Consider the following 43,861-nt stretch of genomic DNA (forward strand, 5'->3'; position numbering starts at 1 on the left):
ATTGTAGTCCTGTAACTAAACTGGAAGTGATTTGTTTTGTCAATTCTGGGTCTGCTGAAGATAATGCTTCCCCCGCTCCCATCATATTATTTAATGCGTTTTTTACTGGTTCACGATTTAATTGTTCGATTGCAATTTTCGAAACGTCTTCTTTGGCGGCAAGCAGACTAATGGCTGCATCTAAAATACCAGCTTGCTGCAAACTAGCTAGCAATTGCATCGTTTCTTCAACCGCCTCACGATTTTCTTCTAATTGTGTGAAGAGCTCATCTGCTAACTGTTGTTTCTTTTCTTCCTCTGTTACAACTTTCTTTTGAATCACAGTAATTTCTTTTGCCACTTTCTTCGCCCCCTAATTTTGATCCACAAGTGATACGTATTGTTTTCTTTGCCATTTTTTCTGGATTTCAACACCATTTTGCGGATGACGTTTTTTATTTCTTGGGTTTGAAGCAGGGAGTGGACGATTTCCTTTTTCGCGTAGTACGCGCATTTTCACCCTTGTTTGTTTATAAGCTGGTGTACATGTATAAATATCGGTTGCCGTACCTGTTAAAATATTAATGGCTTCTTCATTCACTGTTGCATGCATTGGTAAATATAACTCATTACCAGTAACGCGATCTGTAATAAGTGCCTGCACTTTAATTTTGCCAAATGGTGAGGTAAGCTCAACAAGACCACCATCTTTTACATTTCGTTCTTGAGCAAGTTCCGGCGAAATCTCTACAAACACTTCAGAAATTTTTGATAGAATTCCAGCTGATTTTTTCGTCATATTTCCTTCATGGAAATGTTCTAATACACGACCATTATTTAATAATAAATCATAGTCTTCTGGTGCTTCAACTGGCGGCACCCATTCATCTAGTGATAGGCGAGCTTTTTTATCAGGAAAATGAAAGCCATCCACATATAATAGCGGTGTATCTTTACCGTCATGGCTTCCCCAACATAAGCTATTCCATCCTTCTAGACGATCATATGTTGCTTGTGAATAAAGTGGTGCAAGCGATGCAATTTCATCCATAATTTCACTTGGACTCTCATAATTCCAATCGCCACCAAGAGCGCGTGCTACTTTTTGTAAGATCCACCAATCAGGCTTAGAATCACCGAGCGGCGGCATTACTTCATACAATCTTTGAATGCGGCGCTCCGTATTCGTAAATGTTCCTTCTTTTTCTAAGCTTGGTGCTGCTGGTAAAATGACATCGGCAAAGCGAGCTGTTTTGGATAAAAACATATCTTGTACAACAAGGAAATCAAGATTTGCTAAAATATGTTGTACGTGATTCGCATTCGAATCCACCAATGCCATTTCTTCTCCCATTACATACATACCACGTAGTTTGCCTTCTTCTGCAGCAGCAAGCATCGCAATATTATTCAATCCTGGCTCTTTCGGAATCGTAGTTCCATATGCTTTTTCAAATTTCGCACGAAGCGCATCATCTGATACTGCTTGATATCCCGGAAGCCAGTTTGGTAATGTTGCCATGTCGCAAGCGCCTTGTACGTTATTATGCCCGCGCAATGGGTATGCACCTCCACCAGGACGACGATAGTTACCTGTTACAAGAAGCAAGTTAGAAATCGCTGCTGATGTTGTACTTCCTCCTGTATTTTGTGTAACTCCCATGCCCCAAAGTACGCAAGTTCCATCTGCTTCATAGACCATACGTGCAATATCTTTTAATGTATCCTTAGAAATCCCTGTAATTTCCTCCGTATAATCAAGCGTATACTTCTCTAACATTTTGCTATATGCATCAAAATTCTTTACATTTTCATTTATGAATGATTGATCATGCCACCCTTGATCAATGATATATTTTGTTACGCCAGCAAGCCATACATAATCGGTTCCTTGGCGCGGATGAACAAACAAATCAGCCCGTTCTGCCATCTCATGTTTCCGAAGATCTGCTACAATAAGCTTTTGTTCGTGCAATTTATGAGCACGTTTCACGCGTGTCGCCAGTACAGGATGACCTTCTGTTGGATTTGCTCCTACAATAATAACAAGTCCAGCTTCAGCAATATCTTTTATTGTACCAGAGTCTCCTCCCATACCAACTGTTTTAAATAAACCGTCTGTTGCCGGTGATTGACAATAACGGGAGCAGTTATCTACGTTATTTGTTCCATATATTTGCCGAGCTAATTTTTGCATTAAATAGTTTTCTTCATTTGTTACTTTGGAAGAAGAAATAAACCCAAATGCATCGCTTCCATATTCAGATTTTATGCGTTGCATATTGGATGCAACGACTTCTAAAGCCTCTTCCCACGAAGCTTCAACAAACGTATCTCCTTGACGAATTAACGGTTTTGTAATGCGGTCTTCACTATTGATAAAGTCCCAGCCAAATTTTCCTTTCACACATGTGGAAATTCCGTTTACTGGCGCGTCTGATACAGGTTGTACTTTTAAAATTTGACGGTCTTTCGTCCATACTTCAAATGAGCAACCAACGCCACAAAATGTACAAACTGTTTTCGTCTTATGAATCTTCGTTTTCCGCATCGCAGATTCCACTTCTGAAACTGCTAAAATACTACTATATCCTGGTTCTACATCTTTCACAAAATCAATCATTGGATCTAGTACATCCGGCTTAAGCCCTGTCATAAATCCAGCTTCTCCGAGCATCGTTTTTTCCATTAATGCATTACAAGGACAAACTGTTACACATTGACCACAACTTACACAAGATGAGTCATTAATGCTTACACCGTTATCCCAGATTACGCGCGGGCGATCTAAACTCCAATCAATAGATAATGTTTCATTCACTTGCAAGTTTTGGCATACTTCTACACATTGACCACATGCAATACATTGGTTTGGGTCATAACGATAAAATGGATGCGACATATCCACTTCGCTTGGGCTGACTTTCGGCTTATATGGATATTTCTGTTCTTCAATTCCCATCATATGTACCGTATTATGAATCTTACAATTCCCATTATTGTTATCACAAACTGTACAATATAATAAATGGTTCTCTAATATGCGATCCATCGCTTCCGTTTGCGCTGTTTTAGCACGTGCTGATTTTCTTTCAATACGCATCCCATCTTCCACTTTTGTAGAACAAGCACGCATTAATTTTCCATCTACCTCAACAATACATGTGTCACAAGTTTGAATTGGATCTACTTCTGGCACATGACAAATTTGTGGATGCTCTAAATTACTTTCGTTAAATAATTGTAGTATCGTTTTTTCATCCGTTGAAACAAACTCTTGCCCATCAATAGTTACACGAACTGTCTGTTCAGCCATAATTTCCCCTCTCCTTACAACTCACTACACAACACAAATATGAATCCGCTTTCAAATTTGCGTTGTTATACATATTTTGAAATACCTTACGTCCTATCTAAGATGGTCAATTCTATGGTGCTATTCACATATAATCCGAAAGTTAAAATGACACTATTCTACAGCTCTATTATATCGTAAATATACAATAATAACCAAAATAATCTTATAATGTAGGTAGTAGTTCAATATTTGATGATAAATAAGAAAAAATACATACAAAGGGGAAAAGAATATGGGTCCTGTCCAAGAAACATATAACATGGTGCATTATCAAGATGGCATGTTCTCTGAAAAACATGATGAAATTGTTACAGAGACTCCTATCACAATTAAATTAAACGGCGAAGAATATGTTACTGTAGTATGCACTCCAAATTATATCGAAGACATGGTAGTAGGCTTTTTAATTTCGGAAGGTATTATTTCTTCTTACCAACATATTGAAGAGCTATGGATTCAGAAAGATCAAGGAATCGTTCATGTAAAAGCAAAACAAATGAATCCACTTTACCAATCTTTATATAATAAAAGATATGTTACCTCTTGCTGTGGAAAAAGTAGACAAGGCTTTGTTTTTGTTAATGATGCAGCCAAAGCAAAAAAATTACATGATGTACATATCACACTCACTCCTGAAGAATGCTTTTATTTAATGACTGCCTTACAAAAGTCTTCCACTACATTCCAACAAACCGGCGGCGTTCATAATACAGCCTTATGTGATCGAAATAGCCTCATTTTATCAAGAATGGATATTGGCAGACATAACGCATTAGATAAAATATATGGCTATTGTTTACGTCATGATATACCCGTCACAGGAAAAATCATTGCATTTAGCGGCCGAATTTCATCTGAAATCTTATTAAAAGTTTCTAAAATCGGTTGTGAAATCATCCTTTCTAAATCTGCTCCAACAAAATTGGCATTACAACTTGCACATGATTTAGGAATTACTGTTGTCGGCTTTATTCGTAATAACTCTTGCAATATTTATACACATCCAGTGCGAATTGAAGGTTATGTATCTTCAAAAAAATAATTTTTTCAGGCGTTATTTTTAGTTATCAACATGGAATTGTCACAACCTCTTTCAAAGCATCTTTGTTTCATAAAAGATGCTTTTTTCTTACAACAATGTAATGTTTACGTCATCTTTATCGATCGTTCTTTCCAAACCAATTCGCTATACTAAAAATATAAAATGAGAATCAAAAATAGGTAGCAATGATACGAACAATAGACCAATTGCCATATGATTTCAATCCATAATTAGAGGAGTATGCAGAATGAAACAAACAACATATCGTATTTTTTTAATTTGTGGCACCGTAATTGTCACTTCAAGCTTAGCCATTCTTCCATGGTTTATCATATAAATTACAATCCTTCTATTGATTATATAAAGTGAAACTTTAATCAGTGGGGGTTTTCTTCATCCCCCACTGATTATTAGCCCTCACCAATCGGGCTGTTACGGGCAGTTAATCTCCCACCTATCTTCCTTGCTTCTCTCTGAATCTTGAGGTGGGAGTCTTACTGCCCTAAAATAGCGGGATAAATCAATGCATCATCCATCACGAATGATTAGCCTTCATTATTTTTCAGGCGGGCAGCTCTCCTCCCGCCTCGCATCTTTGTTTTCTCCTTAAATCTTTTACTACTTATAAATAATAGGATAAAAAAAAGCGAGTTGTTTCTAGTTAAAGAAACAATTCGCTTTTTTATTTATGATAAAATCCCGAAAAATTTATTTACACACGTTATAATGATTCATATAGATACCGTAATACACATTATCATTGCATTACGCCTTTTTTATAAACAATCTTCTTTTTCATCTATGTGCATTACAGTCGCCTTTATAAAAAAAGTGTGAGATAGGAACCTTTTCTTATCCGATGCGAGGTGAATACGAAAATCCTCACTATCTCACTTACACAATAGAATGGAATTGTCATTTTATAATTAAAATGACATGACGTTATGTCGCAACATAGGGTATTTTGTGTCGCTACGTCTTTATTATAAAAAAGAGTTGTGCAAAAGTAGTGCATTTTTTATGTCAATTACTTTTGCGCAAAGAGTTTTTCATTATTTTCATGTAAACTATACAAAGTAAAAAGAATGGTTGGGGTGTACAAGGATATGATAAAAATTTTATTAATAGACGATGAAGAACGCATGTTACAACTGTTAGATTTATTTCTCAGTCCACGTGGTTATTTTTGTATGAAGGCTAAATCAGGTTTTGAAGCTCTTGAACTCATCCAGCAAAAAGAGTTCGATATCATTTTGCTAGATGTCATGATGCCAAACATGGATGGCTGGGAAACATGTGAACAAATTCGGCAACTTAGCAATGTCCCGATCATCATGTTAACAGCTCGGAATCAAAATTACGATATGATAAAAGGATTGACAATAGGAGCTGACGACTATATTACGAAACCATTTGATGAGCAAGTACTTGTTGCAAGAATCGAGGCCGTATTGCGCCGAACGAAAAAAGAAGGATTTGTTAGCTTCAATGGAATTGAATGGGATAAAACGAAACATACCGTTACTGTTTATAATGAAAAAATCTCACTTACACCAATTGAGTTTGCATTACTAGGACTATTTTTACAAAATGCCAATCGCGCATACAGCCGTGATGATTTAATCGAAAAAATATGGGGATATCAAACAGATATTGAATATCGTACTGTCGATTCACATATTCGAAATATTCGTGAGAAATTAAGAAAAAAAGGATTTCCTGTTGAAAACTACTTAGAAACAATCTATAAAGTAGGATACAAATGGAAAAGTGAATAATCACTACAGCTAGCTGAATATATCGTCTCTTCTTTTATCAAAACTTCATTTCACTACTTAATAAGGCAGTTTTCCTTTTACTTCTCAATAGAACGTAGAAAAGAAAGGGGAACTGCCATGATTCATTAGGGAAAAATATATTTTTAATAACAGACTAATTCAATATGAAAATAAGGTATGGTGGAACAAAATGAATAAACTTTCCCTTAAAATTGGTACATATTTTTTAATATTAGCTTTATGTATTGAAACAATTGCCTTTGTCTCTTTTCATACAAGCCTTGCGAAATTACGTATCGATGAAGAAACAAATACTCTTTTAAATCAAGGGAATAAGTATCGAAACATCATCGAAAAATTTATAAATACTGGAAATGAGTCACGTGCTTTTAAAATCATTACTTTAATGGAATCTCACTCCGATTCAGATACAACTATGGTCATAACAGACACGAATGGAAAAATTATTTCCACTTCAGATATTGTTACAGAAAGGATGAAGAAGCAACTTGCTTGTAAAATAGAATCTATTTCGAGGAACGGGAAAACAGTTGAAACAAACTGGAAAAAGTCTAAATTCATTTCAACTGCAAGTCCCATTATTACGAAAGGACAAGTTACCGGATATGTACATATGTTTTTAAATACATCTTTCTTAGAAAAAATGATTTCTCGTTTAACAAATCAATTCATTATTATTGGATGTTTAACTCTTATTTTAACAACTATTTCTGTCTTTCTTTTTTCTCGCGTTATTACAGATCCACTTATTAAAATGAAAAAAGCGACAGAACGAATGCCTAAATTAAATAAACCCATTGCATTAGGAATTAAACGCAATGATGAACTTGGTAGTTTGGCTACAACAATTGAAGAACTATCAAGTGAACTAACTTATATGAAAAAAGAAAGAAATGAATTTCTTTCCAGTGTTGCGCATGAATTGTTAACCCCCCTGACATATATGAAAGGATATGCAAAAGTCGCCAAAAGAGAAGGGTTGTCCAAAGAAGAACGCGAGGAATATTTACAAATTATCGAAGATGAAACAGATAGTATTACAGCACTCATACAAGACTTATTCGACTTAGCCCAACTAGAACAGCATCAGTTCATCATAAAAAAACAAAAAGTAACCCTTAGACCATTTCTCGAAAAAATTATTGAAAAAACAAAAACAAACTTTTCTAAAATGGACATACAAATTCGATTACATTGTAATACTCACCTGAACGTTTATATAGATGAACGCCGTATGGAACAAGTTATGCTAAATTTGTTACAAAACGCGTATCAGCATTCCCATGAACCATCTATCATTACAATAAATGTGCTTGAAAATGAGAATACTTTTACTATATGTGTTCAAGATGAAGGAGAAGGTATTCCTAGAGAAGATCTTCCTCATATTTTCGATCGCTTCTACCGTGTTGATAAATCAAGAACAAGGGCAACGGGTGGAAAAGGAATTGGCTTAGCTGTTGCGAGAGAAATTGTAGAACTGCATAATGGAACCATTACCGTCCAAAGTGAATTAAGAGTCGGAACAGAATTTCTAATAAAATTGCCGATCCAATAATATGAAACTTGAATCAGCGGGGCGTTTTCTTCATCCCCATTGATTATAAGCCCTTACCAATTAAGCTGTCACAAATAGCGGAATAACAGAAACCGATATTTTTCGCCAAAAAAAACCATTATTCGAGCCAAGCTTTTGAAATTATTCTTATTTCAATATAAAATATAACTACATTTGTCAGAAATACGGAGGGTGATATACTTGGATATTCATGTACTAACAAAGGATGAAGCAGAAATTTATTTAGAACTTCGTGTAGAAGGATTAAAACAAAATCCTGAAGCTTTCAGCTCTTCTTATGAAGATATTATTAATAAAGAATGCCCGATTGAATATAAAGCGCAAAAACTTGCACAAGATGAAAATTATACACTAGGTGCATTTAAAGACGGCGAATTAATCGGAGTTGCAACTCTAGAAACGAAACCATATGTAAAACAAGAACATAAAGCAAAAATTGGTTCTGTATATGTATCTCCAAAAGCACGCGGCCTTGGTGCTGGACGCGCTCTTATTAAAGAATGTATCGAACTTGCAAAAAAACTCGAAATCGAACAAATTATGCTTGATGTTGTTGTTGGGAATGACGGTGCAAAAAAACTATACGAATCATTAGGATTTAAAACATTCGGCGTTCAAGAACGCTCTTTAAAATATAATGGCCAATATTGGGACGAAGAACATATGGTGTTATTCTTAGATCAAGAGAAATAATGCAACCAAGAAAAGCACTCTCATACACGTGAGAGTGCTTTTCTTGGTTACTCTTACCCATCCAATTACTTATCTGAGCCTATAATTTTGTATCTGTTCTCTTCCTAACAGTGCTCAAAAAAACTTCTTTTTACATTTCTAATGAAATGTAAAAAGAAGTCGTACGAAACTTATAACCTCTTTGTATCATTTTAAAGGAATTGTCCCACTCTCTAGTAAATACAATTACAGTAACAATACAAAGTGGGAGTGTGGCTACATGAAAAAAATAAGTACTACGATACTATCCATCTTTCTTATGAGCGGCTGCGCAGCAACACAACCAGATTCAAAATCCTCCGAAAAACAAATAACGGAGATCTCAAAGCCTCAAACAAATGCACCTTCATTTTTTCATCTTAGCGTTTTAAAAGATGTGAATTGGGAGGAAAGCCCTTCGTTTGCCGAAGGAAAAATGCTCTTAAAAGGTATTGAAGGGAAAATTGCTATTGCAGATAGTGTATTTACTTCGAGTGAAGCAATGGAACATATGTGGTTTTTTCTCGATTCCCAAATACCAAATGGACAATTCTCTATTATTGCTTTAAAACAAGGGAATACCGCTCCAACTCCCGTTATTCTTTCAAATGAAAACTCCGAAAAAATTTGGACAGCACCAAAATTACTCCAACCTGGAACAAAAGAAATGCCTCTACTTATGTCACTGCCTTCTGCTGGATTATGGGTTTTAAATATATATATAAACAGAGAATATTACGAGCAACTTGTTATCAATGTAGAGTAATTTCTACTTCCAGAATTCGCTGCTCACACTCTCAATTCCTTAAGGTAAGAACAACATTGTCGTGAAGTAAAGTTCATAATGCTACAAGAAACAGCAACTCATTCCTTTTATTAGAGATTTCTTATCTTCTAAAAAAGGTGCCCTCTTACGAAAGAAGGCACCTTTTCTAGAATTCATAACTTGGTATTTTTTTAATTTGCGCTACTCCGGACTCAATTGCTGCTTTCGCTACTGCAGCTGCCACACTTGGCACAACTCTTTTATCAAGCGGATTTGGGATAACATAGTTTTCATTTCTTTCTTCATCCGTAATAATGTTAGCGATCCCATATGCCGCTGCTAATTTCATTTCTTCTGTAACATCCGTTGCACGTACATCTAATGCCCCTCGGAATATACCAGGAAACGCTAATACATTATTTACTTGATTCGGATAATCAGATCGTCCTGTGCCAACAACAGCTGCTCCGGCTGCTAACGCTTCATCTGGGAATATTTCCGGAATTGGATTTGCCATCGCAAATACAATTGGCTTTTTATTCATCGTCTGTACAAGCTCTTTTGTTAATACATTTGGAGCAGATACACCGATAAAAATATCCGCCTCACGAATTGCCTCTTTTAAGGATCCACGCACATGTTCTCGATTTGTTTTCTTTGCAATTTCTATTTGTGCTGGATTCATCCATAATTCTCCCTCACAAACAATGCCTTCTAAACTTACTAATGTCATATGCTCTACTCCGGCTTTTAATAACAAGTTCCCAATTGCTATTCCCGCTGATCCCGCACCATTAATGACAATTTTCACTGTATTCATCTGCTTCTTTACTACTTTTAATGCATTAATTACAGCAGCTAACACGACAATTGCCGTCCCATGCTGATCATCATGAAAAACTGGAATATTTGTTTCTTCTTTTAGACGTTTTTCAATTTCAAAGCAACGCGGCGCTGCAATATCTTCTAAATTGATTCCAGCAAATGTCGGCTCTAAATTTTTCACAAGGGTAACGATTTCATCTACATCTTTTGTTCCTAAACATAACGGAAATGCATCTACGTTCGCGAATTTCTTAAATAAAATACACTTTCCTTCCATAACGGGCATCGCCGCTTTCGGTCCAATATCACCTAAGCCAAGTACAGCTGTCCCATCGGATACAACTGCCACCATATTACCGCGTGCTGTGTAATCATACGCTGTCTCTTCATCAGCCGCGATTGCTTTACAAGACTCCGCTACTCCCGGTGTATATGTCAAACTTAAATCCTCGGCTGAATTTACTTCTACTTTACTCGTAATTTCAATCTTTCCTACTAACTCTTTATGAAGTAATAATGATCGCTCATTAATTTGACTTTCTAACATCGGTATATTCTCCCCTCAATTTGACAAGCTAGCCATTTCTTTCTATAGCTAGCTTGTCCGATCGTTATTTAAGAAAACATTTTTAATAAAATTGTTGCGATTACAACCATCGCTGCGCCACCTAAACGTGTTGAAATTTGCGCAAATGGCATCAATTCCATACGATTAGAAGCTGATAAGATTGCAACATCTCCTGTTCCACCTAAGCCGCTATGACACCCTGTTACAATCGCAGATTCAACTGGATACATTTTCATAATTTTCCCAACAAAATAACCAGACGTTATCATTGTTAAAACAACTGAAGCACACACAGCGACATATCCAAATGAAAGAACCGCTGCTACATCTTTTAATGGAATATATAATAACCCTAGACCAACCATTAAAGGCCACGTTAAATTTTTCGAAATAAATTTATATAAGTGAAATGCCCCTTGCTCCATCTTTGCCGGCATTAATTTGAAATATTTCACAATTGCTGCCGAAAAAATCATAATGATTGCGCCTGGAATTCCAATAAATTTAGAGGCAAATCCTCCAAAAATAAAGAATGTACAAGCAATTAATAATCCTGCTCCCATTAATGAAAAATCAATTGGCTTCTCTTTATTTTGTTCTTTTAGTAGTTCTGCTTGATTATCTGTTTTTACTAGTACACCATTCCCGCTTAGCTCTGGCTTTTTCTCACCTAAACGCTTCATATACCCCGCACCAACAATCGCAAACATATTCCCGATAATCGCTGCTGGAATAAGCTGTGAGACGAATGTTGCTGATGATTCATTTAAAATATCACTATAAGCTAATGAAAGTGGTAAAATCCCTTCTCCAATTCCGCCACTTACAATTGGCACAATAATAAAGAAGAATGTTCTCTTCATTTCAAATCCAAATAAAGAACCAACTAGTAACCCTACTACTACAGATGCTATCGTTCCTACCACTAAAGGAATAAACATTCGAATAAATCCTTGTACTAACACTTTTCGGTTCATTCCTAAAATGCTTCCTACTACTAAACAAGAAATATATAAGTATAAAAAGTTCGATTTCTTCATTAACATCGTTGCAGCTTCCATAGATGCTGGATTCATCCAATTAAAAAAGACGAGTAAGGATGGAATAAATAATGAAAGAATCGCCGGTCCACCAATATTTCTCAAAATTGGAATTCTCATTCCGATATCGCCTAAGAAAATCCCCATAATCATAATAACGGCAAATCCACCAATCATATCTGCAGGCAATTTCTGATATACAGATGCTCCATAAATAATAGCTGCTAGAACAAGATATAATGGCAATGGTATAACACCGATTTTAATATTCATCATTTTAGAAGCGAAAGTTTCTCGTTTTGATTCATTTCTTTCTACAAATGATACCGCTTCCATATTATTTTGAATTCCCATATGGCACCCCCTTATATTCTTATTCCAATATTAAAACGCTTCCAATAGTAAAAATAGTTTTTGTAAGTTTTGTAACTAATTTTGTAATTAAAAAAAGTATAAGCGACTTGCAAAAGTCGCTTATACATACAAATCTATTTTGTTATGATCAATACATCTTAATTTACTTACAGGTCTTCCTACTTGTTGATATACCATTTCATTTTCTAAAACACCAATTTCTATTAAAAACTTCACATATTTCCGAATAGACACTCTTGAAATCCCTACTAATTGTGCCATTTCATCAGTAGAAAATGCCTTGCCGTAAAGCAACTCAATTTGCCGCCAAATAAGCTGTAATGTTTCCTTTGTTAGTCCTTTTGGCAACTCTTGATTTGCATTTGCTTCTACTTTTTCCTTTTTGAGAATGAGTGTATCTAATTCAGATTGACTAATCTGTTGTTGCTCTTTCATAAATTGAACCTTCTTCCGGTATGCAATTAACGCTTCTTTGAACCTTTCAAATGTAAATGGTTTAATTAAATAATCTACCACTCCATATTGCAGTGCCTTTTTAATGCTACTCATATCATGCACAGCTGAAATCATCATAATATCAATTTCTTTTTCTTGATTTCGAACATACATCAATAGTTCAAATCCTGTATCTTCAGGCATAAAAATATCGAGTAGAATAAATTCCACATTTAATTTCTCTAATATTCTTATTGCTTCTTTGACAGAATAGGCCACTGAAACTAGTTCGAATCCCCCAACCTGCTCTAAATAATATTTATTTAGCATTGCTACCATCGGATCATCTTCTACAATTAAAACTTTAATCATCTTTGTATCTCATCCCTACTTTGTATATGGTATTTCAATTGTGATAGTTGTTCCCTTTTCTACTAATGATTGAACATGTATTTTTCCATTGATTCTCTTCATACTTTCATTTACAAGAAATAGACCATAACCTCGGTTATTTCCTTTTGTAGAATACCCTTTCATCAATACTGTATCGAGCCGATCTGTCGGTATCCCATGTCCTGTATCTTTCACTATAATCATTAATGTGTCTTCATAATAAATTTCAATTTGAACTCGTTTCTCTTCACAATTTGTTACCGCATCCAATGCATTATCAATTAAATTTCCCACAATCGTGATTAGCTCATGAATCATACTTTCATCAAATATATCTGGTAAATAAGAATCCTCACTTACAATGAGCGCTATATTCCTCTCTCTTGCATAGCTAAGTTTACCAAGTAAAAAGCCAACAATTACAGGGTTTTTAACTTTTTTCATAATGCCACCAATTTCATATTGCTGCTCTGATACCATACTACTAACATATTTCTGTAACTCACCATATTGCTTCATATGTGTAAGCCCCAGTACAACATGCATCTTATTCATAAATTCATGAGACTGCGCTCGCAATGCTTCAGCATATAATCGAATCCCTGTTATTTCTTCTGCCAATTTTCTTATTTCTGTTTTGTCACGAAAGGTTGCAATCGCACCAACAATTTCACCATCTACATATAGAGGAACCCTATTTGTAACAATCGTAACTCCATACGCATTCTGCTCTTCATGTAACTGAGCTTGTCCTGTCTGTAACACTTCTTTAATACGTGAATTAGGCATATATGATTCAACATCTTTACCAATACATTCTTCCTCAAGACTACTTTTTTTCAATAACCGCTTCGCCTCATGATTAATAAGTGTAACTCTTGCCTCTTTATCTACCGCAATAATTCCTTCTTTAACAGATTGTAGCATTGTATTTCTTTCTTCTAAAATTTTTGCAATTTCATGTGGTTCCAGGCCAAACAAAATCTTTTTAATATGTCTGGCTAATAACACTGCCCCGATAATCCCAACCAATATTCCTATGCTAATTCCAATATAAATAATATGTCTACTTTCTTTCGTTCTCTCTTTTACATTATCAGCTGAAATCCCAACAGCAACTGCACCAACTTGCTTCCCTGCTTCAGAAAATACAGGTACAAATACGCGCATCGAAATCCCTAACGTTCCTTCAGCTAAAGACATATGTTCTTTTCCCTTTAAAACCGTTCCCTCATCCCCTCCAACAAAATGATGACCGATTTTTTGAGGATTTGGATGAGATTTTCGAATTCCATTCATATCCATAACGACAATAAACTGAACATCTGTATTTTTTAATAACCTGTTCGTATATGTTTGAATTTCAACTGCATCTTTTCTGCCTGTTAAGCCGTCCAGCACAATTGGTGAATGCGCTACAATACGCGCAATTATTTTAGCCTTTTCTGCTTGGCTTTCTTCTGTCGTACGCTCAACATGATGACTAATTAAAATGTCCGTTACAAGCAAAGAAAGTACAACAACAGTGCACACCAGTAATGTAATCGTTTTCCATAAACTTAATAATCTTCTATTTCTCATCCTTTCATTGACTCCCCTATTATTTATCAAAATCATACTTCTTTAAATAGAAAAATAAGTAAGGCAATAAAAATTTCACCTTACTTATTTCACACTATTATATTTTAAATTCACTAATCATTTCTTGTAACTCTTCCGCCATCTCTGCTAAATTTTGTGCAGCTGAATGAATTTCAGTCATCGAGCTAACTTGTTCTTCAGCTGATGCTGCGATACTTTGCACGCTAGCTGTATTTTCTTCTGCTGCCGCTGCAATTTCATCGATTGCATTTGTTACTTCATTCGCTTCTCTTGCCATAAGCTTAGTCGTATCTACCATTTGATTCACTTGTGAAACGATATGATTTGTCGAATCTAAAATTTCAGTAAAACTTAATTTTGTTTTGCTTACAACTTCTAATCCGCACTGAACCTCGTCGCTTACATGTCCCATTGATTGTACAGTATTCTCAATATCAGCTTTAATTTCTTTAATTAAATTAGCAATTTCACTTGATGATTCCCCCGACTGCTCTGCCAACTTTCTAACCTCATCAGCCACAATAGCAAAGCCTCGGCCCTGCTCACCTGCACGAGCTGCTTCGATCGCTGCATTTAAAGCAAGTAAGTTTGTTTGCTGGGCAATGCTTTGAATAGCTTCTGAAATGGCACCAATTTGTTTTGATTTCTCATCAAGGCGCTTGATCATACCATCTGAGTGCGAAACAGATTCAGAAATAGAATGCATTTGTTTCGCTGTTTGACCTACTAGTTTTTCCCCTTCATCAGCTTTTTGTCTTGTATGAGATGAAGAAACAGAAATAGATTGTACGCTTCCTGTTAAATTTTGAATTGCCGTGTTTACTTGCTGTAATGTCGCTGCACCTTCTTCAACACCTTGACTTTGCGATTCTGCTCCGCTTGATACTTGTTCTAGCGCTAATGTAATTTGATCTGTTGCATCATTTGCCTGTTGGACACTCGCTGTTAACTCCTCAGCTGATGCTGCCACATGCTCTGATGAAAAGCTGATTTTTGAAATAACGCTACGAAGAGATTCTGACATTTTATTGAATGACTGCGCTAAATCTCCTATTTCATCCTTCGAGTAAATCTTGAGTTCTTCTCTTAAATCGCCTTTACTAATTTTATATGCAGAATCCACAATTTTACGTAACGGTTTTATAATAGATTGCATAAGGAAATAAACTAAAATACTACCAAGAACAATAGAAATCGTAATAACAATTAATGTTTTATAAAAAACTGGGTCAGCTGCTTGAACCACTTCCTCTGCAAACATAACCCCAACTATTTTCCACCCTGTTTTTTCATTTGTTATAAAAATTATATTTTTGTCATCGCCTTTTTCTGTATAAGATGAGCTTCCTTGCTTTTTCTCATAAATAGGCGTTACCCAAGAATCTGTAATCTTTGAACCAGCTTTTTTTGATGGATGACTAACAACTTGTTTATTTTGATCTAAAATAACAGTATATCCTTTATTACCGATTTCTATCATTTTAGAAACCTTTACTATGTTATCTAAATTTAAATTAATCCCTACAACACCTTTACCATCCTTCGTTTGCTTCGCAACCGTTACCACCATATTTTTTGTAGATGTTGACTGATACGGAGCCGTGACAATTACTTTCCCTTTGTTTTCAATCGCTTCTTTATACCATGACCTGTCCGTTGGATTATATCCATCCGGCATTTGCTTAAATGGCTCTCTTATAAATTTCCCTGTCTGCGTTCCAATATAGATGCCTTCTACATCTGGGTGAAGCCTCATATATTGTGTTAATTTTGTTCTTACGATATCTTCTTGTCCGTCCGGATATGTATCCTCCGTTAAAACATCTGCAAAGTATGCTGCATCCACATATTTCGCTTCCATATTTTGTTTAATCACACTATTTAAAACTGCGATATTTTCTTTTGCTTTTTTCGTAAGTTGTTGATCAAAATTTTCCTTGGCAGTCTGATATGATACACCACCAATAATAAGTCCAGGTATAGTTAAAATAATTAAAAATGCAAAAACTAACTTCTTCTTAATACTTGTTCCTCTAAATCGTTTCCATATATTTTGCATCATACTCCACCTCTAGTTGAATATCAAACATCTGTGTTATTTTATACAATTAGAATCCATAAAACAATATATAATGATTATATTTTAGAAAATTGTCAATTAAATGTTTGAAAAATATTCACTAATTTGAATAATCCTTATGTATGATCGTTGCTGTTCAATATATCCTTCTTATAAAAAAGAAGCGGAATTCAGTAGCATATCTATACTACATTCCGCCTCTTTTTACGCTGTTTGATGTATTCTTAATTTGAATAAATATACACTTTCTTGTTCATTTGAATGATCCTAGAAAAGGATTGCATGATTCTAAAAATCTTGTTTATACTCCACTAAATAAGCATAATGAGTTCATCTCTAATAAGTATCCTCTGTACACGTATCCAACATAATTTCACCAAGTTGTTTCCCTTTCATATCTTTTCTCGTTCATTGAAATCGCTTGACTTCCCATTTGAACCCATGCCTGTTCAAAATTTTCTCGTGATACACGTATGCTTGGTTGGTTGCTAAGCGGGTCATGAATGTATACCGATTCCTTATCATAGCCAACGAGAAGAACACAATGTTCATTGTACGTAATCGAAACATTTCCTGTCTTTGTTTTCCATATACGAAATTCATCCGCATCTAATGGAGTGTATGTTGCATTTGTAATCATCACAACAGGATTGCCAGCTCGTATTCTTTCATAAATTCCCTCTATATTTTCACCTGTTAAATCAACAACTTGATTTGGTAAATATTTATTTGCTAGCTGAAAAAGCGGCTTATGATATACCCCATACCCGGACTCAGAAAATGTATAAATGTTCCCTACAAATCCTTCATTGGGATTCCCACGCAAACCGTTATGTAAAAACGGAATTTTTGGTATTTCTTCTGCAAGCGTCATTTTATCAACTGTAACACCCGCATACTGTAACATCATCGCTAAACTTGTTACTTCACACCCTCTATCCAATTCTGGCGCTTGTCTAATGAATGGAACGTGTTGTAATAATACCTTTTCTTCACTTCTTTTCTGCAGATTTTGTGAAGTTGAAAAACAGCGCTGTGTTTGATTACTTATAGAAACTGGATAAAAAGCAATATTCTTGATCACTTCTTTATGATCTGTAATAGGCAGAATATCATTCTTCTTTATATACATGCTACTGCTGCCTATTCCGACTCCTATTAAGCATATATACTTCTTCCAATTGCGCATCATTCTTTTATTTCACGCCCTTGTTCATTCGTTAAAAACAACTAGCATACTTATCGTTCTTTCGAGCTTTGCAAGTCTCTTTCCTTATTGTTTATCTCTTTCTTGCTCCATTCATCATTTGAATCACTTCTTGTTTATTTCTTTTTATGTTTCATAAATATCTTGTCCATATAAAGTAATATAATACTTTTTAGTATCTAGGTTCACACTTATTTTTAAGCAATTCTTGACTTTACATGATAAGGAATGAGGAATAAAAATAATCATGCATTATCCTCCAATTATAGAAAAAAGTAAGAGATCATGATTTTCCTGACCTCTTACTTTTTCTTTACCCTTTATACTATTCTACCGTTTCAATTGTTTCGTTCGCTCCCGCTTCTTTGAGCATATTTACGATTTCTGTAAACCCTCTTCTTTCTGCATGTTCCAAAGGTGTAATGCCTTCACGATCAGCTAGATTTACATCTGCTCCATGATTGATTAATAGTTGCACAACTTGTTTATGATTATCACTGCCATTTCCTAACACAATTGCCTTAAGTAAAGCTGTCCATCCATTATCATTTTTATCGTTCACATCAATATCTGTACGATTTAATAGCTCTTTGACTACTTCGACATGTCCTCTCTCAGCAGCCAGAATAAGCGCTGTCCCACCAGAATGGTTTGTTTCTCTTACATTTGTTCCAGCATCAATTGTTAATCTAACAATATCGACATACCCTTCGGTACTTGCATAAAGAAAAGGATTGTCTTGCTTTTTATCTTGTAATTCAATATCAGCCCCCGCTTGAATCAAAGCCTTTACAGTTTCAACGTGATTGTGGTATGTTGCAGCCATGACAGGTGTTTCTCCTTGGTCACCCGTTACATTTATATTCGCTCCGTCTTTTATTAACTTAATAGCAGTTTCTGTATCACCAAGCGTTGCCGAAAGCAATAATTGCTTATCCATTAAGTTCATGCTCTTCTCTTCTTTTTCCCTCTGTTTCTTTTCCTGTTTCTTTTCACTTTTCACATGAACTGGCTTCGTTTCAGGTTCTTCTTGTTTATCACAAGCCACTGTCATCATGAATATTCCCAATAACATACATAATAAAATCTTTTGTTTCCTCACACCTACAGCTCCTATGAAAGATAATGTTTTTTTAACCATTCCTTCATTACATGTAATAACTCTTCTTCAATAGTTTTATCCATAAGTCCCTTATATTCCTTCCTTAATCGAGGCATTGTGTGCTTATGTTCAGCATTTCTTAAAACATGATTCATGTTCGGAATGATATGCCACTCTGCTTTACCATTAACATGTGAAACAATTCGCTCCACATGTTCAGGAGGCACCTGTATATCCCTTCCTCCTGTAATTGCTAAAACTGGGCATAATACTTTTTCTAAATACGTAACTATATTATATTGTAACCGTTCTCTTAACCATTTGGCATCTAATTTTATACCTTTTGTCCGAATACTGTCTTCTGTCAAAAGTTGTACTTCTCTTATAATTTTATCATTTCTTAATTTCATATGATATGGTATTTTGAAAACCTTCCATAACCAGCTTACAAATCTAGAACATCTCTCGTCCACATGATTTTCTAATTTTGTTTCTAATATAGAATTTGATGGTTCCACCGCACCTGCAAGCATAATTAAGCCAGCAACAGACTCCTTACTATAAACTGCTGGTGCTAATAGCGCTCCTTCACCATGCCCTGCGATAATGATTCGTTTTGGATCTATGAGCGGATGATCTTTTAAAAACCGAACCCACAAAGTAGCATCATCAATTAAATCTTGTATTCCTACTTTTCTATAATTCCCTTTACTTTTACAAACTCCACGCTTATCATAACGCAACACCGCAAACCCTAATGCTGTCCAATAATGAGCTAATTCTTTATATACGTTTACTTGTAAACATCCAACATTTCCATTACGATCCATTTTTCCAGTATCACCAATTATTATAATTGCTGGATATGTTGCCGCGTAATAGGTAGGAATTGTTAAAGTGCCTTGAAGAGTAGTGACACTTTCGATTGTCACCAACAATTCTTTTCCCATTGCTATTCCCTCCTTATCTTTTTGAAGATAATTGGAACGAAAACAGTTATAAATTCTTCATTTTACGCCTTATTGTATCGTATTAAAAGTGAAATATAGACATTCCATTTCTTCTAATGAAATGTTGTAAAGTTTACAATGAATATGTTTCGAATAAACCTCTAATAAAAAAAGGTGTGTAGTAACTTCTACGCACCTTTCTATTCACAACCTGTAATGATTAAGTCATCTTCTAATGTTATTAGTAGTGTGTCCGTATTCACCTTTTGACCAACTTCTATATGTACTGCTCTTATATTTCCGCTAATACCCACTGCAACTTTTTCTAATGTCCCATCATTCTTGCGAATCATCATTAACTTTTCCCATTCATAAACATAGGATGACTCATCAACAAAAATCTCTTCTACCACTCCGATACACGAGCTATAAATTTCTTCAATTATTACTTTCATTCAAAACCTACTCCCTACTTCACACGTCTCTATTTTCTCATCTATTCTATCATCCTTGTCTTGAACAGATTATATTTTTAAATATTCTAAATAAAACTTGTGAACAAAGTAAAAGCGGAGTAGACCTTCCCACTCCGCTTTTACCTCTTATAATCTAAATTTCCCTATCATCTCTTGCAACTCTTCAGCCATTTGTGATAAATGTACTGCTGCTGAATTAATTTCTTCCATTGAAGCTAATTGCTCTTCAGAAGAACCAGCGATATTTTGTACACTTGCTGCATTTTCTTCAACTGTTGCTGCAATTTCATTCATAGATGAGCTTACTTGTTTCGCATCCGTCGTCATACGTTTTGCGATTTCTACCATATTATGAATTTGTGAAACAGTATCATTTGTAGATTTTAATATTTCCGCAAAGCTTTGTTTTGTTTCATTCGCAACAACAAGCCCTGATTCTACTTCTGTTCCTACTTGATTCATCGAACCTACAGTTTGTTTTATATCCGATTGAATTTCTACAACTAGTTTTCCAATTTCTGTTGACGATTGTCCTGATTGCTCAGCTAATTTTCGAACTTCATCTGCTACAATTGCGAAACCTCTGCCATGCTCACCTGCTCGTGCCGCCTCAATCGCCGCATTTAATGCTAATAAATTTGTCTGCTCTGCAATATTTTGAATGACTTCAAGGATTTCTCCAATCTGTTTTGATTTATCTTCCAGTAGTGCAATCACTTTATCTGATTGCGAAACAGACTCATGAATTAATTTCATTTGTTGAACAGTCTTTTCGACTAACTTCCCACCATTTTCAGCTTTTTGTTTTGTATATGCAGATGCATTTGATACAAGTGAAGAACTATCCGCAACACGTTGAATTCCTTCTGTAACTTCTTCCAGCAACGTTGCACCATCTTCAACTTCTCGATTTTGTATTTCCGCACCGCTTGATACTTGCTCCATCGCTTTTGTAATTTGCTCTGTCGCTTCACTTGCTTGCTTCACACTAGCTGTTAATTCTTCTGACGAGGCTGCTACATGCCCTGCTGATAGATTAATTTTGGAAATTAAATCACGTAGAGCTGCTCCCATTTCATTAAAACTAATCCCTAGTTGTCCAATTTCATCATTTGAATGAACATTCACTTTTTCTGTTAAGTCACCTTCACTAATTTTTTTCGATGACATAACGAGTTGTTTTAACGGTTTAATAATAGATACAATAATGAAATAAATTAAAACTCCACCAATTAATAAAGAAATACCTATTACAGTTAATGTTTTAGAAAAAATTGGTGCAGCTGCTTGAATGATTTCTGTCGAAGGCATAATACCTACTATTTTCCATCCTGTTTTCTTATTTGTTTCAAAAATTACATTTCGTTCTTCACCGTCTTGGACAAATTTGAAATTTCCTTTTTCTTTTTGATACAGCTCTTGTATTGCTGAGTCTTCTAGTTTTTCACCCGGCTTTTTCGTTGGATGTGCCACTACACGTGTATCTTGATCAAAAATTGCTACATAACCTTGCTTACCAATATTAACTATTTTTGAAGTATTTACAATATCATTAATAATTAAATCGATACCAAGAACACCACTTTTATCTTCATTTTGTTTTGCTAATGTAATCACTATGTTTCCTGTCGTTTTGGATTTATATGGAGCTGTTACAATTACCTCTCCGCTTTTTTTTACCGCCTCTTTATACCAATCTCTTTCTGTAGGATTATATCCTTCTGGCATTTCAGTAACCGGTGATTGAATAAACTGCCCATTTTTAGAGCCAGTATAAATGGCCTCTAATTCTGGATGTAGCTGATTATATTCTTCTAATTTATTTTGTATATTTTGAACTTGATCTCCTTGATAACTCGCTTCTGTAAATAATTTTGTAAAATATTTAGCATCTACTTGCTTCTTATCTAGTTCTTTATTAATGACATTATCTAAAATTTTTATGTTATCTTTTGCTGTTTCCAAAATTGTATCATTAAAATTTGTTTTCGCTTGTAGATAAGACGTCCAACCAATTACAATACTTGGAAGGACTAGAATGATAATATATGATACAAGTAATTTCGTTTTTAAACCTATTCCTCTCAATTTCTTTGTTCCTTGTTCCATTTCTCTGTCTCCTTTATGTTTTGTTAATAAACATTTAGTAATATTATCCATTTTTAAAAATTATGATATAATGAAGTCTTACGCATATTTTTAATTCTATATAAAACAAATAACGAAAACAATATATAAGATTGTCTTTTTTTTTATAATTTTCAGCAATACAAAAAGAGCTTCTGATACGTGACTCAGAAGCTCTTTTTGTATTATTGTTACTTATCCTTCTTTTGTTCTTCTACCACTTGTACAGGTGGCTGTTCCTTTCCTACCTTCCCCACTACATCTTTTCCTGCGAAACTTTCTAATAGTTCTTTTAAGTCAATACCAGAAGACGCTTTCAATGTTTCTTGCATCGTTGCCATTAAATCTGTTGCATACCCTGCAACTTTTCCGGCACCGCTGTTTTTTCCACCACCGCCTGTATCGACAACTGTAATTTTATCAATATTGCTAAGTGGGCTCGCAATTTCTTTCGCATAGCTTGGAAGCATTTTCAGAACCATATCCATAATTGCTGCTTGCCCATATAATTCAAATGCTTCGGCAATTTTTTGTTTTGCATCTGCTTCTGCTAAACCTTTTAGTCTAATAACATCTGCTTCTGCAGTACCTTGTGCTTTTTCAACTTCTGCCTTCGCTTCACCTTGCGCCTTTTCAATTTCTGCTTTTGCTAACCCTTCTACACGCACTTCTTCAGCCCGTGCTTTTGCTTCCGCTTCAATCTTATATTGATCTGCATCCGCTTTTTTCATTTGTCTTACTTTTTCTGCTTCTGCCGCTTGCTCAACTGCATAACGATCCGCATCTGCTTTTTTCTTTACTTCCGCATCATATTGTTTCTCACGACGTGCAATTTCTTTTTCTTCTAATTCAATTTGTTTTTCACGCTCAATAATTTTCACTCGCATTTGTTCTTCTGTTACGTTTTGTTGTGCTTTTGCTTGCTGTAATTCATAAGAAAGGTCCGCATCCGCACGAGCCTGTTCTTGTTCTCTCTTATATGATTGCACTTTTAACTCTTTATATTTTTCTGCTTCTGCAATTTGAGCATCGCGTTGATATTCAGCTTCTTTCGCTTCTTTTTCAGCACGTGCTTTTTCAATGCGCGCTTCTTTTTCACGCTCTGCATTTGCAATTTGAGCATCACGTTTAACAGTTGCAATTTGCGGTTGACCAAGTGCATCTAAATAGCCATTTTTATCTGTAATTTCTTTAATTGTAAAAGAAACGATGCGAAGTCCCATTTTCTTCAAATCTGAAGACGCTACTTCATGTACTTTCTGTGCAAATTGTTCTCTATTACTATATGCATCTTCCACCGTCATCGAGGATAAAATCGCTCGTAAATGTCCTTCTAATACTTCTTTTGCCTCAACTTTTAACTCTTCTGTTTCTTTTCCTAAATATTGTTCTGCTGCTGTTGATACTTCTTCAATTGTTGAACCTACTTTAATAATAGAAACACCATTTACAGTAACTGGTACCCCTTGTTTTGTATACGTATCACGCGTTCCAACTTCTAATTTATAGTTTAATAAACTAAGAGGTTCTGCACGCTGCATAATTGGTACAACAAAAGTACCTCCACCACGAATAATTTTAATTTTCTTTCCATCATCCGTTGTCACAACATTTTTACCACCGCCAAGCCAGTTTCCTGTGACAATTAAAGCTTCATCTGGACCAACAGTGCGATATTTCGTGATAAATACTAAAATAAGTAAAAGTAAAATTGCGAGTAATACACCACCAATAATTAATGGAATCATGAAAACTCCTCCTTACCACTTTGGTTTTTTTAAAGAATGAGCAATATTTCGTACAAGTAGCACGCCATCTTGTACTCCTTCTATCATTACTTGTGTACCTTGTAAAATATCGTTCTTTCCAATCGTTTTAGCTGGTATCGCATTGCTCCCAAATTTCGAAGAAATTAACACTTCTCCAAATCCTTCCTTTGGAATAGTAATAATGACTTCTCCTCTGCAACCGATAAATTCCTCCATACCTTGTACTGTATTTTGCTCAGATTCAGCAATGGGCTTTAAAATTAATATTTTCATAATAAAAACGCCAATCAGTGATATACAGAGCGAAAGAATAAAGATAACGATACTATCTAAAGCCAATACATATTCGCCAATATAACTAAAACCACAAAGCATAGCCAAAAAACTTAGTAGCAACGTGACAATAGATGTAGATCCACCTCCAAAGCTAAATATGGATTCAAAAATGTCCCCAAAAAAGATGTAAATCACAGTAAGAACAGTAGCAATAATAAATCCATATAAATAAATTGTTTCAAGTGGATATCCCAATAAAGACATGCTTGTTGTCCCCCCTCTCTCTTTCATACTTCCTTCTTATATGTATGCTTCACCTCTTTCAAGAATTATTTTTCTTAATTTTCAGTCATTTTTCCTTTTAAAGAAAAACCTGTACGACAGGTTTCCAAAAAAGAACAGGAGGAGCCTATCGTGACAGGCTCCTCCTAAAAAATAACCGATATATTGTATATTTATATAATATAACATTTCCCATAAAAAGTAAAGTTTCATATACATTGGAAATATACTTATTTTACTGATAATGTATATGTCCCATTTCCGTTATCAAATTTATATACATATAAGTAATACTTTCCTGGTTTTGCTTCTAATTTCCCTTTTATATCATTTCCATTAGCTTGGCCATATGCAGCATAATTTTGCATGTCTGATTCATGATGAAGAACCCATGTCATCCCGATGCTATGTTCATTTACAACAGAAATATCTATATTTTGGGGAGAAGTGACATCAAACGTATAAATATCTGTACGATCTTCATTCACAAGACTACCTTTTATCAATGTATTGAATGTAATAAGATTCGCTTCCTCCAAACGATTATTTGGTTCAGATTCTACCATTGTTTCCTGTCCTTTTCTAACAGTAACTGTTGTTTCATTTCTCGCTTTTTTTCCTTTATTGTCTGTTACTGTTAGTGTTACCTTATATGTTCCTTCTTGCTTATATACATGTTTTGGATTTGCTTCCGTAGTTGTTGTACCATCTCCAAAATCCCATAAATAAGAAACAATTTTACCATCTTCATCTTTGGAACCATCGCTCTTAAACTGAATGGCTTGATTTACATATCCATTGTACGGACCATTTATATTTACAATCGGCGCTTGATTTTCTCCATTATCTGTTGCGATACCATGAAATACAACATCGTATTCGAATTGATTTTCTGCATTTACACGATAGTTCACAAAGTAAGCTGTAACTGTTTTATAACCGCTCCATTCCTTCTGCGTCAATTTTTCTAGAGATTGGTTGATGTGCTTACTCATCTCTTTCCAGTCCTCAGCTTCTCCCTTTGTCGCACTACCTGTATACGTTCCTTCTACCGTAAATGTATCAAAAAATTGGGACTTATGCTTTTTAATCGTTGCCCCTTTCAGATTCGCTGTATCCTCGATATCTTTCTTCACTTCTGCTAATGCCTTTGGTGCATGCTCTGCTAAATAATCATCTGATACCTCTGGCACGTTATATCTTTCTTGATTATCAATTAATTTTTGCATATACGCCTGGTACTCAGCATTTAAATTCGCATCCTTACTTAAAGCCTCACGATATGCATCATAATTCTTCACATCATTCGCTCGAATTAAGTCTTGAATTTTATCAAATGTTTCAAAACGATGATTATATAAATAGGACTGTAGTGCAAAAGAATAGTTATAAAAATCCCATGAACCATATTTTGCAAATAATGTTCGTTCTGCTGTATAACGATTTGCAGAATCAGATGATAATCCACTAATTATACTTTTACGTGGAATAACATTGTTCATACGAGTAGATCCTGCAAAGAACTCTGCATTCCCTTCTTGGAACCAAGTTAATCTCTCATTTTGATACATATCTCCTTCTCCAAATAAACCGGGAACCTCATATCTACCTTGTAAATAATGAGTAAATTCATGACGGAATAACTCTTCTAAACTATAAATACTTTGTTCTGACGTACGTTCATATGTAAAGAAAGTTCCGTCTTGTTCAATATAAATTCCACCATTATTTGTTTCATATCCATATAGTTGTCTATTAAGCTTATATTCATCTGGACTATTATAAATAACAACTGTTAGCACATCATCAGGATTGCCGGGCTCTAGCGCTTTATCATTTCCAATCACACGATGATATTGCGCCTTTACTTCTTTAGCAGCCCAGTACAATCGCTTCACTTTTTCCTCTGTTACTTTATCCCCTGTTTTAAATACAATAGATCCATCATCAAATGTATACGTTTTTGGTAAGTACTGTTGTTTTCCCTCTTCACGTATTTTCTCTGCATCTATTTTATTTCCATTGTAATCTTTTCCACCATAGTTCGTTTTAATCTGCTCGACTGCAACAAAATAAGCGTCACTTAAATGCGGATACATATGCATTGCTTGTGTAACGACTGCTAATCCTTTATTTGGGTTACTATGAAATTTCCCTAAACGGCCTGCAAAATAAATGCCATTATTAATTAACCAACTATTTTCTGCTGTTACATGCTGTAAAAGCGCAATACGGCTCACTTCATTTACGAAAGCATCCATTTTACCGTACCACATTGTTTCATTTGCTTCTTTATGTGAAGCATACACATAAGAATCTATATCATAATCAATGCCTTGAATAAGACTATATACAGCTTGTCCCTTCATAAAATCGCTTACATAAGTAGCTAGATTATCATTGTACTGTTTTAAAATATTTGCTGCATATTGCACAGTTTCAACATCGCTCGAAGCGTTACTAATTAATTTCCCATATGCAGATACTACTGTATCTTGTTGTTCTGTCCCAAGTTTAAAGTTTCGGTTTTTCGCAATAGCTTTTAATGCCGGCAAACATTTATCATGGAAACTACGCTCATTTAAATAACTTAACTCTTCATGATAGAAACCAAGATAAAAGGCTGAACGTAACACTTCAACAAATGTCTCAATTCCTTTTCCATCATCTTTTGTAAATGTACTCCCGCGGCGACCTAATTCATCAATTAGAACTTGCACTCTTTCCTTATTTTGATAAAATGCTTTCGTGTCTTGATTAAATTGAAATAAATCTGTGATTTGATTCCAGCGAATATTTGCCAATGTCTCAATCAATTCTTCATTATTCATTTTATTGAAGTCAGCCATAGAATAGCTTTCTTGAAACCGTTTAGATTCTGTTCGCTTCATTCCAAAAGCTGGACGTTGAGAAAAATCTCCCGTTCTTAATCGTTCTTCAAAAGATAATGTTTTATCTTCCTGTGAAACGTGAGCGATTTGATCCGTCTGAGTTTCAACTCCAATCGGCTTCATTTGCATAACATTATAAGGTATTTTTTCTTCTGCTGATACTTCTGTTTGAATACTTCCAAGTGATAAAGCTACTGTACTAATACCGAGCATCATTTGCGTAATTCTTGATTTCTTATTCATAATAACTTCCTTTCATCTTTATATCCCTATATTAACTACCTAAAATCTAACATATTATACTAGTAAAATAATGTAAAATGCAATATTTCATATTCTTTTTTGATAAATTGTGAACATTTATCAAAAAAATCTCTACCTTATAAATTTACTAAAAACCGAATTTTTTGACATTTATATTTATTATTGTTATAATAAATATAATTGTTAACTTTATTAAATAAAAGGTGGGATTCTATGATAAAAAGAAAGAACAGTGTATTCTATATCTCCATCTTGCTCACAACATTATTCATTATATGGGGTGTAATTCCAGCAAGTTGGATACAAGGCTATGATTTACAAAGCGTTACTTCTTCATTAAACTCATTTATCCTCAATAAATTTGGATGGTTTTACTCTCTACTTATGACCACAATGATTATTTTAGCTGCTTATTTAGCTTTTTCAAAATACGGTTCAATCCGTCTTGGTAAAGATGATGAGAAACCAAAATACAGTTACCTCTCTTGGCTTGCTATGTTGTTTGGAGCAGGAATGGGAGTTGGTCTTCTCTTTTATGGAATTGCTGAACCAATTTCGCATTTTGGCTCACCACTTACCGGTGAACCTGGGACAGAACAAAGTGCAAGACTTGCTATGAAATATTCTTTTTTCCACTGGGGACTCTTCCCTTGGTCACTATATGCAATGGTTGCTTTAACAATCGCATACTTTACATTCCGAATGCAAAAAGGTAGCACAATTGGTGCTACAGTTACTCCTTTATTTAATCGATCGAAAAACTCTCCCATCGGAAAAACAGTTGATATTTTAGCTGTTTTAGCAACCGTATTTGGAATTGTGCCATCTGTAGGAATCGGTGCACAACAAATTGCAGGAGGCTTAAACTATTTATTCCCTTCTATCCATAATACCATTGGTACACAGCTCATACTCATTGCCATTTTTACTATACTGTACTTAACGAGTGCACAGACTGGTTTAGATCGTGGGATTAAATATTTGAGTAACTTAAACTTCTCCCTAGCAGGTATATTGCTCGTTTCCTTTTTATTTCTTGGACCAACTGTCTTTATTATGAAATATTTTACCTCTACAATAGGTTCTTACATCGGATCACTACCAAGTATGGGATTAGAATTAGGAGCCTTTAGCAAAAACTCCTCTTCATGGATTGAGAATTGGACCATTTTCTATTGGGGCTGGTGGATCTCTTGGTCTCCATTCGTTGGGACATTTATCGCAAGAGTTTCCCGCGGACGTACGATTCGAGAATTCATTTTTGGCGTAGTTTTAATTCCAACGCTCATTTGTACATTTTGGTTTACCGTTTTTGGCGGTACTGCTATCCATATGGAAATGTTCCAATCGCTTGGAATTGCTGATGAAATCGCAAAAAACGGAACAGAAATTGGATTGTTTGCCGTTATTTCTCATTTACCATTCTCAACGTTCTTAACGATTATAAGTCTCGTGTTAATCGCAACGTTCTTTGTTACATCGGCTGATTCTGCAACATTCGTTGTTTCTATGCAAACGAGCAACGGGAGCTTATCACCAAAGAACCATTTAAAATTAATTTGGGGATTAACAATTGCAGTCATTGCTGCTATTCTCTTGCAAGCTGGCGGACTAAGCGCCTTGCAAATTGCAGCCATTATTGCTGCCTTGCCATTCTCATTTGTTGTCATTTTAATGATCACTTCATTATTTAAAGCATTGCGACAAGAAAAAGTCGCTATGCAAGCGAAACAAGCAACAAATACTATTAAAAAAGTAATGTAATGTAAAGCACCTCTCGCTTATTGAGAGGTGCTTTTTATAATTGAAGCTCAAAAGTTTGATAGCATTACAAATCTTAAAAGAATTGTTGTGAAAAAAGAAACAAAAAGAGGAACTTAACTACTTCTTCGATGTTTGAAATAGAACACATATACGTAGAAACATTTCCTTCATATAAATATGATATATCACTTTGAAAAGTTTAATTGTATAATATATTTTGTTATATTCTTTCAGACTTTTCAACATAGATTGAAAACATGTAAAGAAAATAAATGATAGACCAGGAGAAATCATAATGTACACAAAACTATTAAAATCAATTACTTCACTCACACTAATAGGAAGCGCTCTATTATATACACATACTGATACGATCAAAGCTGCTGAGGTTCCCTCTTCTTTTTCTGATGTTCCCCAAAAACATTGGGCATACCCTGCTATTACGAGTTTAGCAAGTCAAAATATTATTGCAGGTTATGGAAACGGAAAATTTGGTTTAGGTGATGTTGCCACTCGCGAACAAGTAGCCGCTTTAATTTACCGCGTACTATTTTCTAATAAAAAGAATGGCACTTTCAGTAATGATAGTACTCACTATATTTTAAAAGATGGCTCACAATTGAAAAATCCTTATCGCGACATTAATCAATCTTCTACAATGTTTCCGGAAGAAATTTTAGCGCTTACAGATTTAGGGGTTTTCAAAGGAGATGACCGGGGAACCTTCAGACCAAAAGATTCTATAAGTCGAGCCGAGATGGCACAAATTATTAAAAGTGCCTTTCATCTTTCTACAAAACAAAGACATACATTTCATGATATTCCGAAAAACTTTTGGGCAGAAGATGCGATTAGTGCTATACAATCCAATCATATTGCAGCTGGTACAGGCGATGGAAATTTTGAACCATTCAAAACTGTAACTCGTGAACAATATGCACAGTTCTTATACAATGCTTTAGAATATAACAAACAAGCCAATGGAAATATGAAACAACAAGCTAATACCCCACCAAAAGATATGCAATTACTAGAGGAATTTAAAAATGAATTACAAAAGCATATCAATGCCTTTGAAGTAAACATTACACTTCCTTATAAAACACAAAATAGTAATAGGCAGGAAGTGATGGATATACTTTTTAATGCGTACAAAGAACTAATGAATACAAATGAATATGCGAATTATACACTAGCACGCACTTCATATTCTCTCTCTGGTTCACCTGGTAATTATCGTTTTACTTTAAACATTACATACCGTGAATCAAAAGAACAAACAGAATATGTCATGAAGCAAACAAAAGCAATTGTTCAGTCTATTATTCAAAGCGGCATGGATGATCATGAAAGAGTAAAAGCTATTCACGATTACGTTGTAAAACATATTGCCTATGATACTTCTTACCATGCTTATACAGCATATGAAGCACTAGTAAACCGTTCCGCTGTTTGCCAAGGTTATGCACTATTAACCTATCAATTACTAAAAGAAGCTGGAATAGATAATCATATTGTAACAGGTACTGGCAATGGAGAGCCACATGCTTGGAACTTAGTAAAAATCGATAATAAGTGGTACCACCTTGATACAACATTTGATGATCCTATTCCAGATGAGCAAGGAAGAGTTATGTATTCATATTTCAATGTAACAGATGAACAGCTCTCAAAAGACCACCAATGGAATCGTAACGAATATCCAACGGCTACTACAAACTATTACAATGAATTAATCAATAAAGTCTCAGCTGGTAGCCAAAAATCAGCGAGTTATGAACAAATATTAAAAGACACAAAATTAGTGTATCAATCAAAACAATATGTTGCTGACAACTATGAAGAACTAACAGCAAAATTACGGCAGCAATTCTCAACAAAACCTGAAAAAGTTGAAGTTCTTTATAAACAATCCGTGCAAAATGCTATGCAGGACATCAAAAAAGCCCTTGCAGAAATCCATCTACCAGCTGGAGCACAAAGAGCCTCCTACAAAGCTACACCATATAGTGCAAAAGAAGGCTACTCATTCATAACAATTACTTTTACATATTAAAAATACGCCAAGGCATCTATAAAAGATACCTTGGCGTATTTTATTACTATGCCATTCTTTCACTGGATTCTTCTCTAAAAAAGCTCTTCATCGCATGAAATACATCTGCTTTTTGCTTTAAAATATAATATCTAAATTTTTCTTCCTTCATATTTTTATAGGCTGACATCAGTGTACTGTGACGATTGTACTGGTTCACTTCCCCATACCCAAACATATTACATACCTTCATCAATTCCTGCACAAGCTTGACGCAACGAGCATTATCGGATGTTAAGTTATCCCCATCAGAAAAATGAAATGGATAAATATTATAGCGTTCCGGCGAATACTTTCCATCTATAAGCTCAAGTGCTTTTCTATAAACAGAAGAACATATTGTACCACCGCTTTCGCCTTTGGAGAAAAATTCTTCCTCCGTTACTACTTTCGCTTCTGTATGATGTGCGATAAATTCAATATCCACTGTTTCATACTTTGTACGTAAAAATCTTGTCATCCAAAAGAAAAAGCTTCGTGCCATATATTTTTCCCAAATTCCCATCGATCCACTTGTATCCATCATTGCTAATACAACTGCTTTTGATTCTGGTTTTAACACTTCATTCCATGTTCGAAACTTCAAGTCTTCTTGATAGATTGGATGGAACGATGGTTTTCCTTTCATTGCATTTCGTTTATATGCTGAAATCATTGTTCGTTTCTTATCAATATTTCCCCATAATCCCGTCTTTCTAATATCATTAAATTCAATATGCTCAAGCCGATTTTCATCCATTTCTTTTCTCTTTAAATTAGGTAATTCTAACTCTTTGAAAAAAGCTTGCTCCAATTCTAAAATAGATACTTCCGCTTCATAATAATCCTCTCCGGCTACATCTCCTGCGCCTTGCCCTTTTCCTGGTCCCTTCTGCTTTTGACCACCAGAGCCGTCTCGTGCAACGACATCGCCAACTTTACTATCACCATTTCCTTGCCCAACATGTTTATTTTTATCATAGTTATATCTAATTTTATATTCATCTAAAGAACGAATTGGTATTTTGACAACATCCCTACCATTAGACATTATAATACTTTCTTCTGTTACAAGATCTGGCAAGTTATTTTTAATTGCCTCTTGTACTTTTTCTTGATGGCGTTGTTGGTCGTCATATCCTTTGCGATGGAGGGACCAGTTTTCCTGTGAAATTGTGTAATTATGTTTATTCTCTTCGCTCATTCCTTCCCCTCCTTATTAGTTTTTTCTTCATGCTGCTTAAAACAGTAGAATTCAAATTACAATGCAAAACTGCTCATGAACATTTCTTCTCAAATCATGATTACATCCTATCCCGAACATTCCCAACAAAAAATTTGATACGCAATCCATAATCGTGAACATACAGCCAAGAGATACGAAATAAACACAATGCATTGTTGCACACTTTTGTGCTTTGCAACATATTATATTGTGTTGGCTTTTTTCTGTATGAATGGTTGGTTACTCTATCATATGCATATTGTAAAAATAATTGACAATAAATTCATGAAATTGCATCTTAATTTATTATATTGGACAAGCCTTATTCCTTCATTTGGAGTTCCTATCTCTTGCTTTATATCGCTATTTGCAAGACCGTACTCTCATACGATATAAAAACGCCGTCTCCATTCTAGAAAGAGACAGCGTTCTATTATCATATTATCGATTCAATAAACTGCCCACATAACGTAACAATTCATTAGCAGACGAAGAGTTGTATCCATGTTCATCGATTAAGCGTGCTACAACATCATTAATTTTCTTGAGTTGATTTTCATCAGGCGTTTTCGTTGATGTCGTAATTTTCACCACATCTTTCAGATCCGCAAACAGTTTTTTCTGTATTGCTTCACGAAGACGTTCATGTGAATTATAGTCAAAGCGTTTTCCTTTACGCGCATAAGCTGAGATACGAATTAAAATCTCTTCACGGAATGCTTTTTTAGCGTTTTCGGAAATACCAATTTGTTCTTCGATAGAACGCATTAGTTTTTCATCTGGACTCATTTCTTCGCCCGTTAATGGATCACGTAATTTCGATTTATTGCAATACGCTTCGACATTATCTAAATAATTATCCATAAGTGTCTTAGCTGATTCTTCGTACGAATACACAAATGCCTTCTGCACTTCTTTCTTCGCAATCTCATCATACTCTTTTCGCGCTAATGAAATAAAATTCATATAACGTTCTCTATCTTCATTACTAATAGATGGATGCTGATCTAATCCGTCTTTTAAAGAGCGTAATACATCAAGTGCGTTAATAGATGGAACTTCTTTTCGAATAATTGTAGAAGAAATTCTATTAATCACATATCGAGGATCGATACCGCTCATTCCTTCATCTTGATATTCACGCTGTAATTCTTCCACATCAATCGAATTATACCCTTCTACCATTTCACCATCATATAAACGCATCTTTTTAATGAGATCAATATCTGGACGCTTTGGATCTTTTAATCGAGTTAAAATAGTAAACATCGCTGCGACTCGAAGTGTATGAGGGGCAATATGCACATCGGATACATCGCTTTCGCGAATCATCTTTTCATAAATATGTTCCTCTTCGCTTACCCGTAAGTTATATGGTACTGGCATAACAATAATTCTCGAATGCAATGCTTCATTTTTCTTATTTGCGATAAAGGAGCGATACTCTGTTTCGTTTGTATGAGCTACAATTAATTCATCTGCTGAAATAAGTGCAAATCTGCCTGCCTTGAAATTCCCCTCTTGTGTGAGAGATAATAAGTGCCATAAAAACTTTTCATCGCACTTTAACATCTCTTGAAATTCCATCATTCCTCGGTTCGCTTTATTTAACTCCCCATCAAAGCGATAAGCACGCGGGTCCGATTCTGAACCATATTCAGCAATTGTAGAGAAATCCAGACTTCCTGTTAAATCAGCAATATCTTGTGACTTTGGATCCGATGGACTAAATGTTCCAATTCCTGTACGACGGTCCTCTGAGAAGAAAATGCGCTCAACCATTACATCTTCTATCCTTCCACCATACTCCTGTTCTAACCTCATCATATTTAACGGTGATAAATTCCCTTCAATCCTTACGCCATATTCCTCAAAGAAAGCATCTCGTAAATGATGCGGGATTAAATGGAGAGGATCTTCATGCATTGGGCAACCTTTAATAGCAAAAATAGCTCCACGCTCTGTACGTGAATAGGTTTCTAATCCTCTTTTTAACATCGTAACTAATGTCGATTTCCCACCACTAACAGGTCCCATTAATAATAAGATTCGCTTTCTAACATCTAGACGTTTTGCTGATGGATGAAAATATTCCTCCACAAGACGTTCTAAAGCATCCTCTAATCCAAAAAGCTGATTGCTGAAGAAATTATATCTTTTTCTCCCATCTACCTCTTCAATGCCAGCATCTTTAATCATATTATAAATGCGAGAGTGTGCTGTTTGGGCCACCCATGGTTTTTCTTTTACAAGATCCAAATACTCCGCAAACGTACCTTCCCACTTTAAACGTTCCTCTGATTCTCGGTGCTGTTCAATCTTTTTTAGAATATCCATTATAGCTCCTCCCCCATCTCCTTGTTCAATCGGATTATTATAAAAGGTATGCGAGGATGTCCCTAAACATTCTTTAAATCAAAATGAAATATCTTATCATCCTAAAAAAATCCACCCAAAATACTAAGAAAATTCTGTATAATAAAGATATTAGGGAACATATCTCTTTATTCGTCTGAATTTAATCCCTTCTTCACTTCAAAGAACACTACATAACGAAAGAGTGAATTTATAAACGAAAAGAGAGGGGGGAATGTAGCATGAAATTATTATTAATTTTAGGCGTTTCACTTGCATTTCTTACTGCTATTTTTACAGCTGGGTATAATGATAAGCCAGGAACAAACAAAAAGTGATGTGCCTACGCACATCACTTTTCTACATCTTGAACAGAAAAAATAATAACCTTGCGCAAATGATACATCTCGTTTCAAAACGTATAAATACATATTTTTTTCTATAAAAAAAGTCGTCAAGTGACGACTTTTAGTACACAATCTTTTCATCTAAACCTGGATAATTTTGTTGACGAAAAGCTTCATAGACTAAAATAGCTGCTGTATTTGATAAATTTAATGAGCGAACTTTATCTGTCATTGGAATGCGCAAACAATGGTCAAAGTTTTCTTGAATGACATTTGCTGGTAAGCCATTTGTTTCTCTTCCAAATACAAAATAATAATTTTTCTCTGGATTACTATAATCAAACGCTGTATGTGCCTTTTCACCATACTTTGTTAAATAGAAAAATTCACCATCGTGATTTTTTTCATAAAACTCTTCGATTGAATCATAGTACGTAATTTTTACATGCTCCCAATAATCTAAACCAGCGCGCTTCAACATTTTATCATCTGTTGAAAATCCAAGCGGTCTAATTAAATGTAGCCCAGCTCCAGTTGCTGCACACGTACGTGCTATATTTCCTGTATTTGCTGGAATTTCTGGTTGATATAAAACAACATTTACTCCCACGGAATATTCACCTCAATTTTTTCTCTACTACGTATTATACCACTTGAATGAAAAATCTCTACCCATTAATAATATGAAAAAATTTATACTTCATTTGCGGTGTATACTTACTAGAATCTTCATAATTCCAGTAACGATGCCGGCTATTAGCTGAGTGAGCATTGACAAGCGGCATTCCATCTGCATCTTTTGCCACTACAATCGTCGTATGATTCCATCTTCCATCATTCTCAAAGTCATAAGCAATTATATCCCCAAGTATAAGATCTTCTGGTTTTTCTACCGACTTAGCTCTCAAACCTGTTGTCGATCCTGATAAATACCAATAAAATGAATGAGCAACTGCCCAGCTCCAGCTCCAGTGATTTCCCCTTTGCCACCAACCTTTACGAATGTTAGGATACCCTGTCATCGGTATTTCCCCTGCATGAAGGCATTGGGAAACAAAATTTGTACAATTATCAGGAAAATTACGGTATACTGGATTTCGATTATCCCACCAACGTTCAGCATACTTAACCGCTTCAAGACGATTGTATTGATAGAACCCGAATTTTTCTTTTGTTCTTTCACGTTCTATTGGTCCATCACAGCTAAAATGATCTTTCACTTCAATGACATTATCTTCTTCGATTTTCTTTCCTTTTAATCGTATACGCCGCGTTACTTGTTCTTCTTCTATATAAAATAATTCTTTATGAAGAATGAAATATTTCAAATGTACTTGATAATCCACTTCTTGATACTCTTTACTATTTAATTGCCGAATAAAAGAAATATCTGCTGTTGCTTTTACAATATTTGCGCCACGTTTTTGAAATAAGTTTTGTTTACGCTGTAATACCTTCCATAAATCTGGAGAAATTCCATCTACATGCTCCCTTTTATCAACTATAAATGCTAAAGATTGTTGTATTTGTTTTTCAATATAAGATTTTACAGTCATTTTCTCCCCTCCCCATATTACAATATGAAACAGGGGAATATTATCTACTCTTTTTTCTGTGCCAGCAATTCAAGTCCTCGCTTCATTTCATGAAGAACTTCTTCATCCTTCTCACGCTCCATTGCACGTTCAATGGCAACGCCTACTCCATCACCGCCGATTTTCCCAAGAGCCCATGCCGCCGTTCCTCGTATAACAGGCCTTGGATCATCTTTCATCACATCAATTAAATGCGGTACTGCTGCTGTTTCTTTAAAATGAGCAAGCGCTAAAATTGCATTTCGCTGCAACGGTTTCTTTCCTCGCCATGATCCAGACATTATCCCGTATTTTTCTTTAAACTCTCGGTTACTTATTGTTAATAACGGAATTAATAGCGGTTTAACTAATTCTGGATCTGGTTCCATTTCGGGATGATTATGGAAGTCTTTCCCTTTATTCTTTGGACAGACAGTCTGACATGTATCGCATCCATATATTCTGTTTCCTATCTTATCCCGATATTCTTCTGGCAAGAATCCTTTTGTCTGTGTTAAAAAAGCAATACATTTCTTTGCATTTAATTGTCCTCCTTGTACTAAAGCTCCAGTTGGACAAATATCAATGCATTTTGTACAACTTCCACACTGATCTTCTATAGGCTGATCAGGAGGAAACGGGACATTTGTGATCATTTCACCTAAATATACATAAGAACCAAATTCTGGAGTAATAATCGAGCAGTTTTTTCCACTCCATCCGATACCAGCACGTTCTGAAACAGCACGATCACTTAATTCTCCTGTATCAACCATTGATTTTACTTCTATACCGGGTAATTTTTCGATTAAATACGCCTCTAACTTTTGCAAACGATCTCGTAAAACAAGATGATAATCTTGCCCCCAAGACGCACGACAAAAAATACCACGTCTCTCTCCACGCTTACTTAGCGGTGCATTTTTTAGTTTTGATGGATAGGCTAATGCAATTGCAATAATTGATTTTGCCCCTGGTAATAATAGCTGTGGATTTGTTCTCTTCTCAATATCAGGTTCTTCAAAACCAGATTGATAATTTAATTGTTGCTGCTGAATTAAACGCTGCTTCAATTCCTCAAAAGGAGAAGCACTTGCAAACCCTATTTTATCGATTCCAATCGTTTTACTGTACGCTATTACATCTTGCTTTAATTTCTCAAAATCCATGCTTTACCTCCTTCTACGATGAATATATATTGAATCATCTACTGTTGGTTAGCAATTCATTTCATAATCATATTCGTTCATTCTATTTTTGCATAAAATATTCTTTTCCAAACATTAAAAAACGCAATGCCTCGTTTATCTTAGAAACGAAACACTGCGTTGATCACAAGTTATTATAAAAAATACGAAATAATAGCTGGAGCGGGTGAAGAGAATCGAACTCTCGACCAGAGCTTGGAAGGCTCTTGTTTTACCACTAAACTACACCCGCAAATAATAAAAAATATATATAAGTTGTTTCAATAACTTATGTAAAGTAGTATAGCACGTAATAAAAGGCAGCGCAAGAATTTTATCGAAAAAAGTCGAAAAAGTGATGAGACTCCTCATCACTTTTTCAATTCTTTATCAATTTCCTTTTTCATACTGTCATAATCAGGATTTGTAAGATTTCCGTTTACATATACTGATGGTGCACCTTGTACTTTTAGTTTTTCTGCACGATCAAAATCTTTACGTACTTTTTCTTTCATTTCTTTACTGTGTAAATCCTTCTTAAACTGTTCTGCGTTCACTTTTGGAAGTTTTTCCTTCACTATATTAAGAAGCAGTTCTTCTGTAATCCATTCCTCAGTATCTTTTTTCTGACTTTGATACATTTCATCATAGAATTTCCAGAAAGAATCTGGGTCTTGTTTATAAATTGCCTCACCAGCTGCAGCACCTAATTCAGAATCTTTTCCGATAAATGGGAAGTTAATAAAATAAAACTGCACTTTTCCTTTATTAATATAATCTTCTTTTAGACGCGGGAATACCGTTGCATCCCAAGTTCGACAAGCTGGACATTTGAAGTCTCCAAATTCTACAACTTTCACAGGAGCATCTTCTTTCCCTAAAGTTTGTTGAGTAGAATAAGCAAACATCTCATTTCCTTTTTCTTTTTTGTCATTTATAATACTGTACACAATTGTTCCAATAACAATTAAGACAGCAATAGAAAAAACAATACCAAGAACCATGATTTTGTTCGATGATTTCATATACATTCCTCTTTAATTTCATATTCTGTATACATTGCTGTACACAATACACATAATATCAATACTTATATCAGTCATGCAATGAACACGCTCACATAAATTCTAAAAATAGAGTAAATGTGACAATATTGTGTCTCTTCTGCTCATATTTTATTCATAAAAAAGAAGCCCCTCTCTTGGGACTCCCTTTCACTAACAATCTTTTTACGCGCTGTCTTTTTCATCGAATGCTCTGTTTTTGTATCGTGACGAATAACAAGTTTCTCACTTAACGCTTGCACATATTGATTATGATTAATATATCCCTCTCGCTCCATTAACTTTAAGACTACGTTTCTTCGTTCTACAGCTTTATCGTAATTTTTTACAGGTGAATAATATGCAGGTGCCTTTACAACAGCAGCTAACATTGCACTTTCACTTAATGTTAGTTTATTAACCTTTTTACCAAAATATAATTTTGCTGCTTTTTCAATTCCCCATGCACCTTCTCCGTAATAAATATTACTCACATATAACTTCAAGATTTCATCTTTCGTAAATGTACGCTCAATTTTTTTTGTATAAAAAATTTCTTTCCATTTTCGAGAAAATGTACGTTCATTAGATAAAAAAGCATTTTTAGATAACTGTTGTGTAATTGTACTTCCTCCTTGTACAATACCACCAGCTTTTATATTTTCAATAGACGCTCGAACAATCGCAATATAATCTAATCCATTATGATGATAAAACCGTTTATCCTCAGTCGCAATAAATGCGTGAGCCAACGAGCTTGGTATCTCTAATTTAGTAGGAACTTGTAGCTTGCTAATATCACTACGTTCAATCATTACATTTCCGATAAATAATAAAGTACAACTTAGTAATAATAATAAAATAATAGCTTTATATAAAAACTTTGTAATCGGATTGAATGAAATTTTTTGATGATAATTCACTCTAGATAATACGCGCTCTTTCATCGTGCCCACCTCTTTTCTATACAGAATATATTATTCTTAATTTAAGAATATCGTCTTCTAAAAAAAGATCCAATCGATTTCTCTTACACCTAACTTACAATCTTGTAAGTTATAACATCCGTTCATACTCTTAACAACATTCATATGGAATAAAATGTTTATCTGTTCATTATACCATTTACTATATATTTTTTCGGAATACAAATGTATTTCTTGACCGTTTTATATCCTAAGTGCATACTTATTATAAAGAACAAACGTTCTTTTAATCAACTTAAAAATATTTTATACTTTTATACTTTTATACTTTTATAGTCTTTCCGTTCTTTTTGAATATAAAAAAGGCCTTTTGTTCTAAAATAACAAAAGGCCTTTTTCTCATATATTATTCACCTAAATCAACGTTATGATAAACTTGTTGTACATCGTCTAAATCTTCTAATGCATCAATTAACTTTTCAAATTGTACTTGTGCTTCTTCTGGAAGTTCTACATCATTTTGTGCAAGCATTGTAAGTTCCGCAACTGTAAATTCAGTAGTGCCAGCAACCTTAAGCGCTTCTTGTACTGCATGAAATTGATCTGGCTCAGCATAAATAATAACAGATTCCTCTTCCTCTAAAATATCACGCGCGTCTACATCTGCTTCCATTAAAATTTCAAGTACCTCATCCGCTGTTTTCCCTTCAAGTCCAATAACAGCAGTAGCATCAAACATATACGCTACAGAGCCATTTACACCCATATTCCCACCGTTTTTATTAAACGCAGCACGTACGTCTGCTGCAGTACGGTTTACGTTATTTGTAAGTGTATCTACGATTATCATCGAGCCGTTTGGACCAAATCCTTCGTAACGAAGCTCATCATAATTTTCTTCTGAACCGCCTTTTGCTTTTTCAATTGCACGATCAATAATTGATTTTGGTACACTGTATGTTTTCGCACGCTCTAATACAACTTTTAACGCTTGGTTTGATTCTGGATCTGGCTCACCCTGTTTTGCTGCCACATAAATTTCACGTCCAAATTTTGCATATACACGGCTTGTATTAGCATCTTTTGATGCTTTTTTGTCTTTAATGTTGTTCCATTTACGACCCATTCTGTTCCACTCTCTTTCACGTTTAAATCTACATAAGAAATATTAATATGAAATATAATATTTCTTCAACACTTTTTCAAAATAAGTATAAAAAGTTTATAATTCATTCATTATAAACATAACAAAAACCGCATAGTTTTTATTTCACATTATATATTATACATTAATTTTATTCTTCATTGCGAATGTAACACTTCTTCCATTTATTATGTAATTAAAGAAAGTAAATCGTTATTTTAAGAAAGATCTCTAGATTTCATTACATAAGCAGCAACATTATCTCCGAAGATATGTAAGACAAATGTAGTTTCTTCTACAGAAAGCAAGGCCCCAAACAATACTAGCTATCTCACTGAAATAAAGTGAAACTTTAATCAGTGAGCGTTTTCTTCATCACTACTGATTATTCCTACCTATCTTCCTTGCTTCTCTCTGAACCTTGAAGTGGGGGTCTTTCTGCCCTAAAATAGCGGAATACATTATCCTTTTATCTCATAACAAAAAACTCTAACAAAAATGTTAGAGTCTTCTTCTACGTTATTCAATACCGATGGTCGGGGTCGAACCGACACTCCCGAAGGAACACGATTTTGAGTCGTGCGCGTCTGCCAATTCCGCCACATCGGCATATAAAAAAAGGCGGCAACCGGATTCGAACCGGTGGTAAAGGTTTTGCAGACCTCTGCCTTACCACTTGGCTATGCCGCCATATTCAATTTGGAGCGGAAGACGGGATTCGAACCCGCGACCCCAACCTTGGCAAGGTTGTATTCTACCACTGAACTACTTCCGCAAAAATGGCTGGGCTAGCTGGATTCGAACCAGCGCATGACGGAGTCAAAGTCCGTTGCCTTACCGCTTGGCTATAGCCCATCGAATGATTAATACATTATATGTTATAATCAACAAATTAATTACAATGATTTTCAGCTAAGACATTAAAAATCTTATCATACTTTAATCAACTTGTAAATATTTAAAATAAATGGGGCGACTGATGGGAATCGAACCCACGAATGCCGGAGCCACAATCCGGTGCGTTAACCACTTCGCCACAATCGCCATATTATTTGGCAGGGGCAGTAGGAATCGAACCCACATTGGAGGTTTTGGAGACCTCTGTTCTACCATTAAACTATGCCCCTATATGAATGGTGGAGGGGGGCAGATTCGAACTGCCGAACCCGAAGGAGCGGATTTACAGTCCGCCGCGTTTAGCCACTTCGCTACCCCTCCGAAACTTACTGGTGCCGGCTAGAGGACTTGAACCCCCAACCTACTGATTACAAGTCAGTTGCTCTACCAATTGAGCTAAGCCGGCTTATTTTATTTTCATGGTGGCTCGGGACGGAATCGAACCGCCGACACGAGGATTTTCAGTCCTCTGCTCTACCGACTGAGCTACCGAGCCTTTATATAATGGCGGTCCCGACCGGGGTCGAACCGGCGATCTCCTGCGTGACAGGCAGGCATGTTAACCACTACACCACGGGACCTTGGTTGCGGGGACAGGATTTGAACCTGCGACCTTCGGGTTATGAGCCCGACGAGCTACCAGACTGCTCCACCCCGCGACGATTATTATTTTGATTTAAATGGTGGAGGATGACGGGATCGAACCGCCGACCCCCTGCTTGTAAGGCAGGTGCTCTCCCAGCTGAGCTAATCCTCCAAAAGTGGTGACCCGTACGGGATTCGAACCCGTGTTACCGCCGTGAAAGGGCGGTGTCTTAACCACTTGACCAACGGGCCAAAAGTTCCTAATGGCGGAGAGCAAGGGATTCGAACCCTTGATACGCTTGTGACGTATACACGATTTCCAATCGTGCTCCTTCGGCCATCTCGGACAGCTCTCCATAAATGGCTCCGCAGGTAGGACTCGAACCTACGACCGATCGGTTAACAGCCGATAGCTCTACCACTGAGCTACTGCGGAATAATATAGCCTGGCAACGTCCTACTCTCACAGGGACAAGGTCCCAACTACCATCGGCGCTAGAGAGCTTAACTTCCGTGTTCGGTATGGGAACGGGTGTGACCTCTCTGCCATCATTACCAGACAATATTCATTTGAGACAATCATTATTATACCTAATTCACTTAAAAAGTCAACAGTTTTTTTATATTCTCTCAAAACTAGATAACACTCATGTAGTTCTTAACGTAATCTAGCTCCAACGGCTAGATCCTCCGGTCATTTCACCACCCTCGGTCGAAGCAAAAAGCGCTTCTCGGTCGGGGGTTCCAATGCCCTACGGCTCTGAACAAGCCGTTTCCGCTTTTTTTATTGGTTAAGTCCTCGATCTATTAGTATTCGTCAGCTCCACGTGTCACCACGCTTCCA

Annotated in this window: 30 protein-coding genes, 16 tRNA genes and 1 rRNA gene (1 of these 47 running past the window's edge); 7 read left to right on the top strand and 40 right to left on the bottom strand. The window is 35.4% G+C overall.

Annotated features, from left to right (window positions below; genetic code table 11):
- Positions 1-340, bottom strand: partial view of a helical membrane plugin domain-containing protein gene (locus tag MR058_RS16575; protein ID WP_242145017.1) — the 5' portion only. The gene continues 143 nt to the left of window position 1, outside the view; the window shows 340 of its 483 coding nt (coding positions 1-340); the start codon lies at positions 338-340; its stop codon lies off the left edge, out of view.
- Positions 341-352: 12 nt separating this feature from the next.
- Positions 353-3,295: a formate dehydrogenase subunit alpha gene (gene fdhF / locus MR058_RS16580; RefSeq protein ID WP_242145018.1), complete on the bottom strand. Its 2,943-nt coding sequence runs from the start codon at positions 3,293-3,295 to the stop codon at positions 353-355.
- Between the two features lie 274 nt (positions 3,296-3,569).
- Here fdhF and fdhD point away from each other — a divergent pair, with 274 nt between their 5' ends.
- The 5 genes from fdhD to MR058_RS16605 all read left to right on the top strand — a co-directional run bounded on the left by fdhD (position 3,570) and on the right by MR058_RS16605 (position 9,234).
- Positions 3,570-4,379 carry a formate dehydrogenase accessory sulfurtransferase FdhD gene (fdhD, locus tag MR058_RS16585; RefSeq protein ID WP_242145019.1) on the top strand — a complete coding sequence of 270 codons (810 nt, stop codon included), beginning with the start codon at positions 3,570-3,572 and terminating at the stop codon, positions 4,377-4,379.
- 1,106 nt (positions 4,380-5,485) lie between these two features.
- Positions 5,486-6,157 carry a response regulator transcription factor gene (locus tag MR058_RS16590; RefSeq protein WP_242145021.1) on the top strand — a complete coding sequence of 224 codons (672 nt, stop codon included), beginning with the start codon at positions 5,486-5,488 and terminating at the stop codon, positions 6,155-6,157.
- A gap of 190 nt (positions 6,158-6,347) precedes the next feature.
- Positions 6,348-7,736, top strand: a complete 1,389-nt coding sequence (locus MR058_RS16595; protein ID WP_242145022.1) for a HAMP domain-containing sensor histidine kinase — start codon at positions 6,348-6,350, stop codon at positions 7,734-7,736.
- A gap of 201 nt (positions 7,737-7,937) precedes the next feature.
- Positions 7,938-8,450, top strand: a complete 513-nt coding sequence (locus tag MR058_RS16600; protein ID WP_242145023.1) for a GNAT family N-acetyltransferase — start codon at positions 7,938-7,940, stop codon at positions 8,448-8,450.
- A 259-nt stretch (positions 8,451-8,709) separates the two neighbouring features.
- Positions 8,710-9,234, top strand: a complete 525-nt coding sequence (locus MR058_RS16605; protein WP_242145024.1) for a DUF4871 domain-containing protein — start codon at positions 8,710-8,712, stop codon at positions 9,232-9,234.
- A 166-nt stretch (positions 9,235-9,400) separates the two neighbouring features.
- Here the strand turns inward: MR058_RS16605 and MR058_RS16610 are convergent, their stop codons facing one another.
- The 13 genes from MR058_RS16610 to colA form a co-directional block, all read right to left on the bottom strand.
- Positions 9,401-10,606, bottom strand: coding sequence for an NAD(P)-dependent malic enzyme (locus MR058_RS16610; protein ID WP_242145025.1), 1,206 nt, complete (start codon positions 10,604-10,606; stop codon positions 9,401-9,403).
- 68 nt (positions 10,607-10,674) lie between these two features.
- A complete protein-coding gene (locus MR058_RS16615; protein ID WP_242145026.1) occupies positions 10,675-12,021 on the bottom strand; it encodes a 2-hydroxycarboxylate transporter family protein in 1,347 nt (448 codons plus the stop codon).
- 120 nt (positions 12,022-12,141) lie between these two features.
- Positions 12,142-12,849, bottom strand: coding sequence for a response regulator (locus MR058_RS16620; RefSeq protein WP_242145027.1), 708 nt, complete (start codon positions 12,847-12,849; stop codon positions 12,142-12,144).
- Between the two features lie 15 nt (positions 12,850-12,864).
- A complete protein-coding gene (locus MR058_RS16625; RefSeq protein WP_242145028.1) occupies positions 12,865-14,451 on the bottom strand; it encodes a sensor histidine kinase in 1,587 nt (528 codons plus the stop codon).
- A 97-nt stretch (positions 14,452-14,548) separates the two neighbouring features.
- The gene (locus MR058_RS16630; protein WP_242145030.1) at positions 14,549-16,531 is read right to left on the bottom strand and encodes a methyl-accepting chemotaxis protein; all 1,983 of its coding nucleotides are present in this window, start codon (positions 16,529-16,531) and stop codon (positions 14,549-14,551) included.
- Positions 16,532-16,925: 394 nt separating this feature from the next.
- Positions 16,926-17,744, bottom strand: a complete 819-nt coding sequence (locus MR058_RS16635) for a C39 family peptidase (protein WP_242145031.1) — start codon at positions 17,742-17,744, stop codon at positions 16,926-16,928.
- A 340-nt stretch (positions 17,745-18,084) separates the two neighbouring features.
- Positions 18,085-18,900, bottom strand: a complete 816-nt coding sequence (locus MR058_RS16640) for an ankyrin repeat domain-containing protein (RefSeq protein WP_242145032.1) — start codon at positions 18,898-18,900, stop codon at positions 18,085-18,087.
- On the bottom strand, positions 18,873-19,811 hold the full coding sequence (locus tag MR058_RS16645) for an alpha/beta hydrolase family protein (protein ID WP_242145033.1): 939 nt from the start codon (positions 19,809-19,811) through the stop codon (positions 18,873-18,875). The genes MR058_RS16640 and MR058_RS16645 overlap by 28 nt, the downstream gene beginning before the upstream one ends.
- 200 nt (positions 19,812-20,011) lie before the next feature.
- Positions 20,012-20,266 carry a biotin/lipoyl-binding protein gene (locus MR058_RS16650; RefSeq protein WP_242145034.1) on the bottom strand — a complete coding sequence of 85 codons (255 nt, stop codon included), beginning with the start codon at positions 20,264-20,266 and terminating at the stop codon, positions 20,012-20,014.
- Positions 20,267-20,413: 147 nt separating this feature from the next.
- Positions 20,414-22,396 carry a methyl-accepting chemotaxis protein gene (locus MR058_RS16655; protein WP_242145035.1) on the bottom strand — a complete coding sequence of 661 codons (1,983 nt, stop codon included), beginning with the start codon at positions 22,394-22,396 and terminating at the stop codon, positions 20,414-20,416.
- A 209-nt stretch (positions 22,397-22,605) separates the two neighbouring features.
- Positions 22,606-24,162 (bottom strand): flotillin family protein, encoded by a 1,557-nt coding sequence (locus MR058_RS16660; protein ID WP_242145036.1) that lies wholly within the window; start codon positions 24,160-24,162, stop codon positions 22,606-22,608.
- Between the two features lie 12 nt (positions 24,163-24,174).
- Positions 24,175-24,723, bottom strand: coding sequence for an NfeD family protein (locus MR058_RS16665; RefSeq protein WP_242145037.1), 549 nt, complete (start codon positions 24,721-24,723; stop codon positions 24,175-24,177).
- Positions 24,724-24,971: 248 nt separating this feature from the next.
- On the bottom strand, positions 24,972-27,875 hold the full coding sequence (gene colA / locus MR058_RS16670) for a collagenase ColA (protein WP_242145038.1): 2,904 nt from the start codon (positions 27,873-27,875) through the stop codon (positions 24,972-24,974).
- Positions 27,876-28,109: 234 nt separating this feature from the next.
- Between colA and opuD the strand changes: the two genes are divergently transcribed.
- Both opuD and MR058_RS16680 read left to right on the top strand, forming a co-directional pair.
- Positions 28,110-29,660, top strand: a complete 1,551-nt coding sequence (gene opuD / locus MR058_RS16675; protein ID WP_242145039.1) for a glycine betaine transporter OpuD — start codon at positions 28,110-28,112, stop codon at positions 29,658-29,660.
- Between the two features lie 295 nt (positions 29,661-29,955).
- Positions 29,956-31,716, top strand: a complete 1,761-nt coding sequence (locus MR058_RS16680; RefSeq protein WP_242145041.1) for an S-layer homology domain-containing protein — start codon at positions 29,956-29,958, stop codon at positions 31,714-31,716.
- A 46-nt stretch (positions 31,717-31,762) separates the two neighbouring features.
- Here MR058_RS16680 and yhbH read toward each other — a convergent pair whose 3' ends face one another.
- From yhbH to rrf, 25 genes are all read right to left on the bottom strand, one after another.
- Positions 31,763-32,938 (bottom strand): sporulation protein YhbH, encoded by a 1,176-nt coding sequence (gene yhbH / locus MR058_RS16685; RefSeq protein WP_242145042.1) that lies wholly within the window; start codon positions 32,936-32,938, stop codon positions 31,763-31,765.
- A gap of 462 nt (positions 32,939-33,400) precedes the next feature.
- Complete coding sequence (locus MR058_RS16690; RefSeq protein ID WP_242145044.1) at positions 33,401-35,296, bottom strand: PrkA family serine protein kinase; 1,896 nt, start codon at positions 35,294-35,296, stop codon at positions 33,401-33,403.
- A 486-nt stretch (positions 35,297-35,782) separates the two neighbouring features.
- Entirely contained in the window at positions 35,783-36,271 is a 489-nt protein-coding gene (trmL, locus tag MR058_RS16695) for a tRNA (uridine(34)/cytosine(34)/5-carboxymethylaminomethyluridine(34)-2'-O)-methyltransferase TrmL (protein WP_242145046.1), read from the bottom strand.
- Positions 36,272-36,329: 58 nt separating this feature from the next.
- Positions 36,330-37,217: an amidase domain-containing protein gene (locus tag MR058_RS16700; protein WP_242145047.1), complete on the bottom strand. Its 888-nt coding sequence runs from the start codon at positions 37,215-37,217 to the stop codon at positions 36,330-36,332.
- A gap of 44 nt (positions 37,218-37,261) precedes the next feature.
- Positions 37,262-38,404, bottom strand: coding sequence for a tRNA epoxyqueuosine(34) reductase QueG (gene queG / locus MR058_RS16705; protein ID WP_242145048.1), 1,143 nt, complete (start codon positions 38,402-38,404; stop codon positions 37,262-37,264).
- 197 nt (positions 38,405-38,601) lie between these two features.
- Positions 38,602-38,675 (bottom strand) — tRNA-Gly (locus MR058_RS16710).
- A gap of 118 nt (positions 38,676-38,793) precedes the next feature.
- Positions 38,794-39,447, bottom strand: coding sequence for a DsbA family protein (locus MR058_RS16715; RefSeq protein WP_242145049.1), 654 nt, complete (start codon positions 39,445-39,447; stop codon positions 38,794-38,796).
- 143 nt (positions 39,448-39,590) lie between these two features.
- A complete protein-coding gene (locus MR058_RS16720; RefSeq protein WP_242145050.1) occupies positions 39,591-40,412 on the bottom strand; it encodes a transglycosylase domain-containing protein in 822 nt (273 codons plus the stop codon).
- 385 nt (positions 40,413-40,797) lie between these two features.
- Complete coding sequence (locus MR058_RS16725; protein WP_242145052.1) at positions 40,798-41,517, bottom strand: YebC/PmpR family DNA-binding transcriptional regulator; 720 nt, start codon at positions 41,515-41,517, stop codon at positions 40,798-40,800.
- A 545-nt stretch (positions 41,518-42,062) separates the two neighbouring features.
- Positions 42,063-42,144: transfer RNA gene (locus MR058_RS16730), tRNA-Leu, on the bottom strand.
- A 10-nt stretch (positions 42,145-42,154) separates the two neighbouring features.
- Positions 42,155-42,225, bottom strand: a tRNA-Cys gene (locus tag MR058_RS16735).
- Between the two features lie 10 nt (positions 42,226-42,235).
- A tRNA-Gly gene (locus MR058_RS16740) sits at positions 42,236-42,310 on the bottom strand.
- A gap of 5 nt (positions 42,311-42,315) precedes the next feature.
- Positions 42,316-42,390: transfer RNA gene (locus MR058_RS16745), tRNA-Gln, on the bottom strand.
- Between the two features lie 113 nt (positions 42,391-42,503).
- A tRNA-His gene (locus MR058_RS16750) sits at positions 42,504-42,579 on the bottom strand.
- Positions 42,580-42,588: 9 nt separating this feature from the next.
- Positions 42,589-42,662: transfer RNA gene (locus MR058_RS16755), tRNA-Trp, on the bottom strand.
- A 7-nt stretch (positions 42,663-42,669) separates the two neighbouring features.
- Positions 42,670-42,753: transfer RNA gene (locus MR058_RS16760), tRNA-Tyr, on the bottom strand.
- Positions 42,754-42,762: 9 nt separating this feature from the next.
- Positions 42,763-42,838 (bottom strand) — tRNA-Thr (locus MR058_RS16765).
- Positions 42,839-42,852: 14 nt separating this feature from the next.
- Positions 42,853-42,928: transfer RNA gene (locus MR058_RS16770), tRNA-Phe, on the bottom strand.
- 9 nt (positions 42,929-42,937) lie between these two features.
- Positions 42,938-43,013: transfer RNA gene (locus tag MR058_RS16775), tRNA-Asp, on the bottom strand.
- A 1-nt stretch (position 43,014) separates the two neighbouring features.
- Positions 43,015-43,091, bottom strand: a tRNA-Met gene (locus MR058_RS16780).
- 22 nt (positions 43,092-43,113) lie between these two features.
- Positions 43,114-43,189, bottom strand: a tRNA-Val gene (locus tag MR058_RS16785).
- Positions 43,190-43,194: 5 nt separating this feature from the next.
- Positions 43,195-43,269, bottom strand: a tRNA-Glu gene (locus MR058_RS16790).
- 12 nt (positions 43,270-43,281) lie between these two features.
- Positions 43,282-43,373 (bottom strand) — tRNA-Ser (locus MR058_RS16795).
- Positions 43,374-43,378: 5 nt separating this feature from the next.
- Positions 43,379-43,453: transfer RNA gene (locus tag MR058_RS16800), tRNA-Asn, on the bottom strand.
- 8 nt (positions 43,454-43,461) lie between these two features.
- A 5S ribosomal RNA gene (gene rrf / locus MR058_RS16805) occupies positions 43,462-43,577 on the bottom strand.
- Between the last annotated feature and the right edge of the window lie 284 nt (positions 43,578-43,861).

It is taken from the genome of Bacillus cereus group sp. BfR-BA-01430, assembly GCF_022663115.1.
Lineage (GTDB): Bacteria > Bacillota > Bacilli > Bacillales > Bacillaceae_G > Bacillus_A > Bacillus_A cereus_BD.

Bases quoted from the DNA above. Each gene is read 5' to 3' on its own strand.
- fdhF (WP_242145018.1), bottom strand. From the start codon at position 3,295: ATGGCTGAACAGACAGTTCGTGTAACTATTGATGGGCAAGAGTTTGTT.
- fdhD (WP_242145019.1), top strand. From the start codon at position 3,570: ATGGGTCCTGTCCAAGAAACATATAACATGGTGCATTATCAAGATGGC.
- MR058_RS16590 (WP_242145021.1), top strand. From the start codon at position 5,486: ATGATAAAAATTTTATTAATAGACGATGAAGAACGCATGTTACAACTG.
- MR058_RS16595 (WP_242145022.1), top strand. From the start codon at position 6,348: ATGAATAAACTTTCCCTTAAAATTGGTACATATTTTTTAATATTAGCT.
- MR058_RS16605 (WP_242145024.1), top strand. From the start codon at position 8,710: ATGAAAAAAATAAGTACTACGATACTATCCATCTTTCTTATGAGCGGC.
- MR058_RS16610 (WP_242145025.1), bottom strand. From the start codon at position 10,606: ATGTTAGAAAGTCAAATTAATGAGCGATCATTATTACTTCATAAAGAG.
- MR058_RS16615 (WP_242145026.1), bottom strand. From the start codon at position 12,021: ATGGGAATTCAAAATAATATGGAAGCGGTATCATTTGTAGAAAGAAAT.
- MR058_RS16620 (WP_242145027.1), bottom strand. From the start codon at position 12,849: ATGATTAAAGTTTTAATTGTAGAAGATGATCCGATGGTAGCAATGCTA.
- MR058_RS16625 (WP_242145028.1), bottom strand. From the start codon at position 14,451: ATGAGAAATAGAAGATTATTAAGTTTATGGAAAACGATTACATTACTG.
- MR058_RS16630 (WP_242145030.1), bottom strand. From the start codon at position 16,531: ATGCAAAATATATGGAAACGATTTAGAGGAACAAGTATTAAGAAGAAG.
- MR058_RS16635 (WP_242145031.1), bottom strand. From the start codon at position 17,744: ATGATGCGCAATTGGAAGAAGTATATATGCTTAATAGGAGTCGGAATA.
- MR058_RS16640 (WP_242145032.1), bottom strand. From the start codon at position 18,900: ATGGTTAAAAAAACATTATCTTTCATAGGAGCTGTAGGTGTGAGGAAA.
- MR058_RS16645 (WP_242145033.1), bottom strand. From the start codon at position 19,811: ATGGGAAAAGAATTGTTGGTGACAATCGAAAGTGTCACTACTCTTCAA.
- MR058_RS16650 (WP_242145034.1), bottom strand. From the start codon at position 20,266: ATGAAAGTAATAATTGAAGAAATTTATAGCTCGTGTATCGGAGTGGTA.
- MR058_RS16655 (WP_242145035.1), bottom strand. From the start codon at position 22,396: ATGGAACAAGGAACAAAGAAATTGAGAGGAATAGGTTTAAAAACGAAA.
- MR058_RS16660 (WP_242145036.1), bottom strand. From the start codon at position 24,162: ATGATTCCATTAATTATTGGTGGTGTATTACTCGCAATTTTACTTTTA.
- MR058_RS16665 (WP_242145037.1), bottom strand. From the start codon at position 24,723: ATGTCTTTATTGGGATATCCACTTGAAACAATTTATTTATATGGATTT.
- colA (WP_242145038.1), bottom strand. From the start codon at position 27,875: ATGAATAAGAAATCAAGAATTACGCAAATGATGCTCGGTATTAGTACA.
- opuD (WP_242145039.1), top strand. From the start codon at position 28,110: ATGATAAAAAGAAAGAACAGTGTATTCTATATCTCCATCTTGCTCACA.
- MR058_RS16680 (WP_242145041.1), top strand. From the start codon at position 29,956: ATGTACACAAAACTATTAAAATCAATTACTTCACTCACACTAATAGGA.
- yhbH (WP_242145042.1), bottom strand. From the start codon at position 32,938: ATGAGCGAAGAGAATAAACATAATTACACAATTTCACAGGAAAACTGG.
- MR058_RS16690 (WP_242145044.1), bottom strand. From the start codon at position 35,296: ATGGATATTCTAAAAAAGATTGAACAGCACCGAGAATCAGAGGAACGT.
- MR058_RS16700 (WP_242145047.1), bottom strand. From the start codon at position 37,217: ATGACTGTAAAATCTTATATTGAAAAACAAATACAACAATCTTTAGCA.
- queG (WP_242145048.1), bottom strand. From the start codon at position 38,404: ATGGATTTTGAGAAATTAAAGCAAGATGTAATAGCGTACAGTAAAACG.
- MR058_RS16715 (WP_242145049.1), bottom strand. From the start codon at position 39,447: ATGAAATCATCGAACAAAATCATGGTTCTTGGTATTGTTTTTTCTATT.
- MR058_RS16720 (WP_242145050.1), bottom strand. From the start codon at position 40,412: ATGAAAGAGCGCGTATTATCTAGAGTGAATTATCATCAAAAAATTTCA.
- MR058_RS16725 (WP_242145052.1), bottom strand. From the start codon at position 41,517: ATGGGTCGTAAATGGAACAACATTAAAGACAAAAAAGCATCAAAAGAT.